At 61.7% G+C, this 57,671-nt stretch carries 46 protein-coding genes and 1 pseudogene (1 of these 47 cut by a window edge); 17 read left to right on the forward strand and 30 right to left on the reverse strand.

Annotated features, from left to right (window positions below):
* The 3 genes from ACX80J_RS04585 to ACX80J_RS04595 form a co-directional block, all read right to left on the reverse strand.
* On the reverse strand, window positions 1–285 hold the beginning of the coding sequence (locus tag ACX80J_RS04585; RefSeq protein ID WP_459346995.1) for an aldehyde dehydrogenase family protein. The gene continues 1,206 nt to the left of window position 1, outside the view; the window shows 285 of its 1,491 coding nt (coding positions 1–285); it begins with the start codon at window positions 283–285; its stop codon lies off the left edge, out of view.
* Window positions 286–303: 18 nt separating this feature from the next.
* Window positions 304–1,506 (reverse strand): acyl-CoA dehydrogenase family protein, encoded by a 1,203-nt coding sequence (locus ACX80J_RS04590; RefSeq protein ID WP_459346996.1) that lies wholly within the window; start codon window positions 1,504–1,506, stop codon window positions 304–306.
* Window positions 1,507–1,818: 312 nt separating this feature from the next.
* The gene (locus ACX80J_RS04595) at window positions 1,819–3,219 is read right to left on the reverse strand and encodes an aminotransferase class III-fold pyridoxal phosphate-dependent enzyme (RefSeq protein WP_459346997.1); all 1,401 of its coding nucleotides are present in this window, start codon (window positions 3,217–3,219) and stop codon (window positions 1,819–1,821) included.
* Between the two features lie 82 nt (window positions 3,220–3,301).
* Here ACX80J_RS04595 and ACX80J_RS04600 point away from each other — a divergent pair, with 82 nt between their 5' ends.
* Window positions 3,302–4,798 (forward strand): PucR family transcriptional regulator ligand-binding domain-containing protein, encoded by a 1,497-nt coding sequence (locus ACX80J_RS04600; RefSeq protein ID WP_459346998.1) that lies wholly within the window; start codon window positions 3,302–3,304, stop codon window positions 4,796–4,798.
* A 67-nt stretch (window positions 4,799–4,865) separates the two neighbouring features.
* Here the strand turns inward: ACX80J_RS04600 and ACX80J_RS04605 are convergent, their stop codons facing one another.
* From ACX80J_RS04605 to ACX80J_RS04625, 5 genes are all read right to left on the reverse strand, one after another.
* Window positions 4,866–6,074 (reverse strand): CaiB/BaiF CoA transferase family protein, encoded by a 1,209-nt coding sequence (locus ACX80J_RS04605; protein WP_459347440.1) that lies wholly within the window; start codon window positions 6,072–6,074, stop codon window positions 4,866–4,868.
* A 150-nt stretch (window positions 6,075–6,224) separates the two neighbouring features.
* Complete coding sequence (locus tag ACX80J_RS04610) at window positions 6,225–7,517, reverse strand: Glu/Leu/Phe/Val family dehydrogenase (protein WP_459346999.1); 1,293 nt, start codon at window positions 7,515–7,517, stop codon at window positions 6,225–6,227.
* A gap of 145 nt (window positions 7,518–7,662) precedes the next feature.
* A complete protein-coding gene (locus ACX80J_RS04615; RefSeq protein ID WP_459347000.1) occupies window positions 7,663–8,616 on the reverse strand; it encodes an alpha/beta hydrolase in 954 nt (317 codons plus the stop codon).
* Window positions 8,616–10,100: a flavin-containing monooxygenase gene (locus tag ACX80J_RS04620; RefSeq protein WP_459347001.1), complete on the reverse strand. Its 1,485-nt coding sequence runs from the start codon at window positions 10,098–10,100 to the stop codon at window positions 8,616–8,618. Before ACX80J_RS04620 ends, ACX80J_RS04615 begins: the two co-directional genes overlap by 1 nt.
* Before the next feature lie 38 nt (window positions 10,101–10,138).
* Window positions 10,139–11,425, reverse strand: coding sequence for an alcohol dehydrogenase catalytic domain-containing protein (locus tag ACX80J_RS04625; protein ID WP_459347002.1), 1,287 nt, complete (start codon window positions 11,423–11,425; stop codon window positions 10,139–10,141).
* A 656-nt stretch (window positions 11,426–12,081) separates the two neighbouring features.
* On the opposite strand from ACX80J_RS04625, the gene ACX80J_RS04630 reads away from it, so the two are divergent.
* Both ACX80J_RS04630 and ACX80J_RS04635 read left to right on the forward strand, forming a co-directional pair.
* On the forward strand, window positions 12,082–13,632 hold the full coding sequence (locus tag ACX80J_RS04630; protein ID WP_459347003.1) for an NAD-dependent succinate-semialdehyde dehydrogenase: 1,551 nt from the start codon (window positions 12,082–12,084) through the stop codon (window positions 13,630–13,632).
* Between the two features lie 352 nt (window positions 13,633–13,984).
* A pseudogene (locus ACX80J_RS04635) lies at window positions 13,985–15,300 on the forward strand (ATP-binding protein).
* A gap of 897 nt (window positions 15,301–16,197) precedes the next feature.
* Here the strand turns inward: ACX80J_RS04635 and ACX80J_RS04640 are convergent.
* From ACX80J_RS04640 to xylB, 3 genes are read right to left on the reverse strand one after another with little or no spacing between them, the layout of a single operon-like run.
* Window positions 16,198–16,749 carry an SIS domain-containing protein gene (locus ACX80J_RS04640; RefSeq protein WP_459347004.1) on the reverse strand — a complete coding sequence of 184 codons (552 nt, stop codon included), beginning with the start codon at window positions 16,747–16,749 and terminating at the stop codon, window positions 16,198–16,200.
* Window positions 16,746–17,420: a beta/alpha barrel domain-containing protein gene (locus ACX80J_RS04645; protein ID WP_459347005.1), complete on the reverse strand. Its 675-nt coding sequence runs from the start codon at window positions 17,418–17,420 to the stop codon at window positions 16,746–16,748. Before ACX80J_RS04645 ends, ACX80J_RS04640 begins: the two co-directional genes overlap by 4 nt.
* On the reverse strand, window positions 17,417–18,880 hold the full coding sequence (xylB, locus tag ACX80J_RS04650; protein WP_459347006.1) for a xylulokinase: 1,464 nt from the start codon (window positions 18,878–18,880) through the stop codon (window positions 17,417–17,419). Before xylB ends, ACX80J_RS04645 begins: the two co-directional genes overlap by 4 nt.
* A gap of 274 nt (window positions 18,881–19,154) precedes the next feature.
* Here xylB and ACX80J_RS04655 point away from each other — a divergent pair, with 274 nt between their 5' ends.
* The 5 genes from ACX80J_RS04655 (at window position 19,155) to ACX80J_RS04675 (ending at window position 24,696) form a co-directional block, all read left to right on the forward strand.
* A complete protein-coding gene (locus ACX80J_RS04655) occupies window positions 19,155–20,093 on the forward strand; it encodes a sugar-binding transcriptional regulator (protein ID WP_459347007.1) in 939 nt (312 codons plus the stop codon).
* A 79-nt stretch (window positions 20,094–20,172) separates the two neighbouring features.
* Window positions 20,173–20,898 (forward strand): SIS domain-containing protein, encoded by a 726-nt coding sequence (locus ACX80J_RS04660; protein WP_459347008.1) that lies wholly within the window; start codon window positions 20,173–20,175, stop codon window positions 20,896–20,898.
* 127 nt (window positions 20,899–21,025) lie between these two features.
* Window positions 21,026–22,081 (forward strand): ABC transporter permease, encoded by a 1,056-nt coding sequence (locus tag ACX80J_RS04665; RefSeq protein ID WP_459347009.1) that lies wholly within the window; start codon window positions 21,026–21,028, stop codon window positions 22,079–22,081.
* A gap of 19 nt (window positions 22,082–22,100) precedes the next feature.
* The gene (locus ACX80J_RS04670; RefSeq protein ID WP_459347010.1) at window positions 22,101–23,102 is read left to right on the forward strand and encodes a substrate-binding domain-containing protein; all 1,002 of its coding nucleotides are present in this window, start codon (window positions 22,101–22,103) and stop codon (window positions 23,100–23,102) included.
* Window positions 23,103–23,142: 40 nt separating this feature from the next.
* A complete protein-coding gene (locus tag ACX80J_RS04675; protein ID WP_459347011.1) occupies window positions 23,143–24,696 on the forward strand; it encodes a sugar ABC transporter ATP-binding protein in 1,554 nt (517 codons plus the stop codon).
* Between the two features lie 150 nt (window positions 24,697–24,846).
* Here ACX80J_RS04675 and ACX80J_RS04680 read toward each other — a convergent pair whose 3' ends face one another.
* The 3 genes from ACX80J_RS04680 to ACX80J_RS04690 form a co-directional block, all read right to left on the reverse strand.
* The gene (locus ACX80J_RS04680; RefSeq protein WP_459347012.1) at window positions 24,847–26,052 is read right to left on the reverse strand and encodes a MalY/PatB family protein; all 1,206 of its coding nucleotides are present in this window, start codon (window positions 26,050–26,052) and stop codon (window positions 24,847–24,849) included.
* Between the two features lie 87 nt (window positions 26,053–26,139).
* Entirely contained in the window at window positions 26,140–26,583 is a 444-nt protein-coding gene (locus tag ACX80J_RS04685) for an ACT domain-containing protein (RefSeq protein ID WP_459347013.1), read from the reverse strand.
* 140 nt (window positions 26,584–26,723) lie between these two features.
* Entirely contained in the window at window positions 26,724–27,347 is a 624-nt protein-coding gene (locus ACX80J_RS04690; RefSeq protein WP_459347014.1) for a TetR/AcrR family transcriptional regulator, read from the reverse strand.
* A gap of 343 nt (window positions 27,348–27,690) precedes the next feature.
* Here ACX80J_RS04690 and trxA point away from each other — a divergent pair, with 343 nt between their 5' ends.
* Together trxA and ACX80J_RS04700 are read left to right on the forward strand one after the other, a co-directional pair.
* Window positions 27,691–28,017, forward strand: a complete 327-nt coding sequence (gene trxA / locus ACX80J_RS04695) for a thioredoxin (protein WP_459347015.1) — start codon at window positions 27,691–27,693, stop codon at window positions 28,015–28,017.
* 87 nt (window positions 28,018–28,104) lie between these two features.
* Complete coding sequence (locus ACX80J_RS04700; protein ID WP_459347016.1) at window positions 28,105–28,464, forward strand: carboxymuconolactone decarboxylase family protein; 360 nt, start codon at window positions 28,105–28,107, stop codon at window positions 28,462–28,464.
* Window positions 28,465–28,787: 323 nt separating this feature from the next.
* On the opposite strand, the gene ACX80J_RS04705 is transcribed toward ACX80J_RS04700, so the two are convergent.
* The 7 genes from ACX80J_RS04705 to ACX80J_RS04735 form a co-directional block, all read right to left on the reverse strand.
* Window positions 28,788–29,660 carry an extracellular catalytic domain type 1 short-chain-length polyhydroxyalkanoate depolymerase gene (locus tag ACX80J_RS04705; protein WP_459347017.1) on the reverse strand — a complete coding sequence of 291 codons (873 nt, stop codon included), beginning with the start codon at window positions 29,658–29,660 and terminating at the stop codon, window positions 28,788–28,790.
* A gap of 628 nt (window positions 29,661–30,288) precedes the next feature.
* Entirely contained in the window at window positions 30,289–32,748 is a 2,460-nt protein-coding gene (locus ACX80J_RS04710; protein ID WP_459347018.1) for a glycoside hydrolase family 2 TIM barrel-domain containing protein, read from the reverse strand.
* 276 nt (window positions 32,749–33,024) lie between these two features.
* Window positions 33,025–33,306 carry a winged helix-turn-helix domain-containing protein gene (locus ACX80J_RS04715; protein ID WP_459347019.1) on the reverse strand — a complete coding sequence of 94 codons (282 nt, stop codon included), beginning with the start codon at window positions 33,304–33,306 and terminating at the stop codon, window positions 33,025–33,027.
* A 5-nt stretch (window positions 33,307–33,311) separates the two neighbouring features.
* Entirely contained in the window at window positions 33,312–34,892 is a 1,581-nt protein-coding gene (locus ACX80J_RS04720; protein ID WP_459347020.1) for an NAD-dependent epimerase/dehydratase family protein, read from the reverse strand.
* Window positions 34,889–37,201, reverse strand: coding sequence for a glycoside hydrolase family 3 C-terminal domain-containing protein (locus ACX80J_RS04725; RefSeq protein ID WP_459347021.1), 2,313 nt, complete (start codon window positions 37,199–37,201; stop codon window positions 34,889–34,891). Before ACX80J_RS04725 ends, ACX80J_RS04720 begins: the two co-directional genes overlap by 4 nt.
* A complete protein-coding gene (locus ACX80J_RS04730; protein ID WP_459347022.1) occupies window positions 37,201–39,735 on the reverse strand; it encodes an alpha-L-rhamnosidase in 2,535 nt (844 codons plus the stop codon). The genes ACX80J_RS04725 and ACX80J_RS04730 overlap by 1 nt, the downstream gene beginning before the upstream one ends.
* Before the next feature lie 25 nt (window positions 39,736–39,760).
* Window positions 39,761–41,125: an MFS transporter gene (locus tag ACX80J_RS04735; RefSeq protein WP_459347023.1), complete on the reverse strand. Its 1,365-nt coding sequence runs from the start codon at window positions 41,123–41,125 to the stop codon at window positions 39,761–39,763.
* 331 nt (window positions 41,126–41,456) lie between these two features.
* Between ACX80J_RS04735 and ACX80J_RS04740 the strand changes: the two genes are divergently transcribed.
* The 6 genes from ACX80J_RS04740 (at window position 41,457) to ACX80J_RS04765 (ending at window position 49,765) form a co-directional block, all read left to right on the forward strand.
* On the forward strand, window positions 41,457–42,977 hold the full coding sequence (locus ACX80J_RS04740) for an ABC transporter substrate-binding protein (RefSeq protein WP_459347441.1): 1,521 nt from the start codon (window positions 41,457–41,459) through the stop codon (window positions 42,975–42,977).
* 59 nt (window positions 42,978–43,036) lie between these two features.
* Window positions 43,037–43,978 (forward strand): ABC transporter permease, encoded by a 942-nt coding sequence (locus ACX80J_RS04745; protein ID WP_459347024.1) that lies wholly within the window; start codon window positions 43,037–43,039, stop codon window positions 43,976–43,978.
* Window positions 43,975–45,822 (forward strand): ATP-binding cassette domain-containing protein, encoded by a 1,848-nt coding sequence (locus ACX80J_RS04750; protein ID WP_459347025.1) that lies wholly within the window; start codon window positions 43,975–43,977, stop codon window positions 45,820–45,822. The genes ACX80J_RS04745 and ACX80J_RS04750 overlap by 4 nt, the downstream gene beginning before the upstream one ends.
* On the forward strand, window positions 45,819–46,652 hold the full coding sequence (locus ACX80J_RS04755) for an ATP-binding cassette domain-containing protein (RefSeq protein WP_459347026.1): 834 nt from the start codon (window positions 45,819–45,821) through the stop codon (window positions 46,650–46,652). The genes ACX80J_RS04750 and ACX80J_RS04755 overlap by 4 nt, the downstream gene beginning before the upstream one ends.
* A 280-nt stretch (window positions 46,653–46,932) precedes the next feature.
* Window positions 46,933–48,528 (forward strand): MDR family MFS transporter, encoded by a 1,596-nt coding sequence (locus ACX80J_RS04760; protein WP_459347027.1) that lies wholly within the window; start codon window positions 46,933–46,935, stop codon window positions 48,526–48,528.
* Between the two features lie 205 nt (window positions 48,529–48,733).
* Complete coding sequence (locus ACX80J_RS04765) at window positions 48,734–49,765, forward strand: LacI family DNA-binding transcriptional regulator (RefSeq protein WP_459347028.1); 1,032 nt, start codon at window positions 48,734–48,736, stop codon at window positions 49,763–49,765.
* Between the two features lie 355 nt (window positions 49,766–50,120).
* On the opposite strand, the gene ACX80J_RS04770 is transcribed toward ACX80J_RS04765, so the two are convergent.
* The 6 genes from ACX80J_RS04770 to ACX80J_RS04795 all read right to left on the reverse strand — a co-directional run bounded on the left by ACX80J_RS04770 (window position 50,121) and on the right by ACX80J_RS04795 (window position 55,170).
* Complete coding sequence (locus ACX80J_RS04770; RefSeq protein WP_459347029.1) at window positions 50,121–50,579, reverse strand: DUF4913 domain-containing protein; 459 nt, start codon at window positions 50,577–50,579, stop codon at window positions 50,121–50,123.
* A gap of 4 nt (window positions 50,580–50,583) precedes the next feature.
* The gene (locus ACX80J_RS04775; protein ID WP_459347030.1) at window positions 50,584–51,174 is read right to left on the reverse strand and encodes a TraG/TraD/VirD4 family protein; all 591 of its coding nucleotides are present in this window, start codon (window positions 51,172–51,174) and stop codon (window positions 50,584–50,586) included.
* A 26-nt stretch (window positions 51,175–51,200) separates the two neighbouring features.
* Window positions 51,201–51,599, reverse strand: coding sequence for a DUF4913 domain-containing protein (locus ACX80J_RS04780; protein ID WP_459347031.1), 399 nt, complete (start codon window positions 51,597–51,599; stop codon window positions 51,201–51,203).
* Window positions 51,596–52,945 (reverse strand): type IV secretory system conjugative DNA transfer family protein, encoded by a 1,350-nt coding sequence (locus ACX80J_RS04785; protein WP_459347032.1) that lies wholly within the window; start codon window positions 52,943–52,945, stop codon window positions 51,596–51,598. The genes ACX80J_RS04780 and ACX80J_RS04785 overlap by 4 nt, the downstream gene beginning before the upstream one ends.
* 877 nt (window positions 52,946–53,822) lie before the next feature.
* The gene (locus ACX80J_RS04790; RefSeq protein WP_459347033.1) at window positions 53,823–54,239 is read right to left on the reverse strand and encodes a MarR family winged helix-turn-helix transcriptional regulator; all 417 of its coding nucleotides are present in this window, start codon (window positions 54,237–54,239) and stop codon (window positions 53,823–53,825) included.
* A 337-nt stretch (window positions 54,240–54,576) separates the two neighbouring features.
* Window positions 54,577–55,170 (reverse strand): TetR/AcrR family transcriptional regulator, encoded by a 594-nt coding sequence (locus ACX80J_RS04795; protein ID WP_459347034.1) that lies wholly within the window; start codon window positions 55,168–55,170, stop codon window positions 54,577–54,579.
* Window positions 55,171–55,299: 129 nt separating this feature from the next.
* On the opposite strand from ACX80J_RS04795, the gene ACX80J_RS04800 reads away from it, so the two are divergent.
* Window positions 55,300–55,860 carry an NAD(P)H-dependent oxidoreductase gene (locus tag ACX80J_RS04800; RefSeq protein ID WP_459347035.1) on the forward strand — a complete coding sequence of 187 codons (561 nt, stop codon included), beginning with the start codon at window positions 55,300–55,302 and terminating at the stop codon, window positions 55,858–55,860.
* 152 nt (window positions 55,861–56,012) lie between these two features.
* On the opposite strand, the gene ACX80J_RS04805 is transcribed toward ACX80J_RS04800, so the two are convergent.
* From ACX80J_RS04805 to ACX80J_RS04815, 3 genes are all read right to left on the reverse strand, one after another.
* The gene (locus tag ACX80J_RS04805; protein ID WP_301225027.1) at window positions 56,013–56,204 is read right to left on the reverse strand and encodes a hypothetical protein; all 192 of its coding nucleotides are present in this window, start codon (window positions 56,202–56,204) and stop codon (window positions 56,013–56,015) included.
* Window positions 56,201–57,202 carry a lantibiotic dehydratase C-terminal domain-containing protein gene (locus tag ACX80J_RS04810; RefSeq protein ID WP_459347036.1) on the reverse strand — a complete coding sequence of 334 codons (1,002 nt, stop codon included), beginning with the start codon at window positions 57,200–57,202 and terminating at the stop codon, window positions 56,201–56,203. Before ACX80J_RS04810 ends, ACX80J_RS04805 begins: the two co-directional genes overlap by 4 nt.
* Before the next feature lie 83 nt (window positions 57,203–57,285).
* Window positions 57,286–57,426 carry a hypothetical protein gene (locus ACX80J_RS04815; RefSeq protein ID WP_459343923.1) on the reverse strand — a complete coding sequence of 47 codons (141 nt, stop codon included), beginning with the start codon at window positions 57,424–57,426 and terminating at the stop codon, window positions 57,286–57,288.
* Between the last annotated feature and the right edge of the window lie 245 nt (window positions 57,427–57,671).

The following is a 57,671-nucleotide window of genomic DNA, read 5'->3' on the forward strand; positions in this document are numbered from 1 at the left end:
TAACTCCAGTCCAAGTCCGTCGGCCTGCTCTGCCAGGAGATCGGCTGTGCGCAACAGGACAGCGCCGCGCTCGTGCATGGACCTGCGAGACCAGGGGCGCGCAGCAGCACTGGCTGCGACCATGGCGCGGGACACCTCGGCCGGGCCGGCTTGCTGACCGGTTGCGACGATATCGTTGGGGCGGGCAGGGTTGTCAGATATCAGAGGCGATAATGTTCCCTCGACCCAGCGGCCAGCGATGAAGTGTCGAAGTTCGACAGGTGCTGTTGGTGCTAATAGAGGCATGCGAGTTTGACCGTTGTCCTACCGGAACGCCGGCGTGCCGGTGAGTTTCTGGCCGAGGATCAAGGTGTGGACCTCATCGGTGCCCTCATAGGTCCGCACTGACTCTAGGTTGTTGGCATGACGCAGCGGTGAGTAGTCGAGGGTCACTCCGTTCCCCCCAAGAATTGTGCGGGCCTGCCTGGCAATTTCGATCGCCTCCCGGCAGTTGTTGAGCTTGCCGACGGAGATCTGGTGCGTCTGCAGCCGGCCGGCGTCTTTGAGCCGGCCGATATGCAGGGCCAGTAGGAACCCCTTGTTGATCTCGAGCGCCATGTCGACGAGTTTCTGTTGAGTGAGCTGGTAACCGGCAAGAGGCTTATCGAACTGAAGCCGGTCCTTGGAGTAGGACAGAGCTGCCTCGAGCGAGTCGCGGGCAGCGCCCATGGCGCCCCAGATAATGCCGTACCGGGCCTCGTTGAGGCACGAGAACGGCCCCCTTAGGCCCGTGGCGTCCGGCAGGACGGCCTCGGCGGGCAAGCGGACATCGGTCAATTCGATGTCGCACTGGATGGAGGCTCGCATCGATAGTTTCTGGTCGATAGGCGTAGCGCGGAAACCTGGAGTGTCGGTGGGAATTACGAACCCGCGGACCCCGTTATCGGTCATCGCCCAAATGACGGCGACCTGGGCGACGCTGGCGAGGCCGATCCATCGCTTGCTTCCATTGATGACCCAATCCGCTCCATCCTGTCGGGCGAAAGTCTTCATCGAGGACGGATCAGATCCAGCAGAGGGCTCGGTGAGCCCAAAGCATCCGATGGCTTCACCCGCTGCCATGGGCGGCAGCCATTGCTGCTTTTGTTCCTCCGATCCCCACTTGGAGATCGCACTCATGGCAAGCGATCCCTGAACAGAGACGAACGTTCGTAGCCCTGAGTCACCGGCCTCGAGCTCAGCCCCGGCAAGACCGTACTCCACCGCCGAACGCCCGGCACAGCCGTAGCCGGACAGGTGCATGCCGAGCAGTCCGAGCTTGGCCATTTCGGGAACGATCTCCAGCGGGAAGTACGCCTGGTCGTACCACCCTGCAATGTTGGGTTTGATCTGGGCGTCCACGAAGGACCTCACCTTGCTGCGCAGGGCGAGCTCCTCCGGCGTGAGCAGGGAATCGAAGTCGATGAGATCGGCTGGATCCAGGGTCGTCTCGACGCCGGCTCGCGCCGCTGCTTCGGTGGTGGTCATGATGGTCCTCTTTCTCAAAACGAAACTGCAGCGAGGAAATCCCGCCTGTACCCGGTCAGGAGGCCTTGTCAGGCCCAATTCAGACCCACCCTCGAACTTGGTGGATGCTGCACACCCGGTGTCGGTTGGAGGTAACACCCGACCGGGCACGTACTACACGCGATCCTGCCACTACGACTCCAGCTGCACCGCCGCAACCTGCGACTATCGTGCCTTACAGTCATGATGCGTGATCCGCGGAGCCTGGACGCCCGGTGGACCTCAAACCGGTCGGAACTTCCCCGGGTGCCCGGGTGGATTCTCCGGGTGGGGTTACGGCGCGTCGGCGACCAGTACCGGCGCCCGGAGCGAGGCGTTCGCTTCAAGGATCGCGTCGTGCAGCACGCCCAGGCCGTCGCGCAGCAGATCCTCGGTGATGACCAATGGTGGCAGGAGGCGGATGACGTTGCCGTGGGTACCGCAGGTCAAGGTCAGAACACCCTGCGCATGGCAGGCGCTGGAGATCGCGCGGGCGAGATCCGGGCGAGGATCCAGCGTCGTGGCGTCGGCGAATTCGAGGGCGAGCATCGCTCCGCGCCCACGGAATTGCGCGACGATGGCCGTCTCCTCGACCAAAGGTTCGAGAAGTTCCCGTGCCACGGTCTCGATCGTGCGAGCATTTGCGAGCAGCTCGCCGTCCTCCAGTTCCTCGAAGACCGCAAGTGCAGCCTCACACGCCAGCGGATTACCTGCATAGGTGCCACCCAATCCGCCAACATGGACTGCATTGAGTAGTTCGGTGCGTCCGGTCACGGCTGACAGGGGAAGACCGTCGGCAAGAGCTTTGGCGGACAAGGTGATGTCCCCTGCAATCCCTTCGTGCTCACTGGCGTACAGTGCGCCGGTGCGGCCCATGCCGGTCTGGATCTCATCCAGTACCAGAACGATGCCGTGCCTTGTCGCGATCTCGCGTAGCCCTGCCAGGAACCCGGGCGCCGGTACGATGAACCCGCCTTCACCCTGAATCGGTTCGATCACCATGGCGGCGAACGTGTCGGCGCCATGCTGAGTGAGGGTTTCTTCCACGGAGGCAAGCGCGGCGGTCACCGCATCACCGGTGGTGGACGCAGAGGGCCGAAGGGGATTCGCCGATGCCGCGCGTACGACCTCCCCCGGCAACGGGCCGAAGTTGAGCCGGTACGGATTCTCCTTGGCGGTCATCGCCATCGTCAGGAGGCTCCGGCCGTGGTACGCCTCGTCGAAGACAAGGATGTTAGGCCGGCCGGTCGCGGAGCGGGCGATCTTCACTGCGTTCTCCACGGCTTCTGCTCCTGTAGAGAAGAGGGCGGTGCGCTTATCGAAGTCTCCCGGGGTGTGCTCGTTGAGCCACTTCGAGACCTGGGTGAAGGACTCGTACTCCGTAACCATGAAACAGGTATGGGTGAATCGCTCCAGCTGAGCGGCAACCCGCTCGCGCACCTTGCGGTTCGCGGCACCTACACTCGTGACGGCAATCCCGGAAGCGAAGTCGATAAAGCGGTTACCGTCAACGTCCTGGATGATCGCTCCGTCGGCCCGATCGACGAAGACAGGAAGGACGATACCGAAGCCGTCGCTCACATGGGCGAGGCGCTCGGCGTGGAGCTCCTTGGAGCGCGGACCAGGTACAGCCGTGGTCAGGTGGCGGGACTGTGGCAGCGTGCTGTGCAGCGGGGTGTGAGGAAGTTCGGTCATGCTGACCACGCTACGGAGTTGAATAGGGTCCCGTCATTGAGCACTATAGCCAAACAAGCACGAAATATAAGACACTTTATCCATGGTTTCCCTGGTTGAACTCAGCGCGCAGCTCGGTCCTCACCTCGCGACGGTAGGAGGGCGGGGGCTTCGCCCCCGCCAACTGAGCGGAGTGCACGTATCGGAGCTTGAGGATCCGACACCGTATCTTGAAGGCGGCGAGCTGCTCTTGACGACCGGTATGCCACTGATCGGTAAACGGGCTGCCACCAGCGCCTACGTTCATCGGCTTCGTGCCAAGGGGGTCCATGCGTTGGGCATCGGTCTCGGTCCTTGGTTGGCCGAAGTTCCGGACTATCTCGAAGAAGCATGTTCAGAGGCCGGCATCGATCTACTGACGGTGCCCGACGGTGTACCGTTCCAGCACGTTTCCCGCGCGTTCTGGGGCCTATCAGCTCGTAGCGGGCAGGCCGACTTGATGGGAAGCCTTGGTACCCAAACGGCGCTGGCGCGAGCCGCCATGCGGCCAGATGCAACCTCCGCCGTCGTTCGGGGACTGGCTCAGGCCCTCGGTGGGTGGGCTGCATACCTTCCCGTAGATTCCGGTACCGAAACCTTTTGGCCCGCTAGTACAGAACCTCTCGTACCCCTGCTGCATGCCGAAACGCTCAGACTGAACCGGACGGGTGCTCATTCCGCGGCTACCTTCGAGCTTCACGGCCAGCCTGTCGTGGAATACCCCATCGCTTCCGGTGACCATATCCACGGATTTCTAGCCATCGGTCCCGGCCGTACGCTGACGGCCGCGGACCGGCAGGTCATCGTCACGGTGTGTATTCTGCTCGCCATTAAGGCTCGGCAGCGTGAAGTCGTTTCCAGTGCCACCGCTGCCCTTGGCTCGGCGGTAGCGAAACTGATTCTGCATGGTCAAACAGAAGCAGCACGGATGCTCGCTGTGGACGTTGGATTGCAGGACCTGCCGGCACGCGTACGCGTTCTCGGGCTCAGGATGCATCCTGATGACGATGCGTCCTCGCTGGTCAGAGCAGCCCCGCTGCTGGATCACGACGCCGGTCTGCCCGTTTTGGGCACTGCGCTAGCGACCTGTCTTTTGCGCCACGAGGAAAACGGTGTCCTCTATGTAGTGTTGACAGCAGATGAAGGGACACCTGAACCTGATGCTTCGCGTGTTTCCTTTGAGGACGCCCGCGAGAACCTAGCAGGAGCACTCAGCGAACCGGTGTCATTGAGCGAAGTTCCAGGTGCCGTTCCCTCTGTACGTCAGGCGGTGAAGCAGGCGCCGGCGGGGTTGCTGGTCGCCGTCAGCAGTGGGCAGGACGCCCAGGCAGATATCTGGGTGCAGGCCTTGGCCGCCTACTCTCGGGCGGATCTGGTCGCAACGGTGTTCCAGTACCTACGTCACAGAGGCCACTGGGAAAACGCTTCACGGGATTTGGGGATTCACCGAAACTCGGTACGTCATCGCATTGGAATAGCCCAGTCGCTACTGGGGGTCAGCCTTGATGACCCTGATGTCTTCGCGCCCCTCTGGCTGGCACTGCGCCAACGCCCGAACTAATCTAGAACGGCCCCTCACCCGGGAGGGACTACCTGGTGCGAGGGGATGCTGCCTCGAACATGCCCGCTTATTCGGCGACACGGGTGCGGAGCCATGACACCACTTGGTCGGTATGTTCGCCGAGACGGGGAGGGGCTTGGGTGCGAGGTTTAAGGGGAGGTTCCCAGAGCGCGGGATGGCGTATTTGGTGGTCGGTGCTCGCCCCTGCCGCATTCTTAAGGGCGATAGTGGGCTTCAGGCCGAGCGTTTCGGCGTAGGTTAGGCCCTCGTCAATGGTGGCAACTCGGCCTGCGGGTACACCCACCTGGGTAAGCCGGTCCTGCCACTGCTGGGTCGAAGCGGCAGCTAGTAGGTTCTCCAGCAAAGGAACCAACTCGTCCCGGTGTTCTACGCGGGCGCTGTTGCTGGCGAAACGGTCGTCCCGGGCCAGCAATGGTGCGCCAAGTTCCTCCACGAAGCGGGCGAACTGGCCGTCGTTACCGCACGCCACTGCAAGTGGTCCATCTGCACATTGCAGGAGCTGGTACGGCACGATCGACGGGTGTGCGTTTCCCATTCGGCCCGGCACCTTCCCGGCCCCAAGGTATGACTGGCCTTGATTGGCCAGCGCTCCTTGCAGGCTGGACAGCAGATTCACCTCGATGCGACTGCCACGCCCAGTCCGCGCCCTGGCCTGGAGCGCGGCCAGGATGGAGATGGTGGCGTCTTTGGCAGTGAGTACATCGACGAGGGCGACACCAGCCTTGTAGGGCGAGCCCTCCGCGTCGCCGGTGATGCTCATCAGCCCCCCAAGGGCCTGAACGATGAAATCGTAACCGGGGATGTCACGGCCGCCGGCAGACCCGAATCCCGAGATGGAAACGTAGATCAGTTTCGGGTTCTCCGCCGATAGCGCAGGGTAGCCCAATCCGAACCGGTCGAGTCCCCCTGGTTTGAAGTTTTCCACGAGTACATCGGCACGCAGAGCAAGTTCGCGCGCCAAATCCTGATCGTGCGGGTCGGCGATATCCAGGCACACCGATTCCTTATTGCGGTTCACCGAGTCGAAGTAGGTGGATCCCGTCGCGGACCACGGGGGTCCCCAGCTCCGAGTGTCGTCCCCCTCGCCAGGACGCTCTACCTTCACGACCCGCGCCCCGAGATCAGCGAGGGTCATCGTGCACAGTGGTCCGGCAAGGACCCGGGAGAAGTCAGCGACAAGCAGCCCCTCCAGGGGCTGCTGCCCCGTCGTCTTATCATCGGCGGTGCCGGTGCTGCCTGATGGGTTGCTACACATCACGTATCTCTCCAATTACTGTTCAACCGCCCCGACCGGCACCTTCCAGTGCCTGACGGTGATAATGATCCCGTAAAGCTCCCCTTCCCTCGAGTTGCCCGCTGCAACTGGTGCCTTGTGATCCCGACTGGCCTGAGGCGTCCGGAGGGCTCAGGGGTATAGGCCCCGTGTGCGGTGCGCATCGGCTACACGTTCGACCGCGGTCACGGTAGCTGCTTCCCGCAATGTCAGGCCGCGGGCGGCAGAACTATCCAGGAGGTGGTGCCATGCGGTGAGCATCCGACGCTCCAGGCGTTCATCCACCTCGGACGCTGACCACCAGTACGCCTGGTTGGACTGCACCCACTCGAAGTAGGAGACGATGACACCACCGGCATTAGCAAGGATGTCCGGAACGACAAGCACCCCCAGCTCCTTGAAGATCTGGTCAGCGCCGGCCGTTGTGGGGCCATTGGCCCCTTCGACGACGATCTTCGCCTGAACGCGCCCGGCATTGTCACTGTGGAGAACGCCCTCGATGGCGGCTGGGATCAGCAGGCTAACGTCCAGCTCCAGCAGATCCGCGGCTGGCAATGGCTCGGCGGCGCTGAAACCAACAACCGACCCTGTTGTGGCAACATGATCGTTCAGCGCAGTGATGTCGAGACCACTGGCTGCATAAATTGCACCGTACTGATCCGCTATAGCGACTACTCTGACTCCTGCCTGAGCGAGGAAAAGTGCGGCTCCTGCCCCGACCTTGCCGAAACCCTGCACGGCCGCTGTCGCTCCGGCAACCGGTATGCCGCGGTGAGCGAGGGCCGCCAAGGCGATGTGGACGACGCCGGCTGACGTTGCGGAGGACCTACCCAGGGACCCGCCCAGTGACACGGGCTTACCTGTGACAACTCCGGGGACCGTGTAGCCCGAGGCGACCGAGTAGGTGTCCATCATCCACGCCATGGTCTGCTCGTCCGTGCCGATATCGGGAGCCGGGATGTCCCGTTCAGGTCCGATGACAGGCAAAATTTCGGACGTGTATCGACGCGTGACCCGCTCCAGTTCGCCCTGGGAGTATTTCCGTGGATCGATCCGGATTCCACCCTTGGCGCCGCCGTAGGGAACGTCAAGAAGGGCGCACTTCCACGTCATCCACATCGCCAGCGCGCGGACCTCGTCAAGATCCACCGCAGGTGAATAACGCAAGCCCCCTTTCGCTGGACCGCGGGAGAAGTTGTGCTGGACCCGATGGCCGGTGAGAATTTCAACCGAACCGTCATCACGCCGCAGCGGAACGGACACCGTCAGCTCCCGTCGAGGCTGAGCCAGGAGCTGATGCAGCCCCTTCTCGTACCCCAACGTCCTCACCGCCGACGCCAGCTGGGCCTTGGCATCGACGAGCGGACCGGCGCTCTGGGTACGGTCAGGTTCCAGGGTGATTGGGACTTCTGTATCTGTCGTCATTGACTTACCTTCGCTGTGGTCTTGCTACTGACGTGATGCTTTGCGCAGAGGCGCCTGCGGATGGCATTCGGGGGGAAAGGTGTCGATTCTTGAGGATGCAGGCACGAGCAAGCAGCGATCCTCAGCTGTCGCGGACCCACCGCGTCTACCAGTGAAGTTCGCGGATAAATGCAGCGATGTTCTCGATTTCCTGCTCTCCGCGAGGGATACGGCCTGCAGAGGTGAACAAGCCATGGGCGTACCCGGGAAGGTGTCGGTACGTCACGGCTGTCCCTGCTTGCGAGAGCGCTGCGGCGTATCTTGCCCCCTCGTCGGCCAGTGGATCGTTATCGACAGTCAGCACATACGTGGGGGGCAGACCCGGAGGCAGATCTGCGAATGCGGGGCTGACCTCGGGGGCTGCGCGGTCGGTTCCTTCTGGCAGGTACTCGTTGGCGAACCACGCCATCGTGTCCGCAACCAGAGGGAAACCTTCTGTTATTCGCTGATAGGACGGAGTCGAGAAAGTCAGGTCGGTGATGGGGTAGATCAAGACCTGGCCTAGAACCGGCAACGGGTTGGTGCTGGATGCGTTTTCATTGGCGAGCACCGCGGCGAGCTGGCCGCCGGCGCTGTCCCCCACCAGCACGAGACCCGTGACCTCCACGCCATGCCCTAACGAGTTGGACGCCACCCACTGCACTGCGGCCCGGCAATCGTCGATGGCGGCTGGGTACCGGTGTTCAGGGGCAAGACGGTAGTCGACCGCAATGACCGGTAACCCAGTCAGGGTGGCGAGCCTGCGACACAGGCCGTCATGAGTGTCGAGACCTCCCATGATCCATCCTCCACCGTGAAAGAACAGCAGGACCGGAGTTGACCCGGGGTTTGCCTGAGGCTGGTAGAGGCGTAGGCCGAACTCCCCGGCCTGATGGTCGGAGACGTCGAAGAGGTTGTCAGGGCTCAGGCCGCTCTTCGCGCACCCGAGCTCATATTTTTCGCGGACTTCGGCGACGCTATAGAGGTGGAACGAACGCCCTCCTGCCGCCCGGAAGTCCTGCAGGACCGCCGCCGCGTCCGCGGCGACGGTCCTTCCCGTCAAGGGGTCAAGCCAGTTCATTACCGGGCACCCTGCTCGGCTGGCTGCAGGTAGTCCTCCAGACGCAGGTCGTGGGTCTTACTGCGGTATTCCTCTACGGTTCCCGACCAGTTGTTAATCACGCGCCCGTCCTCGTTCTTGTACCAAGAGGAGCAGTCCGAGGAGAACGCCGACTTGGACAATTCCTCCTGCAGGTAGGCCGTAAACTGCTCGAGCACCTCCCGGCCAACCTCGAGCGCCGTCGAATCATGCTCGGCAAGGTACCTGACAGCCTGGGAGATGTAGCGGTGCTGAGGTTCGAGCATCGACACGACGGAGTTGTGGTTCAGGTTCGTGTTCGGCCCGTACACCAGGAACAGGTTCGGGAAGTTGTCGACGGTGATACCGAGATAGGCCTCGGGTGCGTTCCCCCACCGCTGGTCCAGACTGATGCCGCCGCGTCCCGTGACACGGGTGGATCCGTGGAAAGCATGGCTCTTGAAGCCGGTCGCGTAGATGATGACGTCGAACTCGTGCTCGGCGCCGTCGGCCGTGCGGATACCGGTCGGGGTGACCTCAGCGATACCTTCTGTCACCAGCTCGACGTTGTCGCGGGTCAGAGCCGGGTAGAACTCGTCACTACGCAGGATGCGCTTGCAGCCGTAGTCGTAGTCCGGCGTGAGCTTGGCGCGCAACTCGGGATCGGTGATCTGCGCCTCCCGGTGCTGGCGGGCCAGATCCACCCCTTCCTGATTAGCAGCTGTGTGCGCGCGAGTACGCTCGAATCCCGCTTCCCGAAGCTCATGGATGCTCTGGCGGAGTTCCCTGTAGGAATCAGGGTTCGCAAGGAAGCGTGCAGTTTCTTCTTCGCTGAAGATGATCTGGTCGCGGGGCAGGATGTAGTTTGCGGAGCGCTGGAAGACGGTCAGTTCCGAAGCGACCTTTGCTACCTCGGGAACGTACTGAACAGCTGTAGCGGCCGACCCGATCGAGGCCACCCGCTTGCCCACGAGGTCAACGTCATGACGCCAGTTCGCCGAATGGAAGGCAATGCCCTGGAAGGAGTCCGAACCTGGGAAAGCGGGAACATTAGGCTCGTTGAGCTGTCCCCATGCAGCAACGAGAGACCGAGTCAGGAACTGCTCTCCTCCAGCCGTTCGAATAGCCCAGATGAGCTGCTCTTCGTCCCAGGTGGCTTCGGTGACGTTCTGGTTGAGGCGCAGGCGTTCATTGAGCCCGAACTTCTCGCTCAGTGCGCGAAGGTATCCCTGAAGTTCTTCCTGACCGGCGAACATGCGCGACACCTTGAGGTTCAGGAAGTAGCTGAAGCAGTAGATGACGGCCTGTGTGTCACAGGCGGCACCGGGGTAGGTGTTTTCACGCCAGACGCCGCCGACATCGTTGCCGCGTTCGAGGATCAGGAAGTCGTCTACTCCGTCTCGGACAAACTGGGCGCCCTGGCCCAGGCCGCCGAAGCCGGCGCCGATGATGATGGCACTGTAAATGTGATCAGAAGGTGAGGTCATGGCTCTGCTCATTTCTCAGAAGTAGGGGTGGGCAGTGATTAGGGGAAGGTGATGATTTGCCGAAGTGCCTGGCCGCTTTGGAGCGTGTCCATGGCGCTGTTGATGTCCTCGAGTCCGATGGTTGCCGAGACGAGTCCTTCAACAGCGAGTGCTCCGGAGCGCCAGAGTGCCTCGTAGATGGGGATGTCGTGTTCGGGTACCGCCGATCCGAGGTAACTGCCAACGATGGTGCGGGCTTCGGCGGTGAGCGCCAGAGGATCGATGGAGGCGGGCTGCCCGGGTGCTGGCAGTCCGACGGTCACCGTGATTCCCCCCGGTTTCGTGAGGCTGATGGCGGCTTCCAACGCTCGAGGGTGTCCTGCCGCTTCGATGACGGCATCGAATTTCTCTCCGCGGTCCATGGCCTCCTGCGAGGTCATGGCATCGGTTGCTCCCAGGGCTCGTGCGGAGTCCAGTTTTGCAGGCAGAGTGTCGATGCCCACGACGTGCTCGACGCCTGTCGCCCGGGCAGTAATGAGAGCCGCCATTCCAACCCCACCCAAGCCGACGATCGCTACCCGAGATGAGGGTGAGGGTTTGGCGACATTGAGGATTGCACCACCTCCGGTGAGCAGCGCACAACCCAACAGAGCCGCGATGTGCGCTGGCACATCGGCTCCTACCGGCACGACGGAACGTCGGGAAACGACAGCGTATGAGGCGAAACCTGACACACCGAGGTGATGGTTGATCGGCTCCCCCTTGACGGACAACCGTCGTGCACCGCCGAGTAGAGTGCCAGCCCCGTTAGAGGCGCTGCCTTGCTCACAGGGCGTCTTTCCGTTGGAATGGCAACCAGGGCATTCCCCGCATCGCGGAAGGAACGTCATAACGACCCGCTGCCCGATCGCCAGGTCGCTAACGCCTTCACCCAGCTCCTCCACGAGACCGGCAGCCTCGTGACCCAAAAGCATCGGTACCGGCCTGGGACGGTTGCCGTTGACGACGGAAAGGTCGGAGTGACAAACGCCAGCTGCTTCAATCCGGACGAGGATCTCGCCAGGGCCAGGGCCCTTCAGCTCCAGGTCTTCCACACGGATAGGGGTGCTGCCCGCATAGGGCATCTCAGCTCCAACGACCTCGAGGACGGCCCCACGAATAGTCCTGGTGGACAAGCTGCCCTGGTCGGCTGTGGTCCCCGTTTCGGTTGTCATGATCATCCCCTTGCTAATGAAGTGCCGCTTTCCCCTGCTGGAACCATAGGAAGTCCCGTCATCGATCTCGGGTACGCTACCGGCAGGTCCCGAGCCGAAGAGGAATCGCTCCTCCGGCCACAGGCTTTCCATTGAGCATAGGGAAGCGCCCAGACCCACTCCTGGTCGGACCACACAATAGGAATTTCTTAGTTGTACTTATTATCCAAGGAGCAGGTTGAAACCGCTTCCTGGACCTGTGGCGACTCAGGTCCGACCGGGGTCCGACCGTGGTCCGACCGTGGTCCGAACGGGAGGACCTTCTACTCTTCGCGCCCCCAACATGTTGGACGTACCCATGGCTCAGAGGCGGTACATGTCAGATGAATCCACTCGACCTGCAAGATGGAGAGGCTGACCTGCCCGGGGTCTACACAGCAGAGTCTTCAGCTCCAACCGCAAATCTGGGTGGACGTCACCCATCTTTGGACGATAAGTCCAAGAGGCTGTGCGCCTTGCATAACGTCATGGTGCGGAATCCCGGTAGTTTGAGGAACACAGGGCGTCCAAGAACTGGGCGCTCCGGCCACGGCGGCGGCCATGATTCCCGATCGCCTCGGATCTTCCGTCGGGAACGTCCAATGGACCTCGTCGCACTCGAACGTGCTCGCTCCGTCGGGTGATCCCCGGCCACGCGAACATCATCACAAGACGCGGGGTGGCGGATTCCGCCGCACATCGCATCCCTTTCGCGCAGGTTCCCATTTCCCGCGCGACGTACTGGCCGGATTCAGAGAGAAGGTTGCTAGATGACGATGACGGACATGACCCCAGTGGACTCCGGAATCCAGGAGCGCGTACAGGACGTGCTGGCGAAGACCCCCACCGGTCTGCTAATCAACGGGCAGTGGCGGGCAGCTTCAGATGGTGGGACGTTCAACGTTGAGAACCCCGCCACCGAGGAAATCCTTACGACGCTCGCATCGGCCACCCGTGAGGATGCCGCGGCCGCTATTGATGCCGCCGCCGAGGCTCAGTCCTCCTGGGCCCGCACGCCGGCCCGGACTCGGGCAGAGCTGCTGCGACGGTCCTTCGACCTGGTCCAGGAACGCGCTGACGACTTGGCACTTCTGATGACCCTGGAAATGGGCAAACCGCTAGCCGAGGCCGCAGGGGAAGTGAAGTACGGTGGTGAATTCCTGCGCTGGTACTCCGAAGAAGCGGCACGGGACTACGGCCGCCACATGGAAGCTCCCGAGGGCCACCTTCGGATGCTCGTGTCCAAAAAGCCTGTCGGCCCTTGCCTGCTCATCACTCCCTGGAACTTCCCACTGGCCATGGCTACCCGCAAGATAGCTCCGGCTATCGCAGCCGGATGCACCATGGTCCTGAAACCAGCCCGCCTGACACCGTTGACATCCCAGTATTTCGCGCAGCTCATGATTGAAGCAGGAATCCCTGCAGGAGTACTGAACGTTGTCTCCTCTGCCTCAGCGGCAGCTGTGTCCGAACCCATCATGGCTGACCCCCGTCTACGCAAGATCTCTTTCACCGGTTCAACCCCCGTCGGTAAGGCGCTTATGAAGATCGCGACCGATAATGTGTTGCGTACGTCCATGGAACTTGGCGGAAACGGTCCGCTGATCGTCTTTGAGGATGCTGATCTCGACAAGGCCGTAGCGGGAGCCATGGCCGCGAAGATGCGCAACATGGGTGAAGCGTGCACGGCAGCGAATCGTCTGCTGGTGCACGAAAGCATCGCTGATCAGTTCGTAGCCAAGCTGGCAGAGAAAATGAAGGCCCTTACTGTCGGCAACGGCCTCCAACACGGCATCAATGTGGGCCCCATGATTGAGGCGAAGGCCCGCGAATCGCTGGAGGCCTTGGTCCAGGACGCCGTCGACCAAGGTGCCAGGATCGTCGTCGGCGGGTCGCGCATTGATGGCCCCGGCCACTTCTTCGAACCCACCCTGCTCACCAACGTGCCAGCAGAAGCCAGAGTGCTGCGTGAAGAAATTTTCGGGCCGGTGGCACCGGTGGTGACGTTCTCCTCAGAGGATGAAGCAGTCGCCATGGCCAACTCCACCGAATACGGGCTTGCGTCCTACGTCTTCACCGAAAACATCTCCCGAGGATTGCGCATTGGAGACCGCATCGAATTCGGCCTCATGGGCCTCAACGTCGGTGTGATTTCCAACGCCGCAGCCCCCTTCGGCGGGGTCAAGCAATCCGGGCTGGGCCGAGAGGGCGGGGCAGAGGGAATCGCCGAGTACACCTCTACCCAGTACATCGGCATCGAAAACCCCTGGGATACGCTGCCAGCCGAGATTCCCACATCCCGTCAGACGCAGGCTGACTGATGCTGATATCCAAGCGCGACACCACACTTGATGCTGATCTCACGAGAGTAGATCCGGGAGACCGGGTTGAAGCGCGGGAGCTTCACAGCTCCACATCCTTCACCGGCGACGTCGAACTGGTCGTACCGCAGCAGGGTATTTTATGGATACGCCACGGAGCCCTAGGGGAACGGAAGCTCCTCGACGTCGGAACATACCAAGTTCGCAGCCTGTCCCGCACCACTGCCTAATACCGTTCAGCACGAATGGAGAAGGCGTGAGCGGATCGCCGCCCGCTCAGTTCGCTCGCTTCGATAGGAGATCCAACCCCGGCACATTTGCTACCCCACGGAATGTTTCAAGGAGGCTCGGCATGACTAGTTGGCGGATCAGGGACTTCCACTCGGCGGACCTAGACGGGATTCTGCACCTTTGGGAGACCCTCAAGGCGAGCAATGTCGAGCCTGTCTATGCCCTCTCCGAGGTGCTTGCGTCCTGCGAAAAGGACCACGCCGTGGTGGCCGTGCAGGGCGAGCAGGTGGTGGGTGCCGCCGTCGGGCGGGCCGCACATGACCAAGGCTGGATTGTTTTCCTGGCCACTCTTCCCGAGTTTCGTGGCCGTGGTATCGGCACCTCGCTGCTGGGTGCGGTCGAGAACCGCATGGCCCCCCATGGGCTGAACAAACTCTCGGCGCTGATGCCGGAATCGGAAACCAGGGTGGAAGCGTTCTTGGGCCGAGGCTTCGCGCTAAAGAAGAACCTGCGTTACTTCGAGCGCACTATCCCCGTGCAACGCCAGGAGCTCGGAGCGCTCGGTCAGCTCGGTGGGCGTGTCCTGGCCCGCGACCTCTGGAAGAACGTCGCCGGGATGCGCAAGGAGAAGGAACTGCTGGAACGCCGGCTGGTACTTCCCCTTGCCGAGGCAGATCTGGCGGATGAATTCGGCGTGGTGCCGCCGCGCGCAGTGGTCCTCTTCGGCCCACCGGGCACCGGCAAGACCACTTTCGCCAAAGCGATCGCCTCCCGACTGGAGTGGCCCTTCGTGGAGGTGTTCCCCTCCCGCTTGGCGGCCGACCCACAGGGACTGGCCGGCGCGTTACGCGAGACTTTCCTGGAGATTGCTGAACTGGAGCACGCTGTGGTGTTCATCGACGAAGTGGAGGAAATTGCCTCACACCGGTCCGGCGAGCCGCCCTCACCTCTGCAGGGTGTCACGAACGAACTCCTCAAGATCATCCCAGCCTTCCGCGAGCAACCCGGGAGGCTGCTGGTGTGCGCCACCAACTTCATCCGCTCTCTGGATACGGCGTTTTTACGACACGGTCGGTTCGACTACGTCATCCCCATCGGCCTGCCGGACCGACAAGCCCGCAAAGCCATGTGGCACCGGTTTATCCCCGCACCTGTAGTGGACGCCGTGGACGTGACGCTGCTCGTCGAACGCACGCACGGCTTTTCCCCGCAGACATCGAGTACGCCGCCCGTAATGCCTCACAGCGCGCCCTTGAAAAAGCCGTGTATGACGACGGCGGACCCGCTTCCGGACACGCACAATCTATCCACGTGGCAGTCCGGAAGGGACCGGCCACGCAGGATTACTTGGAAGCTATCGGGGAGACTCGTACCACCGTCAGCGACGAGGTACACCAAGACTTCCTCGAGGACATTGAAACCCTTGGTCGCATATAGAGGGTCCTGTGGGGACGGCACAACCTCCCCCACTAAGGCTAAGGAATTGGCGGTCAGACGGGTTGGACGAGGTGAATGCGGTCGACTATGAGATCTCCGGTGGAGTACTCGCTTACCTATGGACATCCGGATGAAGACCCCGATAACGCGTCTGTCGCCGGTATCAACGGCACTCGCAATGGTGCCGTTTCTGGCCTGACGACGATCACCCTGCCATTGGTCACACTCGGCGGCCTGGCAGCTCGCTACATCGCCTACGCCACCGCTAATCCCGCAAGCTCCACGGTTCGAACTCCTTGTGGGCTCAACCACCGCTCGCGCTAACTCCGGCTTCCATTTGGAAGGTAGCTATGAGGATCCCTTCCCCGTTGGAGGGTCTTCACCCACGCACTGTCGGACGGAAGCTCGGAGAGCTGGAAGACGGACAAGATGTCCCGCCGCTGCGTCTATTCGGACAGGGAGCATCCGTTCCTCGACGTGGAGGAGCTGCGAACCTTCGCGTCGTACAGGCCAATCGTTTGCACAAAGACTTGAGGAACTGTGTGCCGTCGGATTCGCCGCCGTAGACCGGGATCGCAACCGTGGGACCAGAGGGTGTCCCATTCTGTGCGCTCGAGCATCGCCACGCCATGCCCATGGGTTGGAAGTACGCGATGACGACAATGTCCATCGACCCGAAGAACGAATAGCACTCTGGCAGTCGCCTGAATGCCTGGTGCACCCGGCCCACACAGTGATCTGTATTTCTGTGTGTACGTGTCCGGTACTTGCGACCGCTCCGGCCACCGCCTCCACCGGCGACATAAGGTCGATTATCGGCGACTGTTCCAGCTCCATTGAGGGCCTGCTTGAGGCTCGCTGCACGGAAGGCACCCGACGTTGGCTGAGCACCTGCAGCTACTGAAATGTGGTGTGTCGACTTGCCATTTTCTCGAAGGAGGAACCATCCGCCGTGGTGAGTTCCAGTGTCAGGGAGTCGAGAAGTAGAAGGCAGGACTGTTCGAACAGGCTGCCAGCAAATTGATGTGTCTCGAATGTAGGGAGGACTACAGCTACATCCGACGTTTGCGCCAGCGGGCTACCCGTCGTTGATGTCAAGAGCCCGACCAATGCACTTCGCTTTCGCGCTTCCTCGGCGAATGCCACGCTGGCAGGAGTGGAACCGGAGCTTGAGAGAACCAGCAGGCCGTCGTCGGCTTGTATGGAGGGCGCAGTCACGTCTCCGATGACGTGGGTTGTGAAACCGAGATGCATGAAGCGCATAGCGGCCATGCGGGCCACTAGACCGGACCGCCCTTGCCCGGTGAAGTACCAGGTGCGTCGCTGGTCATTGAAGAGTTCCATTAGCTCGACAAATGAGTCAGCATCGATGTGGCTCATCACATGATCCAGTTCGGCCTGCACAGTAGGCCAGGTCGGCACAGTTGGTTGTGGTTCCGCGGATGTCATCCGTGCGTTTCTACTCTCTGCTGGTGATCTGAGGGTTGGCGTACTCCATGCGGTTGAACGAGGGCCCGTCCTGCTACGGCGTAGGTGATTCCTCCATCACCGAGGGTCCTGAGGTTTTGCTCGTTGACGCCGCCGTCCACTCCCCATGGCAGCGCTGCGCTCGACCGGTCAGTGAGTACGTCGAGTCTGTCGAGGTCGGCTGCATGTCCGGGTACGCCGGGTGGGGTGAGCATCAGCAGCAGTCCGTCGGGATCGCAGGCACGTGTCCGCGCGAGATCCACAGGCGAGGGTTCGTTCACGGCGATCCAGACTTTTCGTGCTTTCAGTCGTGCCACCTGTACGGCGGATTCGATGTTGCTCGCCTCTGAATACTGGATCGTTATTCGTCCCAGTCGGGAAGGTAGTTCCTCGATGGCCTCGACAAGGTCGTCGACCATGAGGTGAACATCGAGTTGAGGTCCCACGGCAAGGTATAAGTCCATGATTTCGTCGTGGCTAACTCCCGACTGGCCCAGGTAGCTTCCCGAGATGACATCCGCATGTATCCAATGACCGGCTTCCAGGAGGTGCGCAGCAAGGCTTGGTCGTTGATGACCCGGAACGGCAATCAGGCTCCCGGCCAGAGTGATCCCGGCTCGTTGTGCTTCCTCCACGAGTTCTGCGTTGATCAAGGCCTGTCCGCTCCGCGCCAGTCGGCTGCGACCGTGTACCGGTCGAAGAGCTTGCGGCTTGCCTCTGCATCACGGGGCGAAGCGGCGACATCAGGGACAGGCGCCCAGTTGTCCCGGACGTCTCGCACGTCAACACCCTGAAGACACGCGGCGGCTTGCATGGCTGCGCCGACGGCCACTGCCTCGGTGCTCGACGAGGTATGGACCGCAGCATTGAAAGCGTCCGCTGTGTACTGGCGGTACGCCTCTGAACGAGACCCGCCACCGGTCATGATGAGCCGGCCATCATCGGGGGCCCCTACCCTGCGTAGATGGTCGGCTCCGCGCTTGAGCCCGAAAATAACACCCTCGACCGCTGCCCGCGCCAGTTCCTCACGCGTCGTGTCTGTGCGGATGCCGGCGAGTGAGCCCGTCGCGTTGGGTAGATCTGGTTTACGTTCACCGTCAAGGAAGGCTGCAAGCACGGGTGTGTGTACCGGTGATGCTGCCAGGGCAAGCCGGGACAGTTCCTGATGATCGACACCGAGAAGCCGAGCGAAGGTATCAGTCACTCGAGCGCCGTTCAATGTCGAGACAAGGGGCAGGTATCCCCCTGCGGCGTCGGCAACTCCGTCGACGATTCCGAGTCCGTCGTGGACAGCTTTGTCGCTGATGGTGAAGATGACACCGGATGTTCCGAAGGATAGAACGCGGTCGCCTCGACGGGCTCCCAGTCCCAGTGCGCTGGCATGCTGGTCCCCCGCGCCAGGACCAATAACGGTTTCTGGGCGGACGCCGAGGGCATCAGCTGCGGCGGCGGTGACTGTTCCCGCCGATTGAGATGGTTCCAGTACCTGAGGAAGCATCCGATCCCACGAGGTGTACTCATCGACCAGGGCCAGAATGTCGTGGTCGTACCGGTCGTGAGATGCGCTGTAGTAACCGGTACCACTTGCTTCAGATCGGTCGGTCACATACCGCCCAGTTAGTTGGTAGGTAAGCCAGTCATGCGGCAAAAGGACCTGTCCGAGCTGTGCGAAGTTTTCCGGCTCGGCAGTACGGAACCACAGCAGCTTGGAGATGGTGAAAGCGGCCGTGGGTACGGATCCGGTGCGGTCGGCCCATTCCTGCGCCGGTAAAGCTTTCCTCAACTCGTGCATCTCGGACGCCGTGGTCGTGTCGTTCCAGAGCTTTGCTGGGCGGATGACAACGCCGTGCCGGTCCACGGGGACGAGCCCATGACACTGGGCCGCCACAGAAATCGCTCCGACGTCGGAGGATTGCATGTCACTGGTCTTCAGTGCTCGATACCAGGCCTCTTGCAATGCTTCCCACCATGACGAGGGGTTCTGTTCGCTGAGCGGAGGTGATGTCTGTGGATGCGGTGCCGCGGCCTGCCCTACGACTCGCCCGGTGTCGGCGTCACACAGAACGACCTTCGTCGATTGGGTCGAGGAATCAATTCCTGCAACTAGCTGCACGAGCCCGTCCTTCCACTAGATCACTGCCCACAAGCACTTCCGATGGACATCTGCCCTTCGGTCGACATCTGCCAGGATCACCGCACGGGCGAGGTTCACGGTGTCTCGCATCCTGGTACCTCTCCTGGTTAGGGGAAATATCTTGAAGATTTCTACTTCAGCCCAGTATCCGAGTCCGTATCTCATTTGTAAACAAAGGCGCTCAAACGAGCGCTATGCTCGGGGAGGCGTCCAGCAGGGCGTCTGCAGGAAAACGTCGGTAAGGAGTATCAGCATGCCAATCAGTTCAGGCGAGGGAATCCTGGCTGCGACAGTCGCCCAGCGCTTCTACATCGATGGGGAGTCAAAGGTGAAGATCGCTGATGATCTTGGGATCTCGCGGTTCCGTGTTGCCCGACTTCTCGAGATCGCCGTTGCAGAGAAGATCATCAGGTTTTCCATCTCAGCCCCCCTGTCCCTGGATCTCGAACTGTCGGAGATGGTGAGAAAACGCTTCGGCTACCGTCAGGTCATCGTCGTCGACGCGTCCGAGGACGAAAGTGATCCCAGTAGGTTGCGGCGGCGAGTAGGTGCTGCGGCTGCGAAGCTCATCAGTGATCTGGTCACCAACCAAGATGTTCTGGGTATCGGTTGGGGTCGGACGATGAGTGCCATGGCGACCGAGCTAACTCATCTCGCCCCATGTCCTGTCGTTCAACTCGGTGGGATGGCCGGTTCCGTCACGGAGAACTCGCTCGAGCTGGTCCGGCGAGTGAGTGAGGTGGGAGGTGGACGGGCCTACCCGATGTTCGTCCCCCTGGTTGTTCCTGACGCTGCGACGGCGGCCGGGCTGAGAAGCCAGCCCGGTGTGGAATCGGCTCGACGACTGTTCGAGAAGATCACGATCGCCGCGGTGGCCGTCGGAAGCTGGGACCCGCCGGAATCTCAGATGCGCGATGCCCTGAGCCCCGAGGTACGTCAAGCACTTACCAAACGCGGCGTCGCCGCGGAGATTCTCGCCACCCTGATTCGAAAAGACGGCGCGATCGTGACCGATCTGGATGACCGCACGACCGCCCTCGACTACGACGGCCTGAAAAGGGTGCCTGAACTGATCCTCGTGGCTGCCGGCAGCAACAAGGCTGCCGCTATCCGTTCCTCCATCCGAGCCGGACTCGGAACAACACTTGTGACCGACCGGTCGCTCGCCCGTTCCCTCCTGCGTCAGACCTGAGTGGCGTGCGTGCCCTGCTGTTCTTACAGCTGCATTCGACACCGCTCAGTTGAGATAGTTGCTCAAATGAGCGTTGCCCTTGTCAATTGAGCATTACTGGCTGGATACTTCAGGTGTGGTCCTGAGCACAGAAGATGGAGGTTCAACGATGAGCAGACCAGCGAATCAATCGGTCCTTGAAGCCGCCAAGTCATTCGTGGAGGCCGAGAGCCGCGCCGTTCTCGACATCGTCGATCAACTTGATGAGTCCTTCTCTGCGGTGGCCAACCTGCTCATGAATACGGAGGGCAAAGTCGTTCTCACAGGAGCCGGTACCAGTGGCTTCAGCGCCCGACGGGCTGCCCATCTGCTGTCGGTATCAGGAACGCCGGCGTTCTACCTGCATCCCACTGATGCGTTGCACGGTTCGCTGGGCGCATTCCAGAAGCACGATGTTCTGATCGCCTTATCCAAGGGCGGCCGTAGTACAGAGGTCAATGACCTCGTCGAAAGAGCGCAGGGCGAAGGAATCGTGGTCGTCGCGCTCACATGCTCCGCTGCTTCCCCGCTGGCGCAGCGGGCGAATTTTCCCGTCGTGCTTCGGCATTACGAAGCCGCTGATCCAGGTGGGTTGATCGCCATGGGCAGCACGCTTGCGCACGGCGCGTGGCTGGACGCTTTAGCTCTCGTCCTGATGAGAGCAAGGCAGTACAGCTGGGCGCGCGTGCACTACACCCATCCCGGCGGTGCTGTCGGAAGCCGTTCCACGCTGCCGGAGCCGCTGGAGCCGCTGTATATCTCAAGCCCCGCCTATCCAGAGCAATAACCGTCCCAACACGCTGTCAGCGGGTATGGCCCTGCGGCAGCACGGTCCGGGTTCGTCGTCCCTCGACCTCACCCGGACACGCCCATCTGGTTCAGGTGGACACCCAACATCAGCAGAGAGGTCCCTCATGAAAAAGCGACGCATACCCGAAGAAGCGGGTATCTTCGCCGTTCTCATTGCAGTCGTGGTGGTACTCAGCATCCTGTCACCCACGTTCCGCACCCTGGACAACGGTTTAGTGCTCCTGGTCAATGGAACAGTCATCGCGTTCCTCGCCCTCGGCCAGACATTCGTCCTGCTCACAGGTGGGATCGACCTGTCTACGGGAGCGAACGTAGCGATGACCGGGGTGGTCGCCGCGCTCTTCATGCAGGCCGGGCTGCCCTGGCCGATCGCGGCTCTACTGGCGGTCCTGGCAGGAACCGCTCTCGGCGTGACGAACGGGCTGTTGATCCACTACCTCCGGATCCCGCCCTTCATCGCGACCTTCTCGACCCAAGGTGTCGCGCTGGCCATCCCGCTCATCATCACAGGAGCGAACTCGGTTGCAGTACGTGATGCTGGATTCTCCTGGATCGGGCAGGGCCGCATCGCCGGCATACCCGTTCCCGTTCTCCTGCTCGTCATCGCAGCCGTTACCGCCGCGCTGTTCCTCAAGATGACCCGTCCCGGCGTGCACGTCTACGCCTTCGGTGGCAACAAAGCAGCAGCACGCCTCGCCGGTGTAAGCCTGTCCCGCACGACGATCCTCGTCTACGCAATCAGCGGATGCTGCGCAGGTATAGGCGGTCTCATCGCGACGTCCCGACTGATGGTCGGGTTCCCCTCCACGGGTACGGGCAATGAACTGTTCTACTCCATCGCCGCAGCGGTCGTCGGCGGTATCTCCCTCTTCGGCGGCATCGGCAGCGTCTTCGGAGCAATGATCGGCGCCGTACTCATCGCCGTCGTCTCCAACGGCATGAATGTCCTCAACGTCCAGAGCTACTGGCAGTCCCTCGTCATCGGCCTCATCATCCTCGCCGGCGTCTCCTTCGACACTCTGCGTCGCCACCGCAGCGGCAAACCAGTACTGCGGAGGCCAGGGTCAGGGTCCACAGCAGGACAGATACCCATACCCTCGACCGGGTCCACCCGGCCCGGTCCGACCGTCACATCACCCTCACTCGAACAGCGCTCCTAGCGCACTGGAAGGAATATCAATGAAGATCACATCCCCCCTGAAGATCACAGCAACAACCGGATTCCTGGTGCTGGCTCTCGCGGCTTGCTCCAACCCGGCCCTCGACGCACCGGAGGCAGGAAGTGACACCGGCGAACTGCCCGCATCGTGCAGCGAAGAAAATCCCGTCATCGGCGTCGCGCTGCCCAACACGATCAACCCCTACTACGTCGCGATGCAGGACAGCTTCAAGACCCACAGCGAAGAACTGGGTTTCGAAGCGAAGATCGCCATCGCCAACGACAGCGACTCGACGCAGCTCTCACAGATCGATTCCTTCATCCAGCAGGGTGTCTGCGCTGTCGCCCTCAATGCCGTCAACTCAGGACCGGGCGCGGCAAGCGTCAAAGCTCTGAATGCAGCCGGCATCCCCGTCTTCACCGTCAACGTCATCATCTCCCCCGACGACCTGAAGACCCAGAACGCGTCCTTCGTGCAGTATGTCGGAGCGGACCAGGTCGCAGGTGGCACCCAGATGGGCGAGCTGGCCCTGAAGGATCTCGGAGCGGACGCGGAGATCGTCGCTGGAATCATCGGCAACCCCGATCAGATTCCGACCAACCAACGCGACCAGGGGTTCACGGACGCACTGTCGCAGAACCCCAACGCGACAGTAGTCCAGACCGTCAACGGGAAAATCGACCCCAGTGTCAGCCTGCAGGTCACAGGTGACCTCCTGCAGGGCAACCCCGACATCAACGTCCTCTTCGCGGATGCCGGCCCGCACGCGGTGGGTGCCCTTCAGGCGGTAGCGCAGCAGGGCAAAGCCGACAAGGTAAAGGTCTACGCGTTCTGTGCGGCCGATCAGCCTCTCACCAGCACCTACGCGGGTTGCGCAGCTCAAGAGCCTGCCCGGTACGCACAGATCGTCCTCGACAACATGCAGAAGCACCTCGACGGGGAGGACGTTCCGAAGGAAGTTCTCGAGCCCCTGAAGGTCTTCGTAGAGGGCCAGACCCCCGCTCCCGGCGAAGTCGGATAGCCCACCCGATGGCACACATGGCACAGATGGGAGAAGCGTCATGACCTCAGGCCTTGTCGTATCCAGCATTTCGAAGTCTTATGGACCCACCAATGCACTCACCGACGTCAGTCTCACGATCAGGCCCGGAAGCGTCGTAGCTCTGATCGGCCATAACGGTGCAGGCAAGTCGACGTTGCTTCGTTCCCTGTCCGGCGCTGAGGTGCCGGATACCGGCTCCATCGAGGTGGACGGACTCTCGGATCAGTTCCAGTCCCCCAGCGACGCAACAGCGGCCGGAATTGCCTGCGTCTACCAGGAACTGAGCCTCGTTGATGAACTCACGGTCGCCGAGAACCTCTTCCTGGGCACCGAGCAACGAACCGGTCCGTTCCTGAACCGCAAGGAGATGAACCGCCGGGCCGACGATCTCTGCCAGGAGTACGGCATCCCGGCACGGGGAACCGACCTCGTCGGGAAGCTCCCGGTAGCACAACGTCAGTTGTTGGAGGTGGTCCGCGCGATCAACAGGAACGCGAAATATCTCCTCCTCGATGAGCCGACAACGGCGCTCGAGCAGGAACAAGTCGAGAACCTTCTGGGCATCATCCGACGTCTGACCGCTGAGCGCGGCCTCGGTGTCCTGCTGGTCGACCACAAGCTCGACGAGGTGTTCGCCATTGCCGACCATATTGTGGGTCTGGCCAATGGGCGCATTGTTCTCGATAGTCCCATCGAGACGGTGGATCGTCTCGCTGTCATTGACGCCATCGTAGGTGACCACGCCACCGTCGATGACAGCCTGATGTCCAACGCCGAACTTTCCATCGCGGACCTCGAAGTACTCGATGAGGCGAAACGATCAGACAGATTCGGTGAGGTTGTCCTGACGGCGGAGCGCCTGAGTGGGAACGGTCTGGCCGGTGTCTCACTGGACGTCCATGCGGGAGAGGTCCTTGGTATCTACGGACTGATCGGTGCGGGACGATCACGTTTCCTGCGAAGCGTCTTCGGAGCTCAGGCCATCGCTCAAGGACAACTCACCCTGCACGGGAAGGAATACAAGCCGAAGGAACCAGCGGATGCCATCTCCAAGGGAGTCGCGTTTCTCTCGGAGGAACGCAAATCGGACGGCTTCATCCCCCAGTTCTCCTCGGTCGACAACGCAGTACTGCCCGTCCTTGACCGCTTCACGACTTCCGGGGTGCTCAACTGGAAAGGCCTGCGAAAATCAGCTCGGGAGTCGCTATCGCAGGTGACCATACGAGGAGACATCAACAACCCCATCACCTCACTCTCCGGAGGTAACCAGCAGAAGGCACTGTTCGCCCGCGCAACGATCCAGCAGCCCCGGCTCCTCCTGCTCGATGAACCCACCAAGGGTGTCGACATAGGGGCGAAGAGGGAAATCCACCGGATTATCAAGGACCTCGCCAGGGAAAAGAACGTGGCCGTGATCGTTGTCTCCTCGGAGGAAGAGGAGCTGACGATGCTCGCCGACTCGATCGTGGTCTTCCGCCATGGAGCATGCGACGGAGTCACCTACCCCCGGACCGGGATCACCGCAGCACAGCTGCGCGAACTGGCCTGGGCCGACGCGTCAGAAGCCGTCTGACACCAACGCACTACTGAGAAGCACTATCGCTCAGGGGCTGCTACCACGATCTGGTAGCAGCCCCTGTTCTGTGTACACGACGCCCTTCGTAGACGCCCCGCCCATCGCCGAGGAGCCTATGCTTTTTCCCAGTCGCCTCGGTACAGCTCGTTAAGTCACGCGCCCCATGCGCGTTACTGCTTCCGTGACAATCTCCGGGTGGGTGGCAAAGTTTAGGCGGACGTGTTGATGCCCGCTGCTACCGAAGACGTGTCCGGAGCTGAGCGCTACTCTCGCTTGGTCGAGGAACAGCTTCGCTGGCCCTGCCAGATCGGTGACCACGGCAAGGTCTTTGGAGGAACAGCTCGGCTGGGTCTGAAGGTAGCTGCAATCCAACCACGCCAGGTATGTTCCTTCAGGTTGGACGTACCCGGCTTGAGGGAGGTGTTCCGCGACGAGCTGGCCGAAGAGGGTCCGGTTGGCGTCCAAACCCTGCAGCAGCGCGTCGAGCCACGGTCGGCCGTATTCCAGTGCCGCTGTATGAGCGATGAGTCCCAGATGGCTTGGGCCGTGGCTGACTTCCTCCGGCAAGCGGGCGAGATCCTCCGCCGCTGTGGAACCGGCCACAGCGAGAGCCGCTTTCAGGCCTGCGAGATTCCAGGCCTTCGACGCTGACATCACAGCGAATCCGTCGTCAGCACCCGGCACACTCAAGTATGGGACGAATGTGGCTCCGGGAAGGACGAGGGGCCCGTGGATCTCGTCGGACACGACGCGCACCCCGTACTTTGTCGCTAGCTGTGCGACTGTAGTGAGCTCGGCAAGTGTATGGACTGTACCTGTCGGATTGTGCGGATTACACAACAGATAAGCGGCTTTTCTCCCTTGTCCGGTCACACGGACGAAAGTGGCTTCGAGGTTCTCGAAATCGATCCGATTATCCGGACCGAGAGATGATTCAACGATCTGCCGACCATCGTGGGTGATGAAGGCGTAGAAGGGTGCGTAGACAGGTGGGTTGATGATCACCGCATCCCCGGGGGAGGTGACCAGTCGTAGCACTTCGACGATGCCCATCATGACGTCGGGCACGATGGCGGTCCTATCGATCTGCAGGTCCGCCCAGCCCCACCTCGCGGCCGCGAAGGATGAGAAAGCCTCGGCGTAGGAGGTGCCGTACGGGTAGCCCGTGTCGCCGGCGTCGATTGTCCGATGAAGTGTGTCAGCTATTTCGGGGGCGAGCCGTACATCCATTTCAGCGACCCACAAGGGTAGGACGTCTTTTGGGTGCGCCCGCCACTTCATACTCGTGCGCTGACGCAGCTCGACCAGGCTGAGCTCCTCCAGGGGGTTGAATGCCCTCACGTCAGTCGTCACTGATAACTCCTCGGATCGCATGTGTTTCTCCTTCGAATGCTTAGTTGAAAGGCGAGTCGAACATCCAGGGCAGTGGCGGGCATACCGTCAGCTGGCGTGTGTAGTTGGCGCGAGCGTGTTGCCTTCGGTCCGCACGTCATAACCCTCGTCACGGAGTGCTTGCAGAGACTGATCAAGGGAATAATCTCGAACCAGGAGAAGGTCGCTGTCGAAGGTTGAGAGAACGAAGACGCCGAGGTCCTGGGCGGCGATCGTGGACGTCAGGCCGGCGACGATACCGGTGAGGTCAAAGGGGATCGGCCCGTCGACGTACAGACACCGCCACCCCCGGTCCTCCTCATCGGCGGCAGGGTGTGAGTCTTCTGCGGCCACGACGGATAGTTCCTGCGGTGTGCGGGTGATCGACCACAGACCCGAGAGTGTACCGACCTCGGCCAGAGGAGTGTCTGGATGAAAGCGGTAGATGCTGAGGCGCTCGGGAAGGAGGGTAAGGGTGGTACCCGCACTCGGGCCGTGATCGGATTCAGTCATAAGTGGTCACTTTCAGTGCGGTCGTCGAAGCAGTAGTAGGCGACGTCCTTGTCGCTTCATTTCGTCGGACTGCTTGTCGATCAGCGGTCGGACTTAGAGGAACCTGCGCAGAACCGTAGTGCTGGTGCCTGGTTGCATCGTCACGCATATTCGGATTCGTTCTGCGGCTGACTCAGCATTGCCTGTACGACTTCGGTCGCCAGCCGAGCAGCTGCGACCAGTTCGTTCTTGGGAGCACCCGCGGCTGCCTCGACGCTCAGGCCATACAGCGTGGTCATGATGAAGCGTGTAAGAGCTTCACAACCCGTCGTGGATGAAAGCTCTCCCTCAGTCACTGCCCGGATGATGCGTTCCAGGACCATAAGCCTCATGCTCTCCCGTGCCTGCGAGAGCATCTCTACGATCTCGGCGTGCGGTTCTGCCAGCGACAGGCCGGACTGGACTGTCATGCATCCAGCCGGCAACTCCGGATCGGTGAAGACGTCAATACGCCCCAGGAGCAATGTTGTGACGGCGTCGTACACACCCGGCGCGGCGATAGCGGCTTCCATCTGCACGGTCCTCTGACACATGTAGCGGCCCAACGCCTTCTCGAACAGGTCGCGCTTACTCCCGAACGCGGCGTACAGGCTGGGCGGATTGATTCCCATGGCTGCAGTGAGATCAGCGATCGACGTCCCTTCGTAACCCTGACGCCAGAAAAGCTCCATTGCCCTCTGCAGGGCAGCCTGATCATCGAACCCACGCTTACGTCCTGCAGGCATCGTCTACCTTCCATGAAGTGACGGATCAAAGAGTGCTCAATCACCCTCGCGATTTTCGTAGTGTTCGCTACAGTGTATTCTAACCATTGTGTAACAGTCACTACAGATACGGTTGGGGTGAACATCATCAAGGTCGTACCGCGACTGTTCTAGGTTGGACCAATCAGGAACCTGATCTGGCTGACCGATCGAAGTCGACACGAGAGCCTCTTCTCGTCCCAGACCACGCCGGTTTCACCATTGGTGAAGTCGGCGCCATCGATGGTGGCAGTTCGCGACTCTGACACCCCGAACGCTCTCGTGCGTTCATCGAGCAAATTCCTATGCGAAAGGACATACTCCAATGTCAGTACGGCCCGCTACAACAGCAACTTTCCAGGCCGAGGTCCTTCAGAGCGACCTCCCAGTCCTGGTCGACTTCTGGGCCCCCTGGTGCCCGCCCTGCCGTGCCGTCGGGCCGGTCCTTGACCAGATCGCCGAGGAACGGGTGGGAAAACTTGAGATCATCAAGGTCAACATTGACGAGAACCCCGAACTCGCTCGGCAGTACGCCGTTTCGTCCATCCCCGCGTTCCGGATCTTTAACAACGGTGACGTCGTCGGCTCCTTCGTCGGCGCTATGCCCAAGAGCGCCTTCGAAGATCGACTCTCAGCCCACATCGCACGCTAGCTCACCGCTGTAGGGCACCAAGATTCGAAATAACGCCACAACTCAGCGGTCAGAGAACCTAGGGAACTACCGAGAAAAGGACAACTCATGACCTACCACGAACACACAGATCACAAATATCTGCGCAACCTCCGCACAGGAGCACCAGAAGCCGTAAAGGCCTTCCTGAACTTCGACGAAGAAGCACTACGCGGGTCATCGAAAGTCATCCCGCGCAAAACGACCGAACTCATCGCTGTCGCGGTTGCCCTGACCACCCAGTGCGCCTACTGCATAGAAGCCCACGTGAAAGCCGCCAAAGATGAGGGCGCCACAGCAGAAGAACTATCGGAAACGGTAATGATCACCACCGCGCTCCGAGCAGGCGGCGGCTTCGCCCACGGCTTCATGGCCATGAAATTCTTCGAAGGATCTAGCCCCGCCAATCAGTCGAATCACGCGCACTAAAACATGGCGTAAAGAGTAAAGGCAGAAATGATGGCCGAAGGTGAATGCCTGATGCCCTTGGCAACGTCATGATACTGGCCGTGCTTTGTCCGCGCTATATCTGTGTTGATACGGTCTGGTCGCAGCCACTCACTGCGACCAGACCGCCCATATGCCCATCACTCGAAGTATCGCGCTTTGAATGATGAGCTGGTCATTGGCTCGAGCTATTGCGGGCGTTGCTATGCGCTGGGTCGCAGTGAGAAGCCCGACAGCCGTGCCTCGGGTCTGCCGAGCTGGTAATACGGCACTGCAGACGTTGTTGGTTCAGGGCTGACAGTTACTTAACCTCGTCGGTGATGTGCTTCGAAGAAGTCCCACATTGCCTGAGACGCGTCGATGTCCTGGGTCGAGTAGCCCAACCCAACGGCTTCGAAAGGTACCCGACTGCCCGGCCAACTGTGCCCGCCATTGACGACTTCGTAAGACACGACATCTGCATGCTTCGAGCACTTACTCCAGGTGTACTGGTTCACGTCAGGGCTGTACTGCTTGGCTACTGGACCGACGCGACAGTCGTTCAGCTCAGACCACTCCTGTGCAGCTACTTGCGTGCTGTAACCCCAACGAGGGTCAGTATTGCCTTCGTATGGATTGGTGGCGTCTGCTGTCCCATGGAAGGACACCACCGCAACTGGATGGCTAGGCTCGCAGGTACGTATTGCAGGAGCTGCGAAATCGGGCGCAAGGCTCCGCCCTGCTCGGAGTCCCGCCACAGGCGCAATTGCTGCGAATACGTCGGCTGCCTCACATGCCAGCGCCGAAGCCATACGACCGCCCCCGGAATACCCAGTTGCATAAACCCGCCGCGGATCAACACATCCGGCGTCATCGATTTGCTCGACGACCGCGCGTAGAAAGGCAACATCATTGCGTGCGTCAGGTGCTGGGAAGTTACCCAAGGTTAGTGGCACCTCTGGGACGTTCCACCCCCACGTCGCCCCAATGGGTCCGCCTGTGGAAAAGGAAATGTCTCCCTCAGGGATTGCAACAATAAACTGCTCTGCATCGGCGACATTCACAAGTCCGGAAATTAATGCCTGAGAACCGGCATTGTTACCGGAGCCGTGGAGGTCAAGGACCAATGGAAGCCGCTTATGGCTCAATGCGGTAGGTACGTGTACCTGCACGTTGAAGACTTCATCTTCGAAGCTCACTGCAAACACCGATGAGCCACTAGGTAAGGCTCGAGCGCACGATTCGCGATTTACCATGCTCTCCGGCGACACAGGCGAAGGGGCGGCAGTTGCTGCCGGCATCGAAAGCAGTCCACTGGTCAATGCTACCAATGCGGCAGTGACGCCAACGAGGGCAATACGGGCTGCTGATCGAGGTGCAAAGTGGACCTTACAAGACCGTGCTTGAACTACAGGGGACTGGGCTGCACTGTTGAAAAGCTCTTCAGAAGTGTTCATGAAGACTCCATCGTCTAAAAAATAGTCGCTGACTAGCACGTGCTAGCTATCTGGGATGATATTAGCAAGAAGGGACGTTTAGGACAAGGCTGTCGATTCTCTGTGGAGCGGTTAGTCCCCGTTCACGACATGAATACCACCGGCTGAGTAGATCGGTCTGTCAGCGGCACGGTGGGCCATAGTGCCTTCGAAGTATGCGGCGGTGCCAGGGTGTATGGAACATCAGAATGGTTGGACATGTACGTTAGGCCGAACGGTCAGCTCCGGTCGATGGGTGAGAATTCCGCCCGTTTATTGGAAAGCAGATCCTCCCGCTGAAGGGTTAGGTAAAATAGGGATCCTCAGCCCTTTGAGCGTGGAGACTGCTTGCTCAACTACCGGTTTTTGTAGCTGGCTCGTGGGTTCCAACGTCGATGACCGTCGCGTAGGTCGCGGTGTACCCCGCTGCGGAGATCTGCACCCGTATCTCGCCTGTCGTGGTGGCGCGCACGATAGCTAGAGCGCGGCCGTCGAAAGTCTGCGTAGTCATCCCGTTGTAGAGCGTCGCTGTTTTCGGATTTGCGCTCCCCAGCGCCTGTAGAACGCCTGCACCAGATACGGAGACGTTGACGTCGGTGTCATTTTGGGCGAGCACCGTCCCGGCCTCGTCGACGATTTCAATGTCGAGGAAGACGAGGGAACCTGGGACGACGGTCTCGTGTGCCGGGTCTATGGTTGCCAGGATTGTTGGTGAGCTGACAGCTGAATTGAGGGAATGCCGGCCCTGCTCGGAATCACCGGTGTAGGCGACTGCTGTGAGTTCGCCTGGTTCGTAGGGAACGGTGAATGCCGTCCGGTAGCGCTGGTCCGGTCCGGAACACTTCCTGTCGATGACGCGGCCATTGAGTAGGAGTTCGACTTCGGCCGCATGGCTGTACACCTCGACGACGAGTTCGCTTCCCGTATCAACGTTCCAGGTCCAGCTTGAGACGCTATCGGTCCAGGCCCACGCGCTGGGGAACGGCCCTGTTGCAGTGTTACCGGGCCTTAGAACGGCTATGTAGGGTGTGATACGGCGCCCGAAAACAATCTCCCGGTAGTAGGAGGCGGGCCGGCGATGACCGGTGATGTCGATGTCGCCGCACCATGCGGCGATCCAGGGGTACGACGCTGAGAGACCGTCGTCGGACACAGGCGCAGAGCGACCGATGCCGACTTCTCCCAGGTAGTCCCAGCCGGTCCAGGTGAAGTCGCCCAGGACCTGAGGGAGCTTTTTGACCAGTGCCCAGTTACGGTCGATGTTCCACGGGTACGTTTCTGTCCCGATGATAAGGCGGTTGGGGAATTGCTTTGCGTCTTGTTCATAGCGGACATCGAGATAGTTGAGGCCTGCGATGTCGAGCAGTCCGAAGCTTTCCTCGGTCTTTTGCGTGACGAGATCAGAACTGCCGATTGCGTTGAAGTACTCATTGGCGGTCGTCATGATCGTGTTGATCCCCATGGCTTCTAGTGCACCTCCGGGGCCGTGTTCGGTCGAGAGCTGCTTCAGGTCGCTCATCACGGCGAGAAGGCCGTTCACGCCATTAGTGATGTAGCGGGTGGGATCCAGGCGACGCAGTTCTTCGGCAAGGTGTCGACCAGTGATGCCGCCAGCTGGAGAACCCGTCTCGGGTATCTCGTTACCGATGCAGTACATGATGACGCTGGGATGGTTGCGGTCCTTTTCGACCATGGACAACAGGTCTGCCTGCCACCAGGTCGGGAATGCCAGACCGTAGTCAAACCCGGACTTGGTGGATGTCCACATATCAAACGTTTCATCCATGACATACATGCCGATCCGATCGCAGGCTTCCAGAAGAGCCGTGCTGATGGGGTTATGGGCTGATCTGATGGCATTGAATCCTGCCTCCTTCAGGATGCGTACGCGCCGCTCGTCGGCGTCCGTGAAGGTTGCTGATCCGAGGATCCCGTTGTCGTGATGCAGACATGTGCCACGAAGTTCGACCGTCGTTCCGTTGATGCGTAGCCCGTGGATGGGATCGAGTTGCAGCGTGCGGATCCCGAAATGCTGATGAACTTCGTCGAGAACAGGTCCATCGTGCGTTCGAACGACCACCGTGGCGGTGTAGAGCTGTGGTGTCTCGGCGCTCCATGGTTTCGGGTTCTGTACGTACAGGCGTTGGCGGGAGGTTGCCGGTTGCCCTGGTGCTGCGGTTGTTGGTACGGAGCCGGAGGCGACAATCGTTCGGTCGTCGGCCATGATCGTGACGTCGATACGGGCCGTAGCGAGGCGGGAGGAGAGGGTAGCGACTGTTGCCGATACCTCGATTACGGCAAGGCCCGGCTCCATGTCGAGCGTTGTGATGGTGAGGCCATTTGGCACGATGTGGACTTGATCGCCTTGTAGGAGCCACACGTTCCGGTAGATTCCGGCGCCGGTGTACCACCGGGAGTCCTCGTGGGCGCGGGCTTCGACGAGTATCTCGTTGTCAGCATCAAATTTCAGGTACGGGGTCATGTCGATGGTGAATGCTGCATACCCTGAGGGGCGCTGACCGGCGAAGGCGCCATTGATGTAAACCATGGCATCGCGGTACACCCCTTCGAATTCCAGCAGGAGTCGCTGATTGCGTGCCTCGTCGGGCAGTGTGAGTGAGCGCCGGTACTGCACGGTGGCGCTGGGGAAGAACGCGTTTGCCGGCCGCCCCTCGACGGTGCGGTCCCGTCCGATGAGAGCGTCGTGCGGCAGGGTGACATCTTCATAAGCCGCAGCCGGCGAGGAGACTTCATCGAACGGGTTGATCTTCTCGCGCATCTGCCAGCCGCTGTTGAATGACGTTTTCTTCATCGCGTTCTCCTACCTTCGGGGTGAGTCACCGTTATGGTGGTCTTGGGATCAGTGCCAGCTTCGTGCAGGACCGTGGAAACCAGGTGGATGAGCCTTATGGACGGTAGGGGCGACGGTGGGTGAGGGCTTTGCCCACCCGCCCGGTAGGCAAGATCTTCTGTTCCGACGAGGTTTAGGGGTATGAGGGCTTTCGCATTTCGAGCGTGCAGGTCGTCTGTCCGGCGAGGATCCTTGCGTAGCTGTGTTTGGGTGGTCTGGGTGCGATGGAACCTGAGTTCAGGTGCTGCTGGCAGTGACGAGGGTCGCTCGACGTCCAGAACTTACTGTCGGCTGAGTGATAGCTTTGTGTTCCTCGACGAGGATCTTTACGAGGTTTGACACAGTGGCTTGTGACAGTCCTGTGCGTTCGGCAAGTTCGCGTTGTGTGGCCGGGCCGTTATCGTGCAGGTCACTGGCGAGCGTTTGTAGATTGCGTGCCCTGAGGGCTTGCTGCGACCCTGACCCGTGCCGGTGGTCATTTGTCTGTCGGGCATAAGTGGGGCGAGTAACGGTCATCATTGTCCCTAAGTAATGGCAGCAGGCACTGATACGCCGACCGCACCGACAGAGGACTCAGTGGGCGTTGGACGTGCGGCAGCTGTGGCAGGTGCCGTGATGGGTACAGTTCCGTTACGACGCCGGGGACCGTCGAGTTGGCGGAGGAATGCGTTGGATTCCGCTTGGCGTGGGTAATCCGCAGGTATTTTGACGCATTCAGGGCACCAATGTCCACCGGTGAGGATCAGGCGCGGGCTTCCCTGAAAGGTGTGACCCTCATGGCATGCCCACTGCAGGGGTGTGCTGGTGTCGCCGGTGATGAGGGTTTGGGCCACCAGTGTCCCGCCTCGGAAGTTTGCGGCCCCGCGAAGGTCTTCTACCGACCATGTGGCCGGTGGTTTTGTTTCGTCGTACCCGTGGTCCAGGTAGGTGGGGGTGCGGTCGGGGTGTGGAGGCCAGAAGGTGTCCCACCCGCCGATAGCTTCCCAGTCAGCGCGTGAGCCGAAGTACGCGTTGATACGGTCCTCATCATTACCCTTGATCCAAGCCATGGTCCCGCGGGGGTGCAGGGTGATCGGCTTCATGATGTGGTTTTTCACGAGCCACGCAGGAACCCGGCCGGCCAGCCGGGTTGTGATGGAGGCCGTCCGGATCTCGCGCTGAAGAGCTGTTGCGAAGGAGTCCTTACGGAAGGGGACAAGCTTTTCGAGGATGTCTGAGTCGGTGTACCACTGTCCGTGGAAGTTCTTGGTGGCGAACCAATTCCGTTCGAACCATTTGCGGGGGTCCCCGACACCGAGCTCACCCATGAGGGCAATCTGTAGCTCCCAGTTCGTCAGGCGCCAGTCCTCTCCCCCACCGATGTTGTAGATGCGGTTCCAGAACTCCTCGGGGACGTCGTCCTCGCAGATGTTCGCCAGGAGCCGGGCGGCATCGTCGACGGACACCCATTCCATGACCCCGTCCAGCGGGGTGTGAGTCATGATCGCGTCGCGGATGGACAGAAGACCGCCGTGAAAGATGCCGGTCTGACGTAGCCACGCCCACCGCGGGAGCCCCGAATCGACGAGTTCGCGTTCAGCGATGATTTTGCTCTGCCCGTACTCGTCGTACTGGGCTACTCGGATCGGATCGCCGATCCGTCCCCAGTGGTGCGGGGGGTTTCGGTCCCCCGTTTCGGCGATCGAGCCGATCATGACGATCGAAACGGTATCAGGCTGGGGTTGGGCTTTCACGGCCTGGATGATGTTGCGTGTCCCGCCGACATTGACTCGATGCGTGAGCTCGGGGTTGTCGTCAGCCAGGGGCGAGACGACGGCACCTGTGTGCAGGATGTAATCGGCGCCCTCTACGCATTGAGCGACGGTGCTGTAGTCAGTGAGGTCCCCGAAGACGACCGTGAGATTGTCCATGTCTTCGAATTCGCGGATCGCCTCAATGTCCTTCGGGGTTGGCAGCACCAGGGCGACGATGTCGAACCGGTCGCTTCGTTCCCTGAATTCGCGGAGAATGACTTTCCCCCAGTTGCCGGTCGCCCCGGTGAGAAACACCTTCTTACTTACAGGGGTACGCCCCCGGACCCGGTGTTCACCGGCCGAGCTGATCATGATGCTATTTCCAATTGATCGGACTTTGGGGCCCGGCTGAGCTCCATCAACTGCTCGAGCATTTCGGCCGGGAACGCTCCATTGGTGAAGGCCAGGAACTGTTTCATCGGCATGGATTCGACCATCTTCAGGCCCTCTGGGTTATCCGCTGCCTGCGCGGCCTGGTCCTCCGACATGCCAGCAGTGAGACCCTGCATGAGAGCCGGACCCACCACGTCGTGCGCGAACCAGTCACCGACCGTGGATTGCATCGTCAGCTCACGCACGACCGTGTCACCGGAGAGGGTGATCTGCTGTTCGGCGACGATCTTGGAGACGGTTTCCCCGATCTGGATCGTGTACTGGCCAGCGGGCACGACCCACCGGTCAAGTTCGATGTCCCAGTAGGCGAAAGCCCGTCGGTCCAGGGGCAGGTCCACGGTCGATGTTTCCTCAGGCGCCAGGTTGACCTTTGCGAATGCGCGTAGCTCCCGGGCCGGGCGACGGACGGGACCGGTCTCGGTGGCGACGTACAGTTGGATCACGTGCTTGCCGGCCGCGGAACCGGTGTTCGTCACGGTGACACGGGCGACCGCGGTGTCCTCACCCGTGACGTCGACCTGGACGGAATCCGTGCGGAAAGTCGTGTAGCTCAGCCCGTGACCGAAGGGGTACCGGACCGGCATCTGCGCGGTCTCGTAGTACCGGTATCCGACCAGGACGCCCTCGCCGTAACGCACGTGGCCCTGCTCACCGGGGAAGTTCATCCAGCTCGGGTTGTCCTCTACTTGCAGGGGAATGGTTTCAGCCAGGTGCCCGGACGGGTTGACGGCACCGAAGAGAACGTCGGCGATTGCGGCTCCGCCGGCCTGCCCGAGGAGCCATCCCTCCAAAATACCGTCGACGTCGTCGTGCCAACCCTCGAGGGTGACTGCGCCTCCGTTCGACAGGACGACGACGGTACGGGTACCTGTCGCGGCGATGTCGTGGATGAGCTTCTTCTGGTCCTGCGACAGCTCCATCGTCTCCCGGTCGAACCCTTCGGATTCCTCCGAGTCCTTCAGACCGGCGAAGACGACAGCGACGTCAGCCGCACCGGCAGCTTCGACGGCGTCGATGTGCAGCAGTTCCGGTTCGTCCACCGACGTGACCAGAGTGAATCCGGGTGAGTAGCTGACGCTTGCGCCACTACTGGCCGCCGTATCGCTGATGGCTTGCAGGGCGGAGTCCAGGCGGGTCGGATTGATGTGCGAGCTGCCGCCACCTTGGTAACGGGGCGTATCGGCGAAGGCTCCTACCACGGCTACGCTCTGCCCCTTTTTCAGCGGCAGGATGTCGTTGTCGTTCTTGAGGAGCACGATGCTGTCAGCTGCGAGTCGTCGGGCTAGATCGTGGTGCTCATCAACGTCGAATGCTTTTCCCTCATCGTGAGGCAGCTTCGTCAGTTCAAGGATCCGCGCCGCCGCGGCGTCGACGAGTGCTTCATCGAGGGAGCCGTCGGCAACCGCTGTGACAATCTGGTCGTCGGTGGCACCGCCACCCGGCATCTCCAGGTCCATACCGGCTGCGACTCCGGCGACCCTGTCGCTGACCGCACCCCAATCGGATACGACCGCACCCTGGAAACCCCACTGCCGGCGCAGTACTTCGGTGAGAAGCCACTTGTTCTGGGAGGCGTAGATGCCGTTGACCTTGTTGTAGGAGCACATGACGGTCGCCGGGGAAGCCTCGGTGACGACACGCTCGAATGCGGGCAGGTAAATCTCGCGCAGGGTGCGTTCGTCGACGTCGGCACTGATGCGCATCCGTTCGTGTTCCTGGTTGTTGGCAGCGAAGTGCTTCACCGAAGCCCCTGGGCCTTCGTTCTGCAACCCGTTGACGTGCGCGGCCCCCAGGACGCCCGAAATGAGGGGATCTTCGGAGTAGTACTCGAAGTTCCTTCCACACAGGGGCGAGCGTTTGATGTTCACTCCCGGCCCCAGCACAACGGAAACAGCGAAGGACCGAGCCTCACGGCCGATGGCGGCACCGACTTGACGAGCGATGTCAGGGTCCCAGCTCGAACCCACCGCAACCGCCGGCGGGAAGCATGTGGAGGGAAGACTGTCATTGATGCCCAGATGGTCCGCGTCTCCGGCCTGACGGCGAATCCCGTGCGGCCCGTCGGTCAGGACGATCGCCGGGATGCCGTGCTCGGGCACATCCTGGCTGCTCCAGAAATCCCGGCCCGAGAGCAGGGACGCCTTCTGTTCTAGGGTCAAATCTGAGACGGCAGCCGCGGTAGCAGAAGTGTCAGTGCCGATCTGGTTGTCGGCGGTGTTCTCGGTCATCAGTGACTTCCTTCTAGTGCCCCGGAGGTGAGGGCGTCCGCCAGGGTGGCGCGCAAAGTGGTGGGGATATTCGGGACATGGAGTTCGAGCGTGCCCACCAAGTCATTGACTGTGATGTTTGCTCCGTCCGCTGACTGTCCGTCGAGCGGAATCCCCGGAACGACCGCGGCCAAAGCGGTGGTGAGGGCCCGCCACGCTTCGGGATCAGCTGCGATGGTGCTAAGGCTTGAGTCCAGGTTGTACACGGGCCGCTGACCGAAGCCTGCGGGCAGGTCATAGGTCCAGGTGTGCTGGCCGGCGGGAACCTCCAGCGCTGGTTCCTCACTCAAGGGCAACTCAACCTGGGCCGTCACCCCGGCAGGGAGGTCGATGATGAGGTTGATAGCGCCGTCACTGATCCGCCAGTCCACGCTGATGGGTCCGTGATCGGTATCCAGCGACGTGGAGGCATGGGTGAGACCTCCGCCGGGCTTCGGGGCGATGAGTACCTTCTGGTACCCGGCCTCAAGGGCGGACAACCCGCCGACGACCCGGTGCATCCAGTCCGCGACGGCACCGAGGGCATAGTGATTCAGCGACGTCATGCCGGAGGGGTTGATCGTGCCGTCCGGGCGCACTGAGTCCCAGCGCTCCCAGATCGTCGTCGCCCCCATCGTCACGGGATACAGGAACGACGGGCATTCGGTCTGCATGAGCAGCCGGTAGGCGGTATCGAGCTGACCGGTGCTGGTGAGCGCGTCGGTGACCAGCGGGGTGCCGGCGAACCCGGTGGAGATTTTGTAGCCGGCGGCTGTAGTAAGAGCAGCCAGCCGTTCCCCTGCCCGCTGCTTCTGGTCGCCGTCGAGGATCCCGAAGGAGATCGCCAAGGCGTAGGCGGTCGCTGACTCATTGACGATCCGGCCGGCGCCGCTGACGTATTCGTGCTGGAAGGCAGCACGGACCCTCGCGTTGAGGTCACGGAAGCGGGCTGCGTCCTCGGCGTGTCCGAGCAGGTCAGCTGTGTCAGCCATTTCACGGGTGGTTTTGCAGAAGTATGCGGAGGCGACCAGGTGGCTGTCGGTCTTGCCGCCGGACGGGTTGTCCATCGGTGCGTCCGGGTCCAGCCAGTCACCGAACTGGTAGCCGCTTCCCCACAGCCCGGTTTCATCCAGGCGTGACTCGACGTCAGTGATGAAGGTTCTCATGGCGTCGTAATTCGTGCGAAGGATCTTCAGATCCCCGTACTGCTGGTACATGGTCCAGGGCAGACTAACGATGACATCTCCCCACAGGGCGGTCGGGGTGACCGGGGAGTTCAGCACGTCGGGGATGACGAAGGGAACACCGCCGAGCTCGGTCTGCTCGAGGCGGACGTCCTCGAGCCAGGACCCGAGCATGCCGCGCACGTCGTAGAGAAAGCTTGCGGTAGGGCCGAAGGCGTTGATGTCCCCGGTCCAGCCGAGACGTTCGTCGCGCTGCGGGCAGTCCGTGGGGACGCCGACGAAGTTATCGCGCATGGACCAGACGACGTTGGAGTGCAGCTGGTTGATCAGCTCGTCCGATGTGCTGAACCAGCCGGTGCGTCGCATGTCGCTGTGCACGACGACAGCGGTCACCGCGTCCTTGGTGAGGGTGCCTGGGTATCCGTTGATTTCTGCGTAGCGGAAGCCGTGGAAAGTGAACCGGGGCTCCCAGGTTTCAGTGCCCGTGCCGGCAAGGGTGTAACTGTCGGTGGCTTTCGCCGTGCGGATCGTTTCGGTGTCGATCTCCCCGTCGGTCATGACCTCCGCATGCCGGAGCGTGATGACGGTACCGGCGTCCCCTTCGGCGCTCAACCGTACCCAGCCGGAGATGTTTTGGCCGAAGTCAACGACGGTGTTCCCCGAGGGTGTCGTGATGATCTCAGCCGGGCGTAGTTCCTCGGTGCGGGCAATCGGTGGGCCAACAGGGTCGACCAGGGCCGCGGTGTCCCAGGTGAAGGCGACGGCTGCCTGCCAATCAGTGTCGTCAAAACCCGGGGCATCCCATCCCGTTGGCTCCAGGCGCGCATCGAAGTGCTCGCCGTCGTACAGGCTGTTGCCGCGCACTCCCCCGGTGCCGACCGTGAACCGCTCGTCGGTCTCGATGCTCTTCACACGGTCGCCGTAGTCAAGATCGAGCTGCATCAGCAGCCCGGGCTTGTCCGAGTAGTGGTTGCGTTTGCCGTGGAAGCCGAGGGTTCCCAGCGCCCACCCCTCACCGACGACGGCGCCGACCGTGTTGGTGCCTTCAGTAAGAAGAGCGGTGACGTCATGGGAGCTGACGTTGAGCCTGTGCCGGTAGGAGGTCCACCCAGGTGCCAGCACCTCGGCGCCGACCCTTGCCCCATTCAGGTGCGGGTCTACGACGCCGATAGCGGTGACGCGGAGCGTTGCACGCTGCAGGCCCGGCTCAACCTCGAAGTCGCGGCGGAAGTAGGGCGCGGGGTCGCCGTCTTGGTCTCCCACGCGGAAGGGGGCGGTAATGAAGGAGGTGTTCTTCACGAGGGCTGTGCCCGCTGGGGAGTGACTGGTCACGGTGGTGGCCTTTCTTGAGGATCGTTTAGCGGACGGACTTGACGCGCAGGGCTGCGAGTCCGCCGAGGATGGTGCACGCACCGGCGACGATGAACAGCAGGGTGTAGTTCTTATCTCCACTTGCATTGGCGCCGATCGCGAGGAATAGGGGTGCGATGAGCGGTGCGACGGCCTGCGGGATGGATGTGGCGAGGCTCGTGATGCCCATGAAGCGGCCGGCGTTGGTGTCGCGCTCGGGCAGGACGTCCAGCAGCAGGGCCTGATCGACGGCTGCGAAGATGCCGATACCCAGCGAGGTCAGGACGGATCCAGCGATCAGGACGGGCAGCCCGGGGGCCAGGGCCATAGTGAGGGCACCGGCGGCGAAGATGATGCCGGAAGCTGCGACGAACATCCGGCGGCGCTTGAGCTTGTCGGACAGGAATCCGCCACCGATAGCACCCAAGGTGGTGGCTGCGATGCCGCCGAGAGACAGCGTTGCGATGATGCCGGCGACTTCCTCGACGGTGATGCCGAGCTTTGCTGCAATGAAGAATGCCGTGAACGTCGTGTTCAGGGTGAGCCCGAAGTAGAACAGGAAGCGGCCAAGCCAGTTCCAGGAGAAGTCCGGGTAGCTCCGCGGGTTGTAGACGTACTTCGCCAGAACTGAGCCGACTGTGAGCTTATCCGTGAAGACCATGCCCTTGCTGCTCTTCTCATTCACGAGAAGGACGAAGAGCGAGACGGCCAACACGCCAACAAGGCCGGGGACGATGAAGAGCAGCAGGTTGTTTGAGGCGAAGGATCCGGCAATGACCACGCCGAAGACCGGTGCTACCTGGGTCGCGAATCCGGCGAGGCCGGCGACCTTGCCACGCTGTGATTCGGGGAGGCGATCGGCGGTGGAGATTTGCAGGTTTGCCAGAACCTGACCCCAAGTCAATTGCGCCAGTATCCAACCTGCACCGAGCACAAGGATGCTCGGGGCGGTCGCCATGACGAACAGGGACACAACGCCCAGGAGCATGCCACCGATCATCCAGGGGCGCCGGCGGCCCAATCGGGTGCGTGTGCGGTCACTGAGGACCCCTAAAAACGGGTTTGTCACCAGAACAGCTGCGGCTCCCGCGCCCGTGATGAAGCCAAGGAACTGCTCCTGGCCCGGGGCGAGCTGCTGAACCCTGATTGCCAGTGAGATTGCCAGTGGGGTGATGAAGGCTACGAATACGCCGAACTGGGCGAAGACAATAAGCCAGATGTAGCGGGGGCTGACCTTGCTCAGGCCCTCCGGGTTCAGGGTGCTTACCGATGTGTCATCGGGCTCCCCCGGCGCAGGAGGTACCGGCAAAGTGGCTGCTGCAGGCACTTGGGCCTGCGCTGAGACAGTCAAAGATTCATCGGAAGCAGTCATTGAGACTCCATTGTCTAAGGATTGAACGAAATACTAGCACGTGCTAGTAAGTTTAGGACGATGCTAGCAAGAGAAGTTCTGTGTGACAAGCGATTTGGAACGATTCAAGATTCTGGTGGCTGCCAGGGGCAGGGGACGGCTCCACCGCCACTGCTGCCATTCTCGGATCGAGTAAGTAATGTCACAGAAAAGCTTGCACGTGCTAGCTCCGTGGCCATACAGTTCGATGAGTCCAGAGGTAGAACGTGCTAGTTGATCCGCACCTCCGGGACCCACACAGGCCCGCGGCACCCTCGACGTGTGCCCAGCAGACAAGGAAGTCATTGTGAAAATGAGACATAGGCGTCTTGCAGCGGTAGTTGCCGCTGTCACCGCGCTCACACTCGGCGGATGTTCATCATCAGGCGATACCGGTTCCGGTGAAACTGAAGCCATCGCCCAAACCCTTCAGCTGCCGCTCTCGACCGCTCCCGGGAACTTCCAGATCGGGAACTGGCCAGGTGGCGAGGCCTACATGTTCCTGTCGGTGTATGACACCATCGTCGGTCGCGACGTCGACGGGAGCGTTGTTCCTGCGATTGCCGAGACATGGGAGTACTCGGAGGACCAGAAGACTCTGACGTTCAAGATCCGTGAAGACATGACCTTCACTGATGGTGAGCCCATCAACGCAACTGCGGTCGCTGCGTCACTTGAGGTTGCCCGGACCGGCCCCAGCACGGCCAGTTCCCTCACAAGGATCGCCGGCGTGGAAGCTCCCGACGAATCCACCGTGGTCCTGACTCTGTCGGAACCGGATGCGGCGCTGCTGCCCATCCTGAGTGGAACTATCGGGGCCATTGGTTCTCCCAAGGTGCTCACCGAGGAGAGCTCGAAACTCAAGCCCGTGGGATCTGGCCCCTACGTCATCGACGACAGTTCGACCACGGTCGGTGCTGTCTACACCCTGAAGCGCAACCCGGAGTACTGGAACGCCGAGGCGTACCCCTACGACACCGTTGAGTTCCGCGTGATTGAAGACCCGGTTGCACAGCAGAACGCGATGCAGGCCGGCCAGCTCGATTTCATCAACATCCCTGCTGACCAAAAGAGCCAGTACCCGGAGGACAAGTTCACCGTCGGGGAAGGCACGCCGTCGGGTATCGCCGCGCTGTGGTTGATTGACCGGAATGGGGATATCATTCCCGCTCTGTCGGACAAGCGGGTTCGCCAGGCAATCAACATGGCTTTGGATCGAGCATTAATCGCGGAGTCCCTCGGCCAAGGTGGCCTCTACCCGTCCAACCAGTTGGTCAGTCCGCGCGGCGAGGTCTTCAGTGAAGACCTTCTGAAGGTCAATGACTACGATCCCGAAGCGGCCAAAGAACTCCTGGCCGAGGCCGGTTATGCCGACGGGTTCGAAATGAAAATGCCGAGTACCGCTCTCACCACACAGTTCGAGTCAGCGATCGCGCAGGCTCTTGGCGACATCGGCATCACAGTGACGTGGGAACCCATCCAGTTCCAGGACCTGTTCCCCAAGATCTTCACGGGCAACTATGGGGCTTTCTTCTTCTACAACGGACTCACAAGCAACGATGCCCAGGACCTGACGGCAAGCCTGGTTGGACTCTTCAACACCTTCAATCACACGACTCCCGAGCTGACCGAGTTGATGAAGGCTGCGAACAGCGCCCCCGTCGAGGAACAGGCCGATGCACTACGAGCGATCAACGAGTACCTGGTGGAGGACGGCTGGGCTGCGCCCATCGGCTATACCTCTGCGTTCTACGCCGTGACCAAGGACGTTACGTACACCGCGCCCTTAGTGAATGGCCAGACTGTCCTGCCCTTCGCCCCGGCCGGTTCATAGAAGCATCAGGTAGGTGGCGTGGAGCGTCGCTCCACGCCACCCTTCATAGGAGCCAACGCATGTTCTCTTTCATGATTCGGCGATTAGGGCATGGCGTGGTCTTGATCCTCATCGTTACTGCAATCACCTTCTTCCTCACCTACAGCGCAGGCATACCTGTAGCCACCAACATCCTCGGTAAGAGCGCGACGCCGGAGGCAATCGCCCAGCTGGAAGCCCAACTGGGCCTGGACCTACCAGTGGGCCAGCAGTACCTCAACTGGCTGACAAACGCGGTGCAAGGCGATCTGGGCCGGTCCTACTTCTCGAACGAGCCCGTAGTGGGTGCCATGGCAACACGATTGCCCGTCACACTCTCCGTCGTTTTCGTCGCCGCGGCCCTCATGCTGATCATCAGCACGCTCCTAGGTGTCGCCTCGGCCGCACGACCAGGCATCCTTGACCGCATCCTGCAGTTCTTCTCAGTGATCACCTTCGTCTTTCCCACACTGATCCTCGGCCTCGGAATGGTGTTCTTCTTCGCGGTACTGCTGAAGTGGGTTCCCGCAGTCGGCTATACCAACTTGAGCGATTCGCCGACCCGTTGGTTCGCCGGAGTCATTCTTCCCGCGATTGTTCTCGCAATCGGTGGAATCGCAGCCCTTGCCGCCCAAGTCCGTGGTTCGATGATCGATGAGCTCGAGAAGGACTACATCAGGACGCTGCGCAGTCGGGGTGTGTCTGAACGTTCACTCCTGCTCAAGCACGCGCTGCGAAACGCTTCAAGCCCAGCCTTCACCACCTTCTCCCTTCAATTCATCGGCATGTTCGGAGCAGCCCTCTTTGCCGAGAAAATCTTCGCCCTGCCGGGCTATGGAACATATGGGTACCAGGCGACGGTCACCGGAGACCTGCCCGCCCTTCTGGGGGCGTCCCTCTTCGGAATCCTCATCGTCGTGGTCGTCAACCTCCTAGTCGACCTTGCCAATGGCTGGCTCAACCCCAAAGCGAGGCTCGCATGACTCTCCCCGAACGCCAGGCCGGACTTACCCTCGACACACACGATGTCGAAGAGCGTCGCAAAGGGTCGTTCGCCCGACTTATCAGAAACCCCCTCGGACTCGGATCGCTCCTTCTTCTGGCCGCTGTCCTTCTGCTTGGACTACTGGAACCTCTGCTGAGCGCGCACGACCCGAACTTCAGCTCCCTTCAGGCGGTCAACACACCTCCCTTTTCCCCGGACTATGTACTCGGTGCCGATCAGTACGGACGCGACATTTGGGCGCGCAGCCTGGTCGCCATCAACGTCTCCGCTATCTCAGGGCTGATCGGGGCAGGGGTGGCAGTCTTCATTGGTACGGTGTTTGGGCTCATCTCGGGCTATCTTGCCAAGCGCACAGACGCAACTTTGTCCTGGCTGTTCAACCTGGTCATGACCTTCCCGGCACTGATCCTGGTGATGATCCTCTATCCGATTACCGGCGGTGACTACAAGATCATGATGGGCGTCTTCGGGATCTTTATCTCGGCCGGCATTTTCCGGTTGGTCCGTAACCTTGTCCTCGGCGTGCGGAATGAACTGTATGTGGATGCGGCGCGCGTCGCGGGACTCTCCAACCTCCGAATCCTCTCCCGTCACGTTCTTTATGCTGTCCGAGGCCCCATCATCATCGCCTCCGCGTTCCTCGCCGTCGCCTCCATCGGAATTCAGGCAGGCCTAGCATTCCTTGGGCTCGGATCCAGTCAGCTCCCAAGCTTCGGCTCGATAGCGGGCGCTGCGTTCCTGAACATCTACCAGCACCCAATTCAGATGCTCTGGCCCTCCTTCTTCCTAGCAATCATGACCGGCGCTCTGGTCATGCTCGGCAACGCCTACCGGGACTCCCTCGCGGCTCCCAACGCGGTCCCCAAGAAGTCACGCACGCAGGCAGCAGCAATGCCACCAAGAAGTGAATCTGATGGCGCTGATGGCACAGATCGCCCAGCGACAACCACTGGTAACCAGTACGGAGCGGTAGCCAGAGGCAATTTGCTGACGGTACGAAACCTCAGGGTCGAGTATCCGCAAGTCGATGGCACCTACAAGAGTGTCGTCAAGGGAGTGTCCCTGGACGTCAATCTAGGTGAAGTTGTCGGTGTTGTCGGGGAGTCCGGGTCGGGGAAAACCCAAACAGCGTTCTCGATCCTTGGGCTATTGCCCCGTCAAGCCCGTGTCAGCGCGGATCTGCTCGAAATTGCAGGCGAAGCCATTTCTGTGCAGGACGTCCGTTCCCTTAGGCGGCTACGAGGCAGCGCACTCGCCTACATCCCTCAGGAGCCGATGTCGAACCTGGATCCATCCTTCACTGTCGGCAGCCAACTCATCGAGCCCCTCACCGCTGGTATGTCAAAGAAGGAAGCACGCACCACCATCTTGGCCCTGCTTGCCCGGGTCGGAATTCCCGATCCGCTTCGAACCTTCAAGTCGTACCCCCATCAGATATCAGGCGGTATGGCCCAGCGGGTTCTCATAGCCGGTGCCGTCGCATCGCGGCCAAAGCTGCTTATCGCCGACGAACCCACCACCGCCCTGGACGTAACTGTGCAAGCGGAGATCCTTGATCTCCTGCGTGACCTACAAGGCGAGTTCGGCATGGGAGTGCTCTTGGTGACGCACAACTTCGGGGTTGTCGCCGACCTCTGCGACCGGGTGGTGGTGATGAAGGACGGAGAAATGGTGGAGTCGGGCGACGTGCGATCGATCTTCCACGCGCCGTCAAAGGAATACACCCAGCAACTGATCGCCGCGATCCTGGACGAAAACACGACTCGCTCTGACCCGCCCGTCGCGGCGTCGCCGGCGCTGAACAAGGAGAACGCTCGATGAGCAACGCACTGCTAACCGTCTCCGACCTCCGCCTTCGCTACCCCCGCGTCGGATTCCGTGGGACGTCACCCGAAGTGCTCCGCGGCGTCTCCATCGACATCGCCCCGGGTGAAACGCTCGGCGTTGTAGGCGAGTCCGGATCAGGAAAAACCACCCTCGGGAGGGCAGTGCTTGGGCTAGCTACGCCGACCGGCGGAACGATCAAGTTCGACGGGCGTGACATCACGCGCCTGAGCGCTCGGGAACGACGGCCCTTGGCCCGCGATATTCAGGTAATTTTTCAGGACCCCTACACCTCACTGAATCCATCCCTACAAATCGCCGACATCCTGACCGAGCCGCTCATCGCTCAAGGGACACAGCCCAAGGAGGCTCGGAACTCCGTGCGGCAACTGCTGGACTCGGTGGGACTACCGGCGAACGCAGCGCAGCGCTACCCGAAAGAGTTCAGCGGCGGGCAGCGACAGCGGGTTGCGATAGCAAGGGCTCTGGCCCTCCGTCCGCGCCTGATTGTCTGCGACGAGCCCGTCTCAGCTCTGGACCTGACCACCCAGGCGAAGGTGCTCGACCTACTCATCGAGTTGCAACGCGAGACCGGTGTCGCATACCTCTTCATTACGCACGACCTGTCCGTTGTGCGGCACATCAGTCACCGGGTCACGGTGATGTACCAAGGCGAACTCGTTGAAACTGGCCCCACTGCACAGGTCACCACAAACCCGCAGCACGAATACACCCGAAGCCTGCTGCTGGCCTCCCCGACCGCAGACCCCGACCGCCAAGCTGAACGGCGTGCTGCACGACGCAGGCTTCGGCTGGCAAGTTCCTGATCGGCGCCGTGCTGGCCGGCACGGCGCCGAGTCCTCCGGTGAAGGAGCGGAAAGCACCACCGCCCCGGATCCATCGGGCTTGCCTCTACGGGCCACCTACAGACTCGCTCGTTCCTCAACCGATAGACCGAGCGAGAACAACAGCACGACATGATCTAGAGAGCTTCCGGTCACCACCTTGATAACGCCGTCCTGCCGCCCTTCGGCCATCCTCAACGGGAACTAAGCCATGACTGTCACCCCCTCACCGCCAGCATCCGGTACCCCACCAACACGTGTAATGCCGGTCTTCCTCGCCCTCATGGTCGCTATGCTGCTCTCCTCCCTGGATCAGACCGTCCTCGGGACAGCCCTGCCGACCATCGTTGGTGAGCTCAACGGCGTAACGCATATGCTCTGGGTCGCGACCGCCTACATGCTCGGGGCAACTGTCGTCATGCCCGTCTACGGAAAACTCGGCGACCTCATCGGACGCAAAAGCGTCTTCCTAGCGGCTCTGGTCATCTTCCTCGCAGGTTCGGTCCTGGGGGGTATGGCGACGAATATGGAACTGCTCATCGCCGGCCGGGCAGTGCAGGGCATGGGCGGTGGAGGCATCATGATCCTCGCGCAGGCGATCATCGCTGACATCGTCCCAGCCCGTGAACGAGGAAAATACGGTGCTGCAATCGGCTCGGTCTTCGTTCTCTCATCGGTCATCGGCCCCCTTCTGGGGGGACTCTTTACTGATGTACTCACCTGGCGTTGGGCTTTCTGGATCAACATTCCACTCGGCCTGGTCGCACTGGTCATTGCCGCCGTGTTCATTCGTCTTCCTAAAACTCAGCGGGGCAAGCCCAAAATCGACGCGCTCGGCATCGTACTGATTACCGTCGTCACCACCGGACTGGTCCTGACCACCTCATGGGGTGGTACTGAGCTCGAGTGGGACTCCCCGATGATGGTCGCCATCATCCTCAGTACAGGGCTGGGCGCGGCATTGTTCCTATGGGCCGAAGCTCGAGCCGCAGAACCGATCATCCCCTTGGGCCTTTTCCGCGACCGGAACTTCACCGTCACCACCATCGCCGGCCTGATGACCGGCATCGCAATGTTCGGTGCTATTGGCTACATGCCGACATTCCTGCAGATCGTCAACGGCATCGACGCTACTGAGTCCGGGCTACTGCTGGTGCCTATGCTCGCAGGTGTCATCCTGACTGCAACCATAAGCGGCATCCTCATCACAAAATTCGGCCGATACAAATGGATGCCCATTGTAGGGACCGGCATGATCGCGGTCGCGCTCATCCTCTTCTCCACGATGACGGCCGAAACCACCCCACTTCAAAGCGGGTTCTACCTCGCCATCCTCGGTATGGGGCTTGGGTTCGGCGTCCAAATCCTTGTCCTGATCGTCCAAAACTCCGTACCCCACCGTGTCCTGGGAACGGCCACGGCAGCGAATGCTTTCTTCCGGGAAATCGGAGCCACCGTTGGATCCGCGATCGTCGGCAGTCTGTTCGTCACCCGGCTCACAGAAGCCCTCACACAGGGAAATGGGGCAGAGTCTGTGGGCTCCGCCGCCACAGGCCTTACCCCGGCCGCCATCAACGCACTCCCCCTGACGCAACGTGACACGGTTGTTCAGGCCTACGCAGAATCGCTCGGCCCTGTATACCTCTTCCTTGTGCCTCTCATCCTCATAGCCTTCATACTCCTGTTCTTTGTCAAGGAAATCCCGCTAGCGACCACGCTGCCAGTCGTCGAGGGAGCAACCGATAGCGAGCAGGACACCGGGGAGGAGCCCGAAAGTTGGATGCCTGAAGACTCGACTGAGGTCGGTGCTGCTTCGGTTCCTACCCGCGATACTCCTACTCGGCTGGCGCAAAAATGACACGACGGTCATTTCGCACCGATCCTGTCGGCTGGAAACAGCTCAGCTAGCCCTGCCAGCGATGTGCTGGTGAATGAGGTTAGAAGGGAGTGGAGGTGCTTCCGTGGGTGACTGAAGTTGCTAGCACGTACTAGCAAACGGAACGATGCTTGTAGGGTAAACCCGTTAGAACTCAAAAATCTAGAACGATGTGAAGAGGGGTTCCGTGACCACCACGACGATGAGGCGCGTCACCGCAGCCGATGTGGCCAGGGAAGCGGGAGTCTCCCGTGCAACTGTCGGGTTCGTCTTGAATGGAACTAAGGGCCAAACCATTTCAGCGGCAACGACCAAAAAGGTTCGTGAGGCCGCGTCCAAGCTCGGCTATACACCGCACCGCCAGGCACAGGCGCTACGCAGTGGCCGTAGCAAGATTGTCCTGATGGTATTGCCGGATTGGCCGCTCGAGCACCAGATGCGTGTACATCTCGAGCAAGTTGCTCAAGTGCTCGATGATGCCGGTCTTACGCTCGTGACACACACGCACCGGTCACATGGTCAGCAATCCGGGCAGCCCATCTGGGCCGCCATTGACCCTCTTGCTGTAGTAGGTCTGGAACCCTTCAGCGCCCGTGATGTGGCATCGATGCGTCAGCTCAACATCACGAACATCATTCCTGCTCCTGACCAAACGGATCTTTCTGCGCTCGGTCAGGAGCAAGTGTTTGATCCGTCAGTCGCTCATGTGCTGCAAGTGGCGCACCTCCTCGAGCGAGGGCATCAGCACGTTGCCTTTGCGACACCCACCGACACCAGGCTGCATAATCTTGCCCAAGAGCGCCTGAATTACGTAAGGACAGCCTGTGAACGCGCAGGGATTCCTCAGCCCTTCGTGCTCTCTCCCGAGAATACAAATGAAGAGTGCGCGGACTACCCTGTCAGCAATGCGCTGGAGGAGAGAGTTACTGCGGTCATCGCCTATAACGATGACGTCGCGGCCGATGTCATCAGATCGGTGATCGCCCAGAGCTTGTCTGTTCCTGGGGATGTCGCCGTCATCGGGCACGACGATTCACCTCTTGCCGCCCGGTTCATTCCCTCGATCACCAGCGTCCGGGTAGATCACCGGTTGCTGGGCCAGTACGTTGGGCATCTTGTACTTGAAAGCATCGGTCAGGGGGATGGCACACCCTTCCCTCACGTCGACGTCGACGTCGTCGCCCGCATGTCCACCTCAGGACCGGGAGCTCAGCGCTAAGCACCCCGTGCGGAACCGCACCCACGTTGGACAGCAGGAATCAGGCGTCCGCCTGCACACACCCACCACCCCGCAGCCACGAGGAAGCTCACCTCGGGCGGACGGTGGGCGCACAGCCTCCCTAAGTGTAAGGAAGCAAAGCGGGTGAACGAACCCAGTCCGTCGTGCTTCCCAATAGTGGCTATACACCTATGGTCAGTCGGAGCCCCAAGGATAGAGTTCCAAGCCATCCACCTGTAGGTAAGGCCAATCAGTTAGGCATCGTTGGAACATGGAACATGGAACATGGAACATGGAACATGAAACATGTTGGCTTAGTGCCCTCTACTCACTTACTCGAAAGAGTCAATGAGTACTAGTAGGTGTACAAACTCTGCGGTGCTGAAACGACCGGCAGCGGCTTATTTGCGGGCTTGTGCTCCGCCGGCGTGCAGCCTTGGAAGGGGCCGGTGCCGGAGAAGAGGACAACCATGGTGGGGTCGGCGTAGCTGTTCCACCGGGTCGCGAGCCCTGTCGTCGGATCCGTGCGTAGGGCTTCCCATGCCCGCCATAGTGCGTTGGGCCGGTTGACGGCTTCCTTGTGCCGCCACCAGCTGGCGCACCAGGTGAATTCCGCACGACCGTACGACTCCACGGGCCGCTGATACTGGTGCACCAGGAACTCGGTTACGAACTCCTCGAAGTTGTTGAAAACCATTTCGGGAGCAGGCTGCACGGTTCCCTGGGCCTGGGGGACGTTGTCGGTCTCGGGCTCCTCACCAGGGAACACATCATCGGCAGAGTCGTCGGGGCCGAAGGGTGCGTGTAGATCCATCGGGCTACTCCTTCACCATGGCCGACCAGCGGTTACCGCCGGCCGCGACAGCAGGGGTGGCAGGAACTTCGGCGCTGCTCCCCGCGACCGGAGGTGTCGCTGCAGCGGATGCAGAGGCGGCTCGTGTGCCGTTGTGAGCGGCTTCCGACGCCGCGACCTTGGCGGCGTAGGAGCGGTCGCTGACAGGGACTGTGCGTAACAGGACGGCGCGTGAGCCGGAGCCGAGCATGATGGCTCGGCCCTTGGGCATCGCGGCGAGGTCCGCGACAGAGAGGATGTCGTCGGTGGAGTCCTGGCGGCTCGTGGCTCGGCCGTCCTTCTGCCTCGAGGTCGATACCGACGTGTACCGGTACTGGCCCACGAGGTCGGAGAGCATCTTTAGGAATCCCTCTTCCTTTACGTTGCCGCCGTAGGTGAAGACGTTGGCCGTGGAGAACAGCTTCTTCATCCCGGACTCGCCCCATACGTCGACGCCCTGGGACCAGGATTGTAGGAATGTAGAAACCACGATTCCTCGAGAACCATAGTGGCTGTAGAGGTCGGGCAGGTTTCCCCACCGGCAGACGTTGGCGGCCTCATCGAAAACGTAGACCATTGGGACTGCCGGGTGGAAGCGCGGAGCTACCAGGACCAGTTGTGAGGCGGCTGCTCAGTAGCAAGAATGCGCCGGGCGGTCTTTCGGACGTGCGTTGTCCCGCACTCCCCGAACGGGCCTCGCTTGGCGAAGAGGACTGTGGCGTGGCGGTCAAAGTGGTCGATCCACCACGACGACATCCCTCCGTTCGCTTGTGCTTCGAGCCACTGCTCATACAGTCCCCGCAGTCTGTCGACGGCTTCTGGGTGGTTCCACCACCGCGAGCACCAGTACTGGTTCTGCGACCGGTCCACGGACTCCAGCATCGCCACCAAGCCCTCCACCCAGTCCACCAGCTCCTCCGGGGTGAAGGCGAAGTCCTCTCCCCCGTCGTCGTAACCGTTAGGTTCAAGGGCCAGTTTGGCGTCGGTGTTGGGCTCGGTCATACGTGCTGTCCTGCCTGTGACGTCTTGATGCGTTCAACGGTGGGCCCGATGCGGGCAGTAATCGTCTTGTCTCGGAACCAGGGGATTGTGCGGACGATGGTCCCACCACCGTTGGAGGTTTTCACCCACGCGCGGTTGGTGGGGAGTTCGGAGAGCTGGGCGACGGACATGATGTCCCGCCGCTGTGTCTGCACCGACCGGGAGGATCCGTTCCTCGAGGTCGAGGAGCTGCGGACTTTCGCGTCGTACTGGCCGATGGTCTTGGACAGGGATTCGAGGAACTGTGTGTCGTCGGATCCGCCCCCGTAGACCTTGATCGCGGCCGCGGACCAAAGCGTGTCCCACCCGGTGCGCTCGAGCATGGCCATTCCCTGGCCGCGGGTCTGGAAGTACGCGCTGACGACGATGCCCATGGACCCGAAGAACGAATACCACTCGGGGAGTTGCTTGAGCTTGACGACGTTCCCCACCTCATCCAGGTCAGCGACCAGCGGTATCGGCAGGCGACCGCCAGCCCGGCGGGCGGCCTGCTGCGCGGCGGTGAACACCGCGTAGACCAGGGTGGACACGAACGCTGCGCCAGAACCGGCAGAGTCCTGCGAGAGAAGGATCAGAGTGTCCTTGCTCGTCACGAACCGGGCCGGGTCGAAGACCGGCACACCGGGGGTCGGTATGGACCAGGCCACGAGTTCGTCGTGGACGAGGGCGGAAGCCATGCGCTGGGCGCTGGCCGCCACCGAGCCTCGGGTGTCCTCCGGCTGCCCACTCATGCCCTTCAATGCGGATGCCGGCCCGGCATGTCCGGTTCGTTCGAGCAGCTCGGCCGGTTCCATGAAGTCAGCTGAAGACACCCACCGCAAGACCTCCTTCATCGTCTGACCGCTCTTCGCGGCCGCGAGGAGGCACCAGGCGAGGAAGTCGCGTCCCTGTGAGTCGAACTGCGCGTCCCCCTTTCCCTGGCCAGCGCTCGGCGCGGAGGAAGTTTCGAAGATCGACGCGACCTCACCGGCGCTCACGGTGTCGATGACGCAAGTGAGCGGGTTGAAGATCATCGCGGGGCGGTGGCTGTCGCGCCAGATCCGCTGCGGGTCGAACAGCCACACCGTCCCGGTGTCGGAGCGGGCGGCCAGGACTTCGGCGACGCCGTCGACCTTGTTGCTGGTCATGATGTACGCGCCGGGGGCTTCGGTGGCGTGCCGGATAACCTGTGTTGTCGTCTTGCCCCGCCCGGTCCCCCATACATGGGTCGAGCATTCCCGCCAGCCCTGGATGACCGCCTTCGTGCCTGTCTCCCCGGTGTACCCGATCGTCGGGCACGGGCCGGATCGGACGGTAAGCACGAACACCGTCAACTGTGGGCCGTTCGATCCTGTGACGTGTGGAGATGTGCATCAGCTTCTCGCCTCATTATTTGCCTGGATGTGGAGGGGCACGGAGCTCTCCTCGACTGTGCTCGGAGGTGGGACGTGTGCCTCGATCGAAGGTGGACGAGGAATCCCCTGTAGACCGATCAGGAAGAGTACCGGACGGCTTCCGTGGACGACGTCGGACACTTGTCGGGATCGGCGTAGGGAGGACAACGGAAGGCACGAGCGGATCGTTGACGTTCGGATGGGCGGTCATGGCCTCAGTATGCGCTTGCCACCCAAGCACCATCGCCGGCCGCTTTTTTCGAGGGTGACGCCCTAGTGGCGGTCGTGATAGAGCCGAACGTCCATCACCTTGAGGTCGGTGATCGCTGCCCGAAGAAGAGCTTGCCGTTCGCTGCCACGTTGATCGGTTTGAGCCTCCAAAGAGGCGTCACTGGATGGCAGCGGCGGGCTTGGCGTGGTGGCTGTCAGGAAAGCCAGCACATCCCCTGCAAGGGAGGCGCGGAGGTCCTGCAGGGAGCCCAGCGGACCGACGGGCGCAGGTGACGGACGCCAATCCGGATGTCGATCTGGGGTGGGGGGAAGTTTCGGGGCTGGATGTCGCATTGGATCTCCGTCTGGTCGGTGCGCGAACTCGGCTACGGAAGGAATCCGCTGTATCGGGAGGCGCGCTGTGTCCGGGTTCTGGTGACGCCTCCTCCAGTCGACCCGGTCGTCGGGAGGAGGGCTTTTTGCGGATCACGGGTGCTACCAGGGTCAGTTCGTCGAGTACGCGGCAATCCACCGCTGCGGGCCTTTCAGGGGCTTGTAGGCAGAGGTGCCGTCGGCCGGGCCGGGTCTGGCACGGCAGGCTTCAAGGGTGAAGAACTGTGATGATGCGAATCAGGTGGCTGCGGAGCGCTTCGTTCAAGGGACAGGCAGACGCGGCGGAGCTCGCCGACGCGTGGTCGCTGCGGGTCAGAATCGCTATCCCTTCGGTCGTGATGCAGGTCCGGTTCGAGCGCCCGTCCCCGACGTTGCGGAGCCGTGAGACGAGGCCTTTGACTTCGAGCTTCTTAAGGACCTTCCCCATGGTTTGGGATTGCACATGCACCAGGTCGGCGAGGTGCGTCTGGCTGATCGGTCCGCTGTCGGCCAAGGCTTTCAGCGTCGTCGTACTCGATTGGGTGACACCCAGATTCACCAAGCGCATGTTGGTGGTGTGGCCGTTCAGTCGGGCGGCCGTGCTGAGCAAGCGACTGGTGGTCCAGTGAGCTGTATTCACGTGCACCTACTTCCTTCCCCTGTACCCCACCATAACCACCCCGCACAAGCGCGCCCGGTAGTGTGCGGTCCACCGCCCGCTTCCGGACGGGCCCCTATGCCGGCAATGCGCCCGAATGCGGTGATGTGGAGGAGCAGGGCGCACACTGGGACTACTTGGCTGTTGCCGGAGACGGTACGCACGATTCAGTCGGAGACATTGCCGGAACGTGATCGTGGCGGTGGGTTCCTCCCCGCAGTCAAGAAGCCGGCTTCCCGGGAGGAACACCTAATTCCTTACCCTGCAGCTTCCTCGAAGCCGATGTCCTCACTCCGTGATTACGAGGGGCCCAGTCATCGGGCGGCTACCGGAGGCCCGGTCCGGTGGCGAGGGCGGTGACGAGGACTTGCCACGAGGCGGTGAGCCGGGCATCGGTCATGCCCCGGTTCTCCTGCAGATGGAGCAGGAGTCCGGCGTTGAGGAAGGCAGCCAGCTGGTACGCGGCCAGCTCCGGATCCTGGACACCGGCCTCCCGCAGCAGCATGGACAGGTGCAGGCGGGTGAGCTGCTGCGTCGGGTGCTCGAGGTCCGCCCCGCCCCGCTGCTCAGCGGCGCGGAGGATCTGGCCCTCGAAGCGCATCCGCCCGATGCTCGCTTCACCGAACGCGATGAGGCGATCGAGCGGCGGAGCGCCCGGCCCCAGGGGAGGAGGACCCGCCATGAACGCCGACTGGAAGGAGCGGCCGGCCTCGTCGGCGAGGGCATGCAGCAGGCCCGCCCGATTGCCGAACCTCCGGTACACCGTCCCCTTGCCGACACCCGCACGACGCGCCACCGCGTCGGTGGTCAGCTTGTCCGGGCCACAGGTGGCGACGATCTCGGCTGCGGCATCGAGGAGGAGGCGGCGGTTGCGCGCCGCATCCGTGCGCTCCCCGTCGTCTCCCGGAAACCGGATCATCCCCCCGCCCTGCATGCCGCAACTATAGCCACGGAATAAAACGGACCGCGGTCCGCTTGTACTCTGCAGACGCCTTGGCTGCGTTCCCCTTCAGCCCGACCGCGAGGTCACATATTCCTGGGAGTACAGATGTCCACCACGATCCTGACCCTCGTCGGCAGCCTGCGCGAGGGCTCCATCAACCGCCAGCTCGCCGAGGCGGCCGCGGAGCACGCTCCCGACGCCGTCGACGTCGTCACCTTCGACGCCCTCAGCGACGTCCCGTTCTACAACGAGGACATCGACAACGACGCCGACCGCCCGAAGGCGGCCGACGCTCTCCGCGCAGCGGCTGCCGACGCCGACGCTCTCCTCCTCGTCTCCCCCGAGTACAACGGCACCATGCCCGCCGTCCTGAAGAACGCCATCGACTGGCTGTCCCGCCCGTACGGAGCCGGTGCCATCTCGAGCAAGCCCGCTGCCGTCATCGGTTCCGCTTTCGGCCAGTACGGCGGCGTCTGGGCCCACGACGAGGCCCGCCGCGCCCTCTCAGTCGCAGGCGCCTCCGTCCTCGAGGACGCCAAGCTGTCCATCGGCGGTTCCATCACGCGCTTCGCCGAACTGCACCCGAAGGACGACTCGGAGGTTGCCAGCCAGGTGACCGAAGTGCTGTCCGCCCTTGCCGGGGCAACCGCACCCGTCGCGGCCTGATCCACGCCACCCGACGGGACTGACGCAGCAGGACCCCAAGCAGGATCACGCAGCAGGACGCCGGCGCATTCCGCGCCGGCGTCCTGTCGTTTCTGCTGCCCGTCCGTCTCCGGTGCTGGTTCCTGCCTGCAGTTGCCGCTGTCGAGTGCCGGTCAGTGCCAGAGGCTGTCGGCCCAGGCGGCGTCACGCAGGTAGTCCCTGGCCGGACCGATCTCCCAGAGCTGACCCTGGGACTCGAGGACGCCGTCGTTCTGCATGGATTCGACGGCCTCCGAGGAACACCCGAGGGCGTCCGAGAGGTCGGCATCGTCAAGTGCCAGCACGATGGTGTTCCTGGAGTTCATGGTGCAGTCCTTCCGCTTGAGAGTTCCGAACGGGACGATGGAGCGGTACGAGGTCCGGCGAGCTCGGTCAGCGGCTGCCAGGTCCGTGCATACAGTCCCAGGGCGGCCTCCTCCCGGGCAACGAAACCGAGCCGGTTGAGCGTCATGTGCGCCTGGTACACGGTGAGATGCTGCGCACTGCGGCTCACGCGGACCTTGTCCGCGCGGTACAGGTAGGTATCGAGGGACCGGACCCACCGGCGCCGCCAGTTGTGCACGGTGGACTCCGCAGCCGTCGCCGCCATCAGGGCATGGAAGCCCGTCGACTTGGTGGCGACGCGCAGGGTCATCGCCTCGCGCACGCCTGGGGCGCGGGGGCCGACGTCGGCGGTACAGGTCCGGAGGTGGCCGTCCCAGTAGGCATCCCAGGAGAGCCGGAGGCGGTCGGGCCACGTGGCCGAGTGCGGTCCTCGCATCATGCTGTCCGCGGCGTCGAACAGGAGAAGTGCACCGAGGGCGGAGCGGCTCTGCATCCGGGGGAAGCGAGCGGTGGCCCACAGCGCGAGTTCCGAGCTGAGCTCGAATACCTCCTCCGCGAGGTGCAGGCCCTCGACGCCGCCGTACTTGACCAGGTTCGCCTCGAGCTGCGGATCGGCCATCTCCTGGCCGCCTGAGTAATAGGTGTTGTTGACCGGGGCCGTGAACTGCTGGTGGACCGCCAGCAGGGGGAAGCTGCCTCCGCTGCGTGCCTGGAGTGCCCGCTGGAAGGCCCGGAGCCGTTCGAGGACACGGGGATGAGCGTGGATGCTGAGGCGAACCTGGCCGGTGGGCGCGTCGTCGACCCGGGTGAAATACCAGCGTTTGGCACCGAGTGCCCGGGCCTGCGCCACCAGCGGGGTAACCAGCTCTTCGATGATGCCGTCCGCTACATCGAAGCCACCCGTCGAGAGGGAGAGATGCCACCATTGAGTGCTGACGACCATTCGTGAGGCGGTTCGAACGGCGGTCAACTGGCTCATGGCTCTCTCCTTCAGGGTCTGTGATTACCCCCGCTGGGGCGGGCTCTGGGTGGGGCCTCCGGGCTCTAGTCCGGGGCCTCCTGTTACTTGGGCCAGTCCCAGCTACTCGCTGCGACCTCGCCCTTGGGCCAATCCCAGCTTGCTGCGCTGATCGACTGGCCCGCCGGTGCAGCAGCCCCGACCAGGATCATCAGGCCCGCAGTTGCACCGAGTACCTTTTTCATCGCGATCCTTTCCTGCCCGCTGTCCGGGCGGTCGAGCTGCTCCTGCACCGCAGTGCCCGATTCCTGCGGGAGACCCCTCTCGCGCCTCCCCGTGAACCGGCTCCACCAGAATGTCCGGCCCGTGCAGGTAGTGTCCAGCAGTACGGATGGCCGTTTGTGGACATGGCGTCAAGAGGACTCGGGTTCGCTGCCCGAGCCGGCGGTGAACCGCTTTCCGCCCCGGAAATCCGCGGAACGACGGGGAT

The sequence above is a fragment of the Arthrobacter rhamnosi genome (genome assembly GCF_054510975.1).

What these genes read in the sequence shown, in the direction of transcription:
- ACX80J_RS04700 (WP_459347016.1), top strand. Translation starts at nt 28,105, where the DNA reads ATGACCTACCACGAACACACAGATCACAAATATCTGCGCAACCTCCGC.
- ACX80J_RS04605 (WP_459347440.1), bottom strand. Translation starts at nt 6,074, where the DNA reads ATGTGTAGCAACCCATCAGGCAGCACCGGCACCGCCGATGATAAGACG.
- ACX80J_RS04810 (WP_459347036.1), bottom strand. Translation starts at nt 57,202, where the DNA reads ATGAGCCAGTTGACCGCCGTTCGAACCGCCTCACGAATGGTCGTCAGC.
- ACX80J_RS04630 (WP_459347003.1), top strand. Translation starts at nt 12,082, where the DNA reads ATGACGATGACGGACATGACCCCAGTGGACTCCGGAATCCAGGAGCGC.
- ACX80J_RS04780 (WP_459347031.1), bottom strand. Translation starts at nt 51,599, where the DNA reads ATGACCGAGCCCAACACCGACGCCAAACTGGCCCTTGAACCTAACGGT.
- ACX80J_RS04595 (WP_459346997.1), bottom strand. Translation starts at nt 3,219, where the DNA reads ATGACCGAACTTCCTCACACCCCGCTGCACAGCACGCTGCCACAGTCC.
- ACX80J_RS04805 (WP_301225027.1), bottom strand. Translation starts at nt 56,204, where the DNA reads ATGAACTCCAGGAACACCATCGTGCTGGCACTTGACGATGCCGACCTC.
- ACX80J_RS04655 (WP_459347007.1), top strand. Translation starts at nt 19,155, where the DNA reads ATGCCAATCAGTTCAGGCGAGGGAATCCTGGCTGCGACAGTCGCCCAG.
- ACX80J_RS04615 (WP_459347000.1), bottom strand. Translation starts at nt 8,616, where the DNA reads ATGAACTGGCTTGACCCCTTGACGGGAAGGACCGTCGCCGCGGACGCG.
- ACX80J_RS04690 (WP_459347014.1), bottom strand. Translation starts at nt 27,347, where the DNA reads ATGCCTGCAGGACGTAAGCGTGGGTTCGATGATCAGGCTGCCCTGCAG.
- ACX80J_RS04795 (WP_459347034.1), bottom strand. Translation starts at nt 55,170, where the DNA reads ATGATCCGGTTTCCGGGAGACGACGGGGAGCGCACGGATGCGGCGCGC.
- ACX80J_RS04740 (WP_459347441.1), top strand. Translation starts at nt 41,457, where the DNA reads ATGAGACATAGGCGTCTTGCAGCGGTAGTTGCCGCTGTCACCGCGCTC.
- ACX80J_RS04600 (WP_459346998.1), top strand. Translation starts at nt 3,302, where the DNA reads ATGGTTTCCCTGGTTGAACTCAGCGCGCAGCTCGGTCCTCACCTCGCG.
- ACX80J_RS04665 (WP_459347009.1), top strand. Translation starts at nt 21,026, where the DNA reads ATGAAAAAGCGACGCATACCCGAAGAAGCGGGTATCTTCGCCGTTCTC.
- ACX80J_RS04770 (WP_459347029.1), bottom strand. Translation starts at nt 50,579, where the DNA reads ATGGATCTACACGCACCCTTCGGCCCCGACGACTCTGCCGATGATGTG.
- ACX80J_RS04750 (WP_459347025.1), top strand. Translation starts at nt 43,975, where the DNA reads ATGACTCTCCCCGAACGCCAGGCCGGACTTACCCTCGACACACACGAT.
- trxA (WP_459347015.1), top strand. Translation starts at nt 27,691, where the DNA reads ATGTCAGTACGGCCCGCTACAACAGCAACTTTCCAGGCCGAGGTCCTT.
- ACX80J_RS04735 (WP_459347023.1), bottom strand. Translation starts at nt 41,125, where the DNA reads ATGACTGCTTCCGATGAATCTTTGACTGTCTCAGCGCAGGCCCAAGTG.
- ACX80J_RS04675 (WP_459347011.1), top strand. Translation starts at nt 23,143, where the DNA reads ATGACCTCAGGCCTTGTCGTATCCAGCATTTCGAAGTCTTATGGACCC.
- ACX80J_RS04720 (WP_459347020.1), bottom strand. Translation starts at nt 34,892, where the DNA reads ATGATCAGCTCGGCCGGTGAACACCGGGTCCGGGGGCGTACCCCTGTA.
- ACX80J_RS04710 (WP_459347018.1), bottom strand. Translation starts at nt 32,748, where the DNA reads ATGAAGAAAACGTCATTCAACAGCGGCTGGCAGATGCGCGAGAAGATC.
- ACX80J_RS04685 (WP_459347013.1), bottom strand. Translation starts at nt 26,583, where the DNA reads ATGACTGAATCCGATCACGGCCCGAGTGCGGGTACCACCCTTACCCTC.
- ACX80J_RS04715 (WP_459347019.1), bottom strand. Translation starts at nt 33,306, where the DNA reads ATGATGACCGTTACTCGCCCCACTTATGCCCGACAGACAAATGACCAC.
- ACX80J_RS04725 (WP_459347021.1), bottom strand. Translation starts at nt 37,201, where the DNA reads ATGACCGAGAACACCGCCGACAACCAGATCGGCACTGACACTTCTGCT.
- ACX80J_RS04610 (WP_459346999.1), bottom strand. Translation starts at nt 7,517, where the DNA reads ATGACGACAGATACAGAAGTCCCAATCACCCTGGAACCTGACCGTACC.
- ACX80J_RS04815 (WP_459343923.1), bottom strand. Translation starts at nt 57,426, where the DNA reads ATGAAAAAGGTACTCGGTGCAACTGCGGGCCTGATGATCCTGGTCGGG.
- ACX80J_RS04620 (WP_459347001.1), bottom strand. Translation starts at nt 10,100, where the DNA reads ATGACCTCACCTTCTGATCACATTTACAGTGCCATCATCATCGGCGCC.
- ACX80J_RS04590 (WP_459346996.1), bottom strand. Translation starts at nt 1,506, where the DNA reads ATGACCACCACCGAAGCAGCGGCGCGAGCCGGCGTCGAGACGACCCTG.
- ACX80J_RS04640 (WP_459347004.1), bottom strand. Translation starts at nt 16,749, where the DNA reads ATGACATCCGCGGAACCACAACCAACTGTGCCGACCTGGCCTACTGTG.
- ACX80J_RS04760 (WP_459347027.1), top strand. Translation starts at nt 46,933, where the DNA reads ATGCCGGTCTTCCTCGCCCTCATGGTCGCTATGCTGCTCTCCTCCCTG.
- ACX80J_RS04755 (WP_459347026.1), top strand. Translation starts at nt 45,819, where the DNA reads ATGAGCAACGCACTGCTAACCGTCTCCGACCTCCGCCTTCGCTACCCC.
- ACX80J_RS04625 (WP_459347002.1), bottom strand. Translation starts at nt 11,425, where the DNA reads ATGGAAAGCCTGTGGCCGGAGGAGCGATTCCTCTTCGGCTCGGGACCT.
- ACX80J_RS04745 (WP_459347024.1), top strand. Translation starts at nt 43,037, where the DNA reads ATGTTCTCTTTCATGATTCGGCGATTAGGGCATGGCGTGGTCTTGATC.
- ACX80J_RS04800 (WP_459347035.1), top strand. Translation starts at nt 55,300, where the DNA reads ATGTCCACCACGATCCTGACCCTCGTCGGCAGCCTGCGCGAGGGCTCC.
- ACX80J_RS04670 (WP_459347010.1), top strand. Translation starts at nt 22,101, where the DNA reads ATGAAGATCACATCCCCCCTGAAGATCACAGCAACAACCGGATTCCTG.
- ACX80J_RS04775 (WP_459347030.1), bottom strand. Translation starts at nt 51,174, where the DNA reads ATGGTCTACGTTTTCGATGAGGCCGCCAACGTCTGCCGGTGGGGAAAC.